Here is a 56,279-nt window from a genome sequence, read left to right on the forward strand (position 1 = left end):
GCGGAGGTGGCGGAGGCGCAGCGATGGGCTGGCTTCTCGATGCGGCCGTCGTGTAAACGGCCGGCGGCGGCGCGGCAACAATGGTCTTGGCTGGCACCGTGGTCGCCGGCGGTGCCGGCGGCGAAACCGTCTGTGGCGCGGGTGGCGCTGATGGCGCAGGCTTTGCCGGCACTGCCACGTCGCGATCACCGTCATAGCGATCACGCTTGCGGCGCCAATCGAGGCTTCTGGAGATCGACATTCTGGCACACGACACCGAATGGCAATGCCTGGAGGATTCGATGTGCACCCGGTGGCTACCGACGCTGAATGAAATCGACCTGCCGGCATGGGCCGATGAATTGAGCGCTATCAGCACGGCGAGAAAACAAAATCGTTTCATCGAAGCCTCCCGCGGGTGATGCGGAAAGCTAATCGCGGGGAACCTCGACTGGATGTGATTTGAATCACCGATTTGCGCCGTTGCGACGCTTGCAGGCGCCGCGTGATCTACATCACAGAACGTACCCTCGCCTCCCGCATAGGGTCCGCCAACGTTCACCGCCGCCCGTTCACAAAGCCGCTCAGGAGGCTGTCATGAAGAAGCTCTACATCTTCGCCGCATTGTTGATGGCCACGACCTCGGCGCATGCCGGCGGGATTACCCTCCAGATCAACGGCGAGCGCGTTCGTGTTGAGGCGCCGCGCAACTGCAACGCCATTTCCTGCATCAAGGTCACCGCGCCCGGCTATAACGGCACGCTCGGCAATATCGATCTCAAGGGCATGGGCTCCAAGAGCAAGGACGATGACGTCGCCGACACCGCGCCGGCACCGCCCGCTCCGGCTCCGGCGCAGGCCACCGCGCCGCAGCCCCCTGCTCCCGCCGCAACAGCGGTGACACCCGCCCCCGCCCAGACGACCGTCGCAGCCGCGACGCCGGCACGGACCGAAGTTGCGCCGCCTGCTCCGCCTCCGCCGCCCGCGCCGGTCGCAGCCGCGCCTGCGCCCGCGCCGCAACCGGCTCCGATGGCCGCAGCCGCCGCGTCCGATCCGAACTCGCCGATCGGCATCTGGGCGACGGAAGAGAACAAGGGCAACGTTCGCGTCGAGGAATGCGGCGCCAATCTGTGCGGTTATTCCGTCAACACCGGCGAACGGATCCTGATCAACATGAAGCCGCAGGGCAGCAAGTGGACCGGCCGGATTCATGATCCCAGCAGCGGCCGCAACTACGACTCGACGATTGCGCTGAAGGGCGCCAGCACGCTCAAGGTCCAGGGCTGCGCCTTCGGCGGCATGTTCTGCGGCGGCCAGACCTGGAAGCGCGTGAGCTGACTACTTTCTCCCCGAGACTTGAGGCCCTGTGGTTCGCCACAGGGCCTTCTTTATGCGCATCGTCAAATTGCGCCGGGTACCGTCACTTCGTACGATTAAAAACCACGTCGAACTTTTGCTTTACGACAACTTGGTCGTAGACGCCTCTCAGACTGTCGCTCGCGGCATCATATTTGAGTGTGTAAGTTGAGCCGCCGTAACCGCCAGCGCGCAATTCAAAGAATAGCTTGAGCGCGTTTCCGTCGCGGGTAACTTCTGCGGTGTGAAAGGGTAGCGGCCTCGGATTGGCATAACTGGCGTCAAGCTTGCCGTTTTCATCAACAGCACTGATGTTGATTACGTATGGGCCTTCGGTTCGTGCCCACCGGCCAACTAGCACGCCAAATGCCAGTACTGCCGAGCCAGTGGGCGCAACTGGTGATGTCTGCGCCAGCGCACCGCTGCCGAACACCGCAACCATGCCAGCAAGTGCGATCAGGACATTTCTAATGGCGGCGCTTCGCTTCTCTTTCGTCGATTTGGTGCACTTCATCATTGCGGCTCCCAAACGTGATGCAAGGAGTTGCCGGGCGCACCGGCAAAAAAACTCAGCGCCGCTGAATGTTCCAGCCCGCCACAGCACATGAAGTTTGCAGAGGTTCGGACTCCAGTCGGCGGACCTGCTTCTTATCGCATTGTGATGGTCACCCCGCCCACGGCAGCCGACACCTCAGCACCGACCCGGGCACCACTGAGCTGCAGGATGACGCCGTTGGCGTTCTGTAATTGCACGCCCCCTGCTCCGGCGGCGATCGCACCGCCTGCGCCGGCGACGGCATAGCTGCCTGCGAGATCGCCGGCGCGCCGCAAGTTCAGTGCCCTGCCTACGAACTTACTGGTGGAGGCGCCGATCTGAAGGCCCAAGCTCATGCCCGAAACCGTGAAGGGATACTTCTTGCCCCGAAAGGTAAGCACACCCTGGCCGCCGCCGACATCGACGATAAAACCTCCCTTGGTAAACACGACGCTCACTGTGCCGGTTTCAGCGAAGCATGCCCTCGTAAAACCCATGAGCAGCAATAGGGCGACGAAAGCGACTTGAGCCATCCGGTGAATTTTCATAATGCCCTCGCAATGTCTGGTCCCAGTTTCCCAGCTTCTGACGCTCCGCCAGTTCAGCTGCGCGCCCCTGCGTTTGGATCCGTAAAATCCACCGCATTTTTGCGACAGTAGTGGAGCATGCGTCGGGTTCGATATTGGACCACGGTCCAATATCCTGTGAGAGGCTTCCCCCCGTAGCGTGCTCTCGCCTGGGAAGCACAAACTGAAGACCGAACACGGACCACCGACGGTACGCCGCATCGCGCAAATGAGGCTAGCCCGATAGCGGACTACTTCCGCATGTCCGTTTGGTGTTGCCGGTCAAAAGCGGACTCAGAGAGGTCCAGTTGGGATGTCTGCTTTACCATCGACAGCAGATATTGCTTGCCCCACCCGCGATTTCCGAGAGGTGCCAGACTCGGAAGTTCCCGATTTGTGCGGCACTATTGATTGCTCCCCACTTGCGAAAGCCGCCTGGGAGCCGGCGTTACCTCCCTTCAGCTCGGGGGCAGATACGACGGCAAAACCAACCAGGAGCGGCCAATTGCCGAAATCATCGCCCGAGGTAAAATCCATCGATTGCACCGAGACCGCTGGCGACGGCTTTGCGCGAAGGATGATCCGATGGAGTCCAGCCTTGCAGATCTTTCGACGATACTAGACCGCATTCTTGATACGGCGGCGGACAATCTCAGGATCGCAAAGATTCTGATTCAGATGGGTCTCGATCCGAACAACATCACCTACGACGCACTATTCAACCGGCTGCTGGAAATTGTGCTGGCCAATATCACGCTTGCCAACATGTTCGCTCTGGTTGGCGCCATCTTTCTTGTCGCTACCTTGCTGATGCATACAATAGTGCCGCTGCGCGTCGCGAACATGGTCGGCTGTATGTTCTTCGTCGCCTATGGCGCGCTCTCGGGAAATGTCGGGGCTTTCATCCTCTATCTGTTGTTGCTGCCGATCAATGCAATCCGCCTCCGTCAAATGCTCAACCTGATCAAAAGGGCACGTATCGCGACGGAGGGCGACACCTCATTGGAATGGCTCAAACCTTTCATGACCGAGCGCAGATATCGCCGGGGAGATAAATTGTTCAAGAAGGATGACGCAGCTTCCGAAATGTTTCTAACGGTCACAGGAAGGTTTTTGGTAAAGGAAATCGACGTCGAGCTTCCGCCGGGACGTCTCATGGGCGAACTCGGTTTCCTTACTCCCAGTCAGCGCAGAACCGCGACCGTCGAATGCATCGAAGACGGGCAGGTGATGACTATAACTTATGAAAAGCTGCTCGAGATTTATTTTCAGAATCCACAATTCGGCTATTACTTTCTTGTGCTGACCAGCCAGCGCTTGCTCGAGAACATATCGCGGCTGGATGGAATTATCGCACAAGAAAGAGCCGCGCGGCAAAGGATGACATAACTTACCCTTGGCTCTGATGCCCCCGCACTTTAGGGAACAGGCCGCCCCGACGCAGTGTGGGTCTCGCGAGGCAACGATGTCCGGTTTGGGTTGCCGGCTCAACCGGTCGACGCAAAACAAGCGGTGCCGTCGGCTCGCAACGCGGCACACAAGCTCGCCGCCAATTACCTTGCGTTTGTCCAGCTTGCGTCGGTCCTGTGGTTCGCCACAGGGCCTCCTCTATGCTTCGCCCGAAAACGCTTTAGCTTGCCGCCCGAAACTGAACCTCACCGTTGTTCAGGAAACATGTCTTGGTGAAGAGGCTCAGATCCAGCGGATTCGGCAACCTGACATCTTCCAGATCGGGGCATGGTTTCTTCAACGGATCGTACGACCGATCGATCTGGGAGATAAAAACGAAGATCAGCCCGCGATCGCGCGCGAACGACTGCAGGGTGCGAACCTGAACCATCAATTCCGGATTCTCACGCTTCTGGTCGAGCAGTTGCAGATAGTCCACGACCACCAGGGTGCCGCGAGGCGCGCCTGCCAGCCGCTTGACGATGTAGTCCGAACTCATCTCGTCGGAGCTGTCGAATTCAAACAGGCCGGCAAAATCCTCCCGCGCCACGCCGATGGCCCGGAAACGATCCAGCATGTCCTTTTCCGTGTACTCTAGCGTGAAGAACACGCCTCGACTGCCGGACTTCATGGCCTGCACGGCGAGTTCGAGGCTCATCAGGGTTTTGCCCTGGCCCGGGCGTGCACCCACCAGCACCAGGTCGCCGGGAGCCAGCCGCGCAAACAGTTTTTCGGCGGGCGCGGTTGCCGTCATTTTAGCCGCGAGCAAACTCCAGGCGCTATAACCCTGTTGCCTGGCAATGCGGTCGAGCGCCTCGTGCAGCGGGATAATTTCTGCACGGGATAGAAGTTTGGCCTTACGCTTCAAGTGATAAAGGGGCGCAGACAGCTTCATCGAAGAACCTCCTATTGCGAGCAATGATCACAACCCCTCCTTATGCTTGGTGCTCGAACAGTTGGTTCGATGGTCGAAATGGCCCCGCATGAACGATGCTTTCCCGACGGAGGGGGGAGGCATGGGCCGCGCCAGAATCAGATTATAGCCGATCCGTGCCGAAGGGACATTGCCAACCTTGGGCGAGATTGCGGAAAAGTAGTGGAAACGGCGCGATACCCGGCGGCCATCTGAGGGATCATGCTCCAGCAACGAAACAATTCTTCTGCGACGCGGCAAGCCACCGCCAAAGGAATTGCGCTAGCGGTTTCCACTTGCGTGCCCCGGACGCGGTGCGCCACGAAGTGGTGCGCCGCAGAGCCGGGGCCCACTATCCGCCCCGCGATTTGGGTCCCGGTTCTGCGACGCATCGCTGGCGCGCTGCATCGCGCCCGGGACACGAGCTAGCGAAAAAGTCGAAGCAGGTTTTGAAGAAAGCCTTCGCGGTCCGTCTTGTGCTCTTGCAACGCAGGCTGTGCCGCTTGCGGCAACACCACGCTTCCGACACCGTTCGCCGCGGCCAGTGCGATCGGGCCGACATGTTGCAGAAACGCGCGCTCGTAGCCGCGCGACAGCCGTTCGACGGCCTCCCCCAGCGGCAGCCAGTCCACCGCCTTTACATCGCGCATCAATTCCCGCACCGGCGTGTGGCCGGCTTCCATGCGCCAGTAGTGCACGACCTTGGAACCGCCGCGAGACTCATAAACCAGCGTGCCCAAAAATTCGTGGACGGCAACATCGTGGCCGGTTTCTTCCATCACTTCGCGTTCGGCGGCGGCGCGCGGCGTCTCGCCGTCGTCGAGCTTGCCCTTGGGCAAAACCCATTCGTTGCGCTTGCGCAGGCGCACGACGGCGACCAGCGGCGTTTGCCCCTGCCGCAACACAATGCCTCCCGCCGCCATCACAGGCGTTCGCGCCATCTCTCTCTTCCCGCGTTATCGCACCTAGCGAATCCAGTGCGAGCGCGAGCATATAGAGGGATGGGCGCGGAGAATCGAGCCTAAATCTGCGGTTTCCGCAACAACGGCTCGCCGGCGCGAATGCGTGCTCCCTCCACGACACCGTCGGCGAATTCGAAACTCTCCGGCGCCAGCACGATGATGGTCGAGCCGTGCTCGAACCAGCCGAGTTCGTCGCCTTTCTTGACCCGCGCAAAGCAGGCGAAGTCCACCGGTCCCCTGCTCTGCGCGTTGAGCGTGACATCGAGGAAATGCAGGCGGATGCTGGCGACAAGAATGGCGGCGACCGGCACCAGCGTCAGCGCCTCGCCGGTCGAAAGCCGCGTGCGCAGCACCGCGCGCTCGTTCTTGCAGAACAAACGCTCCACCCGCTTCAGCGCGATCGGATTGACGTTCCAGACATCGCCATGGATGAACGTCACCCTCTTGATCGTGGCGTCATAGGGCGCGTGGAAGCGATGATACATGCTCGACGTCAGCCGCAGCGTGAGGAAGCGGCCGTTGCGGTGCTGCTCGACCAGCGCGGGATCGCCGAGCAGATCGAGCAGCGAGTAAGGCGCGCCCTTGATCTGGAACAGTTCGGTATCGGCGATCTTGCCGAACGCACCAATGATCCCATCGGAGGGGCTGGCCACGACGGCCGGATCGGGATCGACTGGGCGCAGGCCGGGCCGCAGCTCACGAGTAAAACAATCGTGCAGGCTTTTGAATTCGGTCTTTTTCGCCTCCGACAGATCGAGATCGGAAAACAGCCGCCAGCAGGCGATCGAGGCATCGCGCACAAACGGGTTCTCGATCTTGCTGAACCAGCCCATGAAGCGCGTCAGCGCCGCCCGCGGGATGCGGTTGGTCAGGAGGAAATTCAGGTCCTCCTGTTGCGTGAAGCGGGCGATCAGGCCCCGGATTGTCATCAATCTGTCAGCAGGATTGGCTAGCGCTTCAGGCATGGATTCGTCCCTTCCGATTCTTTCCCTGTCCGCCGCTGCGGTCGCTAGCGCCGCGGCAGTCTTCCCCAAATTGCAGGCGCGGCTCGCATTGTCTCGCGCCAAGCACCGCTCGCTATCAGGACATTCCAAAATGTCCAAAATGGTCGCGCGGCTGGTGCCGCATTATGAATTCGATATCGACGGCTTCTTCCGCTCCGACGACGCGCCCGACAACGTCGCCATGCAGCGTCAGGACGCCTTCTTCCGCCTCGCCTGCCTCTATGAGGAGCGCTACGCCAAGGGCCGGAAGATGACGGCCGAGGCCGCGACCCACATCTCCGACCTGCAGTTCACCGAAAGCTACCGGGTGCCGTTCCAGTACAGCCGGCTGGTGCGTGAAAACCTCGGCACCGGCGCCTTCATGGAGTCCTCCGCCGGCGTCACCGTCACCGATGTCGACGGCAATGTGTTCTACGACCTGACCGGCTCCTACGGCGTCAATATTTTCGGCAACGACTTCTACAAGGAATGCATCACGGAAGCCGAGAAGCGCGCCCATGCGCTCGGCCCCGTGCTTGGTCCCTATCACCCCGTCATCACCGACAACGTCCGCCGGCTGTGCGAGATTTCCGGGCTCGACGAAGTCTCGTTCCACATGTCCGGCACCGAAGCGGTGATGCAGGCGGTGCGGCTCGCGCGCTACCACACCAAGCGTACGCATCTGGTGCGCTTCGCCGGCGCTTATCACGGCTGGTGGGGCGACGTGCAGCCCGGCGTCGGCAATCCGGTGTCGCCGCACGAGACCTATACGCTGGCCGACATGTCGGAGCGGACGCTGCATGTGCTGCGTACGCGCAAGGACATCGCCTGCGTGCTGGTCAATCCGCTGCAGGCGCTGCATCCGAATGCCAACGCACCCGGCGATTCCGCACTCGTCGACAGTTCCCGCAAGGGTGCGTTCGATCGCGAGGCTTACACGGAATGGCTGAAGAAGCTCCGCGAGGTCTGTACCGAGCGCGGCATCGTTTTGATCTTCGATGAAATCTTCGTCGGCTTCCGCCTCGCCGCCGGCGGCGCTCAGGAATATTTTGGCGTCCGCGCCGACATGGTCACTTACGGCAAGAGCCTCGCAGGCGGCCTTCCCGTCGGCGTGGTCTGCGGCGCTAAGGAGTTGATGCGTCGCTTCCGCGACGACCGTCCCGTCGATGTCTGCTTTGCGCGCGGCACCTTCAATTCGCATCCCTACGTGATGACGGCGATGGATGAATTCCTCAGTCGCCTCGCCAGCCCGAACTTCAATGCCGTCTATCAGGGGCTCGACGAGACCTGGAACGGACGCGCCGAGGCGCTGAACGCGCGGCTGGCGGCAAAGGAGTTGCCCGTCCGCGTTAGCAATTTCTCCTCGATCTGGATGGTGCAATATACCGAGCCGTCCCGCTACAATTGGATGCTTCAATACTATCTGCGCGCCGAGGGCCTGGCGCTGAGCTGGGTTGGAACCGGCCGGCTGATCTTCAGCCTCAACTACACAGACGCGGATTTCACCGAGGTCGCCGATCGCTTTGTCGCGGCCACCGAGAAGATGAAGCGCGACGGCTGGTGGTGGCATGACGCTTCGCTGACCAACAAGAACATCAAGCGGCAGATTCTGAAAGAGATGCTTGCCAAGAGGTTCGGGCGCTAAGGCTCTATCGCCTCTCGTCATGGCCGGGCTTGTCCCATCCACGTCTTCCTTGTTGATGACATTGCTTGTCGCTAGCGCCTAAGAACGTGGATGCCCGGGACAAGCCCGGGCATGACGGCGTTTCGTATGTCTCAGCACTCACGCGTGCTTGACGTGCTTCTCGAGGCCGGGGTCGATCAATTCGCCCTTCATGAGCGCCAGCGGCGCCTTGTAGTACAGCTTGAGATCGCTGAAGGGGTCGGTGAGTATCTTCGTCATCCAGACCAGACCGGTCTCGACGTCGCGGATGAAGAACAGGTGCACGGTGCGGAACAGTAACCCGCCGATGCCGACCGCGAGCCAGACCTTGGCAACCTGGCGCATGAAATCGGCGTTCGTGGTCCAGGGCTCGACCAGTCCGAACAGCGTCGGACTGAAATACAGCACCAGCGGCGACAGCGCCCAGATCGTCATCAGCACGACCTTGCGCTGCAGGTTGTAGCCGACCTTGATCTCTTCCTTGTGCTCATGGGTCGCGTGATTGACGTGATCATAGCCGCGCGGCTCGAAGAAGAAGTGACCGGCCTGACGGCTGGTCATCGAAACCAGCCAGCCGACCAGCGCCGACACCACGGGATCGAAGAACAGCATTGCATAGGCGAACAGAAAGCTCGCGGCGCTGACGAAGTGCAGCGACTGGTTGATGCGGCTGTGGTGATAGTAGCGATGGTCGTCCCAGCGCTGGGTTCGCAGTTCCTGCAGGAAGTTCTTGATCATTCTCTACCCCCAAATGCTTTCGGGTTTGTGTTTACTGAGATTCGATGTCCAGCATGTGACATCATCATACTGACATGTGACGGCTTGCAGCGACGCGATGACGCGACAGCAGCTGCTACGCGTCAGGCCGCCGCAGCGACGCCGACTTTGCGAAAACGCACCAGGGAGAAATGTCCGAGCGGCGGCACCAGGCGGCGCTCCGCCAGTTCGATGCAGCGCGCGCCGGCCAGCCATTGCGCATAGCGCGACCAGGCGAACTCGGCGGTGCGGAAGCCGAGCGGACGAACCACCGGCTGCAGGCGCTGCTCGATGAAGCGGCGCATGCCGGCATCGGCGCTGACGCGGGTCAGGATGATGAGTTCGCCGCCCGGCCGCAGCACGCGGGCAAATTCGTCCAGCGCCTTTTCGGGGTTCGGCACCGCGGTGACGACATATTGCGCCATCACGACGTCGAACGAATCGTCGGGGAATTCGAGGTTTTCAGCGTCCATCACCGCAAGCCCCTCGACGTTCTTCAGGTCGAGCTCGTCGACGCGCTTCTTCGCCTTCTCCAGCATCGCTTCCGAAATATCGGTGCCGAAGATGCGCAGATGCGGCGCGTAGAGCGGCAACGAAATGCCGGTGCCGACGCCGACCTCCAGCACGCGGCCACCGATCTTGTTGGTGGCCTGGATCGCAGCCTTGCGGCCCTTGCTGAACACGCCCCCGAACACGAGGTCGTAGACCGGCGCCCAGCGATCATAGGCCTGCTCGACCGTTTCGCGGTCGAAATCGAGGGTCCTGCTACCGTCAAGCTTGATGATGTCTGCCATGGTTGGTTCTGCCTTCTCGTCTCACTTGTATGACTGGTTTGATATTCAACCCTGCACGGCGCTCGCGGCGGGCGCCCGGCGCACCGGCCGCAGCGCCCGGCTCGGCTGCAACGCCGTCAGGTTGCCGATGAACTGCCGCGCACTGTTTTCCCAGGAACGCGAAAGCGCAAAATTTCGGCAGGCCTCGCGCGACATCATCAGCGCGCGCAGGCACGCGCTGCGCAGATCGGTATCGATCGCACCGATGGGATAATCGGCGATGACATCCTTCGGGCCGGTGACCGGGAACGCCGCAACCGGCGTACCGCAGGCCAATGCCTCGAGCTGCACGACGCCGAACGTATCGGTGAGGCTCGGAAACACGAAGACGTCGGCAGCCGCAAGATGTGCGGTCAGGTCCGAGCCCTTCTTCTCGCCGAGGAAAATCGCGTCGGGGAATTGCTTTGCGAGTAGCGCCTTCTGCGGTCCGTCGCCGATGACCACTTTCGATCCCGGCAAGTCGAGCGACAGAAACGCTTCGAGATTCTTTTCCACGGCGACGCGGCCCATGGTCATGAAGATCGGCCGCGGAAGATCGAGCGCTGTGGGTGTATGCGGATTGAACAGTTCGGTGTCGACGCCCCGCGTCCAGAAGCCGAGTTTGCGAAACCCCCTCGCGCCGAGTTCCTGCCGCAGCGAATCGGTCGCGACCATGGTCGTGGAGGACGCGGCATGAAAGTGCCGCAGCACGGCATAGCCAACGGCCACGGGAAGCCCGGTGCGGACGGCGACATATTCGGGAAAGCGCGTCGTATAGGACGTCGTAAACGCGAGTTTGCGACGGCGGCAATAGGCGCGCACCATCCAGCCGATCGGCCCCTCGGTCGCGATGTGAATGGCATCCGGCGCCGCCGCCTCGATCCGGCGCGCGATCTCGCGGCGATTCGGCAGCGCGACGCGCAAGCCAGGATAGGTCGGCAACGCCATCGAGGGAAATCCGTCCGGGGTGAGGAAGCTGATGTCGGCGCCAAGCGCGACGGCGCTCTTCGCCAGCGACGTCAGCGTACGGACGACGCCGTTCACCTGCGGATGCCACGCATCGGTCGCAATCAGTATCTTCATGTCCCGGACCCGAGATTAATGATTCTCAAATCCGACGTTGGGACATGGATATTTCAAGCGTATGACGTCATCGTTCTGTAAGGTTGTTTTTTAAATCCATCTCCACGCTTTTCAGGTAACGTGACAGAATGATGTCAGACTCGAACAACGAACCTGCGCGATCCCGCCGGCGGCGACAGCGGAGGAGCTACGCGCTTCTGATCCTTGCCGCCGGCATGCTCGCATTCGGCGTCGCCGCCGGCACGCTGTATTACGTGTTGCGCCCGACGACGCTACGGATTGCGGTCGGGCCTGCCGGCAGCGAAGACCAGAAACTGATCCAGTTGATGGCGCAGACGTTCGCGCGCGAGGGCAGCTCGGTGCGGCTGTCGGTGGTCACGACGGAAGGAACGGCGGAGAGCATCGCGTTGTTCACGGCCGGCAAGGCCGATCTCGCGGTGGCGCGCGGCGACCTGAACCTGCCTGAAAATGCCGAGTCGGTCGCGATCCTGCGCAAGAATGTCGTCGTGCTGTGGGCGCCTTCCGGCCTTCCCGCCAAGGGCTCGAAGAAACAGCCCACGCCCAAGATCAAGAGTCTCGAAGAACTCGCCGGCCACCGCGTCGGCGTGATCGGGCGGACGCAGGCCAATGTCACGTTGCTGCGCAGTATTCTGAAAGAGTCCGGCATCAATCCCGACAAGGTCACGATCAGCCAGTTTGCCACCGACAAGATCGGCGAGATGGCGAAAGATCAGTCGGTCGACGCCTTCATGGCGGTCGGCCCGCTCAAGAGCAAGATCACCGTGGATGCGATCGCGGCGACGGCTGTCGTCCGCGGCGAGCCGAAATTCCTGCCGATCGACGTCGCCGATGCGATCGCAAAGAAAAACCCGGTCTATGAATCCGAAGAGATTCCCGCCAGCATCTTCGGCTCCTCACCGCAGCGGCCGGAAGACAAGGTCGACACCGTTGCCATCAACCACCTGATCATCGCGCCGAAGTCGTTGTCGGACACGGCGGTTGCCACCTTCGCCCGCCAGCTCTTCACCAACCGCCAGCAGCTCGCGCGCGAATTGCCGACCGCCTCGCAGATCGAAAAGCCTGATACCGACAAGGATGCCGCGTTACCGGCGCATGCGGGCGCGGCTGCCTATATCGACGGCAACGAGCGAACGTTCCTCGAAAAATACACCGACTACATCTGGTTCGCGGTCCTGATCCTCTCGGGCCTGGGATCGGTCGGCGCCTGGTTCAAGCACTACTGGAACAGGGACGAACGCGAGGTGTATGTCGGCCATCGCGATGAACTGCTCGACCTGATATCCAGGGTACGCAAGGCGGAAACGCCGGATGAGCTGGCAGAGATGCAGAACACAGCCGACGGCATATTGCGTCACGCGCTCGATTGCTATGACGACGGCGCAGTCGAGGACGGCGACCTGTCGGTGATCGGACTGGCGCTCGAGCAATTCCACCATGCGGTCGCCGACCGCCGCGTCGTGCTCGCCGCGGCAGCAGGCGCAGTTGACGCGCCGCGGATACGCGTCGGTTAGACCTAATTGGTCTGGCCGATTTTCCCTTGTACGACGGATTGACGTTCCCTTCTCCCCTTGTGGGAGAAGGCAACCATTATGACGCAACTCTGTACGTTCATTCGCAGCGGTATTTCTAGTCGTAGCTTCATGCCGAGCTGTTGCGCTTTTGCCACCTCATTCCACACACGCCGTGCCTTATAACGGACTTGGAGGTGATCGGCATGTTCGACGTATACGTTAGAGGAAAGAGCCAGCTTCTGGTGATCCGACGAGGAGCGCCACTGCCTGCGGGAATAGCAAGCGGCTGGCGAAAAAAGCGAGCGGCGCGCACTGTCAGTGACGAGATAAGCGGCGCGGTTATGCGGGAAGGCTTCTACACACGCTCACAGATGCCGCTGATCGATACTCCCGTGGACGTGCGAGCAAGTTAGAGACGAAACGCCCTTTCGGGAAGAGATCGAGAAACTACAAATTGCCCTTATCGCACCCGGCACTGGGGGGATCTCCCAAATTCCGACTTAACATTTGTTAGTTCAGCTCCCTGTTCTCCGTGCCACCGTCATAGAAAATTAAGACAGGCACGGGACGATGAAGGATTATCAAGCCCATCTGGAGAAGCTGCGTAAAGACGCGGCCGAATGCGCGCTCGTCCGGGATTTGGCTACCGACAAAGCGAAGCGCGAAATGTTCGATCGGCTGGCACGGCATCTGGATCAACTAGCCGACGAGGTTGAGCGGGCCATGAATGTTCGAAAGACCGGCTAAAGGTAGCGGTGCGGGTACGCGGGCAAAAGCGCTACTCGTTCTGCTGGGTGTCACTGCGCTAGGGGCTTACTATGTGGGCCGCCAGAGCAGTCACGTTAGCCATGCGCCAGTCGCGGCGTCCGCGCAGCCGCAGCAACCCGCGGCCAAGCCCGTGGCCTTCGCAGCCTCTGTGTCACCTTCCATTGCAGCAGCGGCGACCTCAAGCGTTAATAACAACCGGGCCCCCACCATCAGAGCCCAACCCGCAGCCGTCCGCGCCCCGAGAAGCCTGCACCGCCTGAGGTCCCCACCGGGGGAGAGAGGGAAGTAATCGCGCCGGCCCCGCCGTCAACGAAACCTTAATGAAACAATTCCCTAACGCCACGAAACCATTTTGGCGATTTCGTGCAAATGTCCTGAAACGGTTCATCGGTACAGGTTTCCCCAACGACGCGCCGAGAACGGCGCGACAAAATTTAAAACAGGGGCGACCAATGTTTAATTCATTCAGGCTGAACACGTGCTTCGCCGCCGCCGCTTTTGGCGCGCTGGCGATCGGCGCGACTGCATTTTCCGCACCCGCCGCCGCAGCTCCGCTGCCGCTGTTTCCGTTTTTCCTGCCGCAGATCGAAGCCGCCCCGCCGCCGGTGCAGGCTGTGCCCCGGGATGAAAAAGACCGGACGGCCGAGCTGCCGGCACGCCTGCGCCGCCAGGTCGTGAGCTACGCCACCCGCGAGGCGCCGGGCACGGTCATCATCGATACCCCGAACACCTATCTCTATCTGGTGCTCGGCAACGGCCAGGCAATGCGCTACGGCATCGGCATCGGCCGCGACGGGTTCACCTGGTCCGGCACGCAAACGATCACCCGCAAGGCCGAATGGCCGGCCTGGACCCCGCCCCCGCAAATGATCGCCCGCCAGCCCTATCTGCCGCGCCACATGGCCGGCGGCCCCGGCAACCCACTCGGCGCCCGCGCGATGTATCTCGGCGGCACCATCTATCGCATCCACGGCACCAACGCCCCGGAGACGATCGGAACCCGCGTTTCCTCGGGCTGCCTCCGCCTCACCAACCAAGACGTCAGCGACCTCTATTCACGGGTCAGCGTCGGCACCAAGGTGATCGTGCTGCCGATGACGGATCGCCGCGCCGATCTCGGCCGCACCATCCGCTAAGCCTATAAGATTTTCAAAACGCGAAGTGCGGCCCCGGCATCACCGGGGCCGTCTTGTATTGACCGGAGGTCGCGGCAATGTGCAGTGGCGTCCCACTCGCCGCCCCTGTAAAATACCTGGGGCGATTCAATGGGAATCCGGGGGGACGATGCGTCTGCCGATGCATCTCAAGACGATTTCGATTGCACTCGCGGTCCTCATCGTCTCGTTTGTAGCCAGCCTGAAGGTCATGGACTTCGTCGCGCCGCGCGCGACGAACCGGCCGCCCGCGCTCGCCCAATTGCCGCCGCTGCCACCGGCGCCGCGCGCATCCACCGTGATGGCGCCGATTGCGGTGACGCTGTCAGCGATCCGCGACGCCGCCGACCGCGGCGCGCCGCGGTCGTTCACCGGCAAGGCCGACAATCCGATATCGCAGATCCTGCAGAATGCCGATATCGGCTGGACCGCCTCGCGCGGGCCGATCAGCGCAACTGGCGCGCAGGACGTGCTGTCGATGGCGACGCCGCTGACGGGAACGCTCAACGTCACCGGCTCGCTGTCGGCAAAGGCGACCGGTGCGGTCGGCGACGCGCTCGGTGGCTTGCTCGGCGGCAACGTCGCCAAGCAGATCGGCAGCGTGAACATCAAGAACCTCAACGCCAGCGCCGAGATCAAGGGCAACGTCGTCATCACTGCGCGGCCGAAGATCGCCGCGAACTGGCGCATCGAGCCGAACCTGACGGCACAGGTCAATCTCGGCGATACCAGCCTTGCCGTGGCCGGCGCGCGCGTCAACGTGCCCGCGCAGGTGAAGCCGTTGATCGACAAAAATGTCGCCGAGCAGATCGCGCTGGTGCAGGCGCGCATGCGCAACGATCCGACCTTCGAACAGAACGCGCGGGCGCAATGGGCCAAGGCCTGCCGCTCGATCCCGCTGCAGGGCACGACGGCCGGTTCGACGATGCCGACGCTGTGGCTGGAGTTGCGGCCGACGCGGGCGATTGCCGCGCAGCCGCGCGTCGATGCGTCGAACCTTACGCTGACGCTCGGCATCGAGGCGGAGACCCGGATCACGCCGGCCGAGACCAAGCCGTCCTGCCCATTCCCCGCCACGATCGACATCGTGCCGCCGACGCCGGGACGGGTCGCGATCGGCGTCCCCATCGACATGCCCTTCACCGAGATCAACAAGATCGTGGAAGCGCAGTTCGCCGGAAAGACTTTTCCGGAAGATGGTTCCGGCTCGGTCGACGTCACCGTCAAGCGCGCCAGCGTCGCCGCGTCGGGTAACCGCCTGCTGATTTCGCTGCTGGTGAGCGCCAGGGAAAAGAAGAGTTTTCTGGGCCTCGGCGGCGAGGCCAATGTGCACATCTGGGGAAGGCCGGTGCTCGATCAGGCCGAGCAGATGCTGCGGCTGACCGATATCGAACTCGCCGTCGAGTCGGAGGCCGCCTTCGGACTGTTGGGCGCCGCGGCGCGCGCGGCCGTCCCGCACTTGCAGAAGACGCTGGCGGAAAAGGCAACCGTCGACCTCAAGCCGTTCGCCGCCAATGCTCAGAAAAAGATTGCGGCCGTGATCGCCGACTTCCAGAAGAACGAGGACGGCCTGCGGGTCTCGGCCGAGATCAGCAAGCTGCGGCTCGCCGACATCGCCTTTGATTCAAAAACGCTGCGCGTAATCGCCGAAGCCGAAGGCGCGATCAACGTCTATGTGAGCGCATTACCGGCGCTGTAGCGAAGCCGAAGATTCGTAGGGTGGGCAAAGCGAAGCGTGCCCCCCATCTTCCTGTTCAAGGAAATGGTTGGCACCGCGCGTGCGCGCCTTTGCCCACCCTACTCATCAACGCGATCAGTCCTCGAACTTGAACGAGACGTTCACCTTGGCACGATAGGCCTCGACCTCGCCTTTGGCATCCAGTTGCAGATCGAGCTTCACGACCTCGGCCACTCTGAGATCGCGTAACGATTTTCCGGCGCGGCTGACCGCCGCCGCAGCGGCCTTCTCCCAGGAATCCTTGCTGGTGCCGATCAACTCGATGACCTTGTAGACGCTCTCCGCCATGTCGTCCTCCCGTTGATGTCAGGCAGGAGGCAGGTTGCTCCCGCCGCGATACAACCTAACATCGGGACGCGCATCGTGAATAGGATGCGCTGCACCATTGCGCGCGTTTAGCCAGCGCGCGTCCATAAAACACGCCCATTAAACACAATGGCCGGGCGGCGATCACGCCGTCCGGCCATTTGTGAAAGTCGTTGCTGCGCGACCGATGCCTACTCGGTCGAGTACTTGAACTCCGGCATCGCCTTCAGCTGATCCTTCGTCGCGCTGAACACGGCGTGATCCGGATACCACGGATTCTTCTTGGGCGGGGCTGCTGTAGTTGCAGCACCGGTCGTCGTATTCGACGAAGGCCTTGCGCCACCGGTGGCGGGCGCGCTCGAGGTGCTGGTATAGGCAATCGGCTCATCGACGAACTTCACCTTGTCGATGGGCACGGCGACCAGATGCTCGCCGACGCCAAGGAAACCGCCGACGCCGATCACCACGGCTTTGACGTCGCCGTTCTTGTCGGACAGGAGATCGTTGATCGATCCGAGGCTTTCATTGCTGTCGTTGTACACGTTCAGGCCGACCAGCTTCGAAGTCCGCCAGTTGCCCTTGAACGACGAGGTATCGGACGCAGCCGCAGGCGCGGCGGTGGTGGCGCGGTCAGTCGTTGCCGAAGGACTTTGCGCGAACGCGACGCTCGCCAGCAACGCGGAGGCCGCGACGCCGGCAACGGCAGTTTTCGTTAACATATCGGTTCTCCTCATTTCAGAAACGCAAGGAGAAAACCCGTCACTTCAACAAGTGTTCCACGCATTTCGCACGGAACAAATGCGCCGCACTGCGGTCAGAAGCCGCCCCAGTAAGGCGGCATGCCGTAATAGCGATGCAGCTCGGCTTCCTTCGCGCGATCGCCCCAGTCGAAATCCTTGTCAGCACCGAATGACGGCGCGCGCTTCAGCTCTTCATCGTCGATGTCAAGTTCGTAGGCTTCGAACTTCATGCTGTAGCGAAGTCGTCCCCAAGGCAACGGAATCAGATTGGCCCCGATGCCCAGAAATCCGCCGAAACTCAGGATTGCATAGGATACTTTACCGGTGACCTTATCGATCATCACCCGTTCGATATGGCCGATCATGTCCCCGTTCGGCCGGCGCACCGCAGTCCCCTCGACACGGTCACTCGCGATCAAAGGATGCGGCTTGGCCATGACGTCGCTTGCCATTGAACCTCTCCACATGAATCAAGGAATCAACGCGACGACCGGCGTCCGGGTTCCCACGGGGAGAAATGAGACAACAATCCTTCCCTTTTCGGAAAGGATGGTTGCTGCGTCGCTTTGTCCGCTTCGCGCGAAAACGCGACACGCGGGCTCAGCTTTGATAATCGATCAGCAACGCCGAGAAGGAACCGCTGCTCGCGCTTGAATTGCCGGTTGCACCGTAGGTCGTCGATGAAGAAGCAGCCGACAGCGATTCCTGCAGCGACTGCAGGAACTGCTTGAGAATGTCGTCGATCGAAGCCGTGCTCGACGAAGTATCGTCGCTCGAGGATGCGCCATCCGCAGGCGGCGGACCGTCGGGACCGCCCGGGCCGTTGGCGAAGGCCGCCTTGAAGATGCCCTGCAGTTCGGTGGCCTGATCGCTGGTCAGCTTGCCGCTGGAAACTTCGCCGGCGATCAGATCGTCGATCTTCGATTTGAGCTGGTCGGGCGACGGCCGTGTTCCGCTGGCCTGGTCGCTGGCGCGGCTCGCCTGCATCGCGGAATCGATATCGGTCAGGGCCGCCGACAATGCGTCCTGGTCGGACGACTTGATGGCACCGGATTTTACTTCGGACAGCAACTCATCCTGCAACTTCTGAAGAGGCGACTGATAGATTTGGGCCGAGGCCGCCGAGATCGAGGTCATGATAGCTCCGAGCGTTCGCAAATGACGTCACGACCGTAGGGTTAACGATGTTAACGAGATCCTTTCGCCCGCCCCCTCGCCTGTTACCCGGCATTGCCCGGAGTCATCTGGAAACATCTGGAAACAAAAATCCTTCGCGCGCAGGCCCGAATCACCGACAAAAGATCGGCATGGCCCAGGCAATACCCAATATCCTTGTCGTTGAGGACGATCGCGAGACGCGATCGCTGATCGCAAAATACCTGCGCAACAACGCCTGCAACGTGGCCACCGCGGCCGACGGCCGCGAGATGGTCCGCGCCATGACCGACCGCAGGGTCGATCTTTTGATCCTCGACGTCATGCTGCCCGGCGAGGACGGCCTCACCCTCTGCCGCAAGGTGCGCGCGCAATCGCAGACCCCGATCATCATGCTGACCGCGCGCGGCGAGGACATCGATCGTATCCTCGGCCTCGAAATGGGCGCCGACGACTATCTCGCCAAGCCGTTCAACCCGCGCGAATTGCTGGCCCGGATCAACGCGGTGCTGCGCCGGCAGGCCTTGGCCTACACCGCCAGCGCCACCGAGGGCGCGACGGCGCTTGTGTTCGCGGGCTGGCGGATCGATCTCCGGCTGCGGGAATTGCGCAATCCCGAAGGCGCGCGCGTCGCCATGACCAGCGCCGAGTTCGACCTGCTGCGAACCTTCTGCGAGCGGCCCGGCCGCGTGCTGTCGCGCGACAGCCTGCTCGACCTCACGCAGGGCCGCAACGCCGGCTCGTTCGAGCGCTCGATCGACGTGCTGGTCAGTCGCATCCGCCGCAAGATCGAACCCGATCCGCAAGCTGCCACCATGATCAAGACGGTGCGCTCCGGCGGCTACATGTTCACCCCGAAAGTTGAAGCCATCAGCGTCGAGGCGGTGACCGCCGCCGGCCACTGATCATGAAGCTGTCGGGCCTCCTGAACCTGCGCGGCATCAGCGGCCAGGTTGCAGCCCTCGTCGTCGTCTCGATCGCAGCCCTTCATCTGATCATCACCGCGAGTTTCCTGCTGCACCGGCCCGACCAGGGAGAGCCGCCGTCCGACCATGCGGGAGCGCATCACCGGCCTGATCGACGACCGCACCAAAATGCTCGCCGCGATCAGTCACGATCTGCGCACGCCGATTACAAGAATGCGTCTTCGCTCCGAATTCATCGAGGACGAGACCCATCGCAGCCGCATGCTAAGCGATCTCGACCAGATGCGCTCGATGCTTGAGTCCGTGCTGTCGTTCCTGCGCAACGGCCGCAGGCTAGAGGCCATGACACTGGCCGACGTCGCCAGCACGCTGCAGCTCATCACCGACCAGTTCGGCGACATCGGACGCAATGTCGCCTATGACGGCCCCACGCATGCGATGGCCACGGTACGGCCGGACGACCTGCATCGCGCCGTCACCAATTTGGTGGAGAATGCCGTGCGGTTCGGCGCCGAGGCCGTGATCCGCCTTCGCGTCTCAGCGGATCAGCTCACCATCGATGTCGAAGACGACGGCCCCGGCATTTCGGATGCGCTGAAGCAGAATATGCTGGAGCCGTTCGTGCGCGGCGACGAGGCCCGCAACATGGATGAAGCGGCGGGGTTCGGCCTGGGCCTTTCGATCACGAACGCGATCGCAATAGCCCATGGCGGCACGTTGTCGCTGCACGATCGGCAACCGCATGGACTGGTGGTTCGAATGCGATTGCCGGTTCGCCAGCAGAGCGAGCGCTCGGCAGTCTAGAGGATGATTTCAGGGCTTCAGGCGGCCAGCGCGTCCGGATGCGCCTCTTCATAGATCGCGATCGCTTCAAAGCGATAATCGCAGGACCGGCAGAACCAGAGGAACGACGTGCGGCCCGGACTGCTCTCGACCCAATCGGGCCTCGCAATCGGCTTGCCGCATTGGGCACAGGGATTTCCACGGGGTAAGTAGCCGGAATCAAGTCGAGCCATGCCGCATCTCCCTAGACTTCGGACGTCGTAATGACGTCTCGCTTTTTTAAATGTCGTTGAATGGGACAGGTTTGCTGTCGGAAAGAATTGGTTTTTGTCGCAGCGTCTTCTTTACACCTTGACTGCGTCTTTTGCACGACATTCTTGCGCGTCCGCATGACGCAGATTCGCGTCGACAGAAGCGATGCATCGCACACACAACGTTAGCGTCACGCCGGCTGAATTCGTTAACACGTGCATTGGCCGCAGACATCTCGCCGCGATGTTGTCCGTTTTTCGCCACATCTTGGCCCGCTGATGGAACTAACCGGAGGCACCAATCGTTCACGCGTCCGTCCGCCGAGATTGTTTTTATGAAAAGTTTGCCAAAGTTTGCGCCGAAGTTTTTCTGGCTCGCCGCCGTGGCCGCACTGTTCGTTTCGCCCGATGCGATGGCGCAGAGCCGCGCGCAGTATGAGAGCATGGTCACAACCCATGCCAGCGCCAACAACGTGCCGGAAGCGCTGGTGCACCGGGTGATCGTGCGCGAGAGCAAATATCATCCTGGTGTCGTCGGGCGCGCCGGCACCATCGGGCTGATGCAGATCAAGCTCGCGACCGCGCGCGGCCTCGGCTACACCGGCGATGCCGCGGGCCTGCGCGATCCCAACACCAATCTCGCCTGGGGCATCAAATATCTCGCCGGCGCCTATCGCGCCGCCAACAGCGACCACAGCCGAGCCGTGCGTTATTATGCAAGCGGCTATTACTACGCCGCAAAGCGCCAGCGGCTCGAACGGCCGGTGCAGCTTGTGCCGGTGCTTGCGAGCAGTGCGCCGCCGAAAATTGTCGCGAGAACCCCCACCGACGCGAACGCAATGCAGCCCGCTAAATAACTGCCAAGTAGCTGAAACCTCGTGTCCCGGGCGCGGTGCAGCGCTTGCGCTGCTCCGCAGAACCGGACCCATCCCGCAGCCGTCCAGGCCCCGGCTCTGCGGCGCACCACTTCGCGGTGCACCGCGTCCGGGGCAAGGCAGCGGTGCAAGTTCCCGCTATGACGCGTTGACACTCCTGTCCAACTGCCTACATTAGACCTGTTCCGAGGGGTGCTCCGATGAGGAGCTGAGATACCGCAAGCTTGGGCCGAAAGGCGCTGGACCGCGGTGACCCTTTGAACCTGATCCGGGTCATGCCGGCGAAGGGACAGGGATGTACCAGAAGTCAGATCCGCGGGGGGATTCCCCCGTTTCCATCATCGGCGCGGGCATTGCCGGCGCTTGGCAGGCGTTGCTGTTCGCGCAGGCCGGCCATGCCGTCACTCTGTATGAGCGCAGTGACGCCGATATGACGCTCGCAACCAGCCACTGGGCCGGCGGCATGCTCGCGCCCTGGTGCGAGGCCGAGGCCTCGGAGCCGGTGATCGGCCGGCTCGGCATCCGCTCGCTCGACCTCTGGCGCGAGCATTTTCCCCAAACCCCGTTCAACGGCTCGCTGGTCGTGGCGCATGCGCGCGACCGCGCCGATTTCGAACGTTTTGCGAAGCTGACCACCGGCCATGTCAGGCTCGACGCGCGGGGGTTAAGCGACCTCGAACCGTCGCTGGATGGCCGTTTCCGCGAGGGCCTGTTCTATGCCGGTGAAGGCCATGTCGAGCCGCGCCGCGTGCTTCCCGAACTGCATGCCCGCGTCGAAGCCGCCGGCGGCACCATCAAGTTCGACTGCGATGCTGATGCCGCGGATCTCGACGGCATCGTGATCGACTGCCGCGGGCTTTCGGCGCGCGACGAGCAACCGGAATTGCGCGGCGTCAAGGGCGAGATGATCATCGTCGAAACGAATGAGGTCGAACTGTCGCGCCCGGTGCGGCTGATCCATCCGCGCTGGCCGCTCTACGTCATTCCGCGCGGCGACGACAAATTCATGCTGGGCGCGACCTCGATCGAGGCCGAGGACACCGGCGTCAGCGTGCGCTCGGCGCTGGAGCTATTGGGCGCGGCCTACGCCGTGCATCCGGCCTTTGCCGAAGCCCGCATCGTCGAGTTCGGCTCGGGCTTGCGTCCGGCCTACCCGGATAACCTGCCGCGCATCACGGTCGACAAGAAGATCGTGGTGAACGGGCTCTATCGCCACGGTTTTCTGCTGGCCCCGGCGCTGGCCGAGCTGACGCTTGGCTATGTGCAGCGCGGCGCGATCGACAATGAGGTGATGCGATGCGTGTGACCGTCAACGGCGAAGAGCGGGAGATCACCTCTGCCAGCGTCGACGCGCTGCTTAGCGAGCTCGACTACGAGGGCACGCATTTCGCGATTGCCGTGAATTACGACGTGCTGCCGAAAAGCCGCTGGGCCGAGACTGTGCTGAAGAGCGGCGACGAGATCGAGATCATCACGCCGCGGCAGGGAGGGTGATGATGTTGGCTTGCGCCCCCGCTCTCTCCCCGTCGTCCCTGCGAAAGCAGGGACCCATAGCCACCGGCCGTCGTTTTGAACGACGGCGTCTCCCACCGCGCCAACAAGAGAGATCACGCGGTATGGGTCCCTGCGTTCGCAGGGACGACGAATTGAGGGTTACGACACCATGCTGAACTTCTACGGCAAAACCTTCTCCTCCCGCCTCCTGATCGGCAGCGCGCTCTATCCCTCGCCTGCGATCATGCAGGACGCAATCCGTGCTTCCGGCGCCAACATCGTAACCGTGTCGCTGCGGCGCGAGGCGGCCGGTGGCAAGACGGGGGACGCGTTCTGGTCGCTGATCCGCGAGCTTGACGTAACCGTGCTGCCGAACACCGCCGGCTGCCGCAGCGTGCGCGAGGCGGTGACGACGGCAAAGCTGGCGCGCGAACTGTTCGGCACGCCCTGGATCAAGCTGGAAGTGATCGCCGACAACGACACGCTGCAGCCCGACGTGGTCGGCCTGGTCGAGGCCGCCGCCATCCTGATCAAGGACGGCTTTGAGGTGTTCCCCTATTGCACCGAAGATCTTTCGGTCGCGATGCGGCTGGTGGACGCCGGCTGCAAGGTCGTGATGCCCTGGGCCGCGCCGATCGGCAGCGCCAAAGGCATTACCAACCGCGATGCCCTGAAGCTGATGCGCGAGCGCCTGCCTGATGTGACGCTGGTGGTCGACGCCGGCCTCGGCGCGCCATCCCATGCGGCCCACGCGCTGGAACTCGGCTACGACGCCGTGCTGCTCAACACGGCGATCGCAAAGGCCGCCGATCCTGTCGTGATGGCCAATGCGTTCCGCCTCGGCGTCGAAGCCGGCCGCACCGCCTACGAGGCCGGCCTCATGGAAGCCCGCGACTTCGCCTCGCCCTCAACCCCTGTGATCGGGACACCATTCTGGCATGCCGTATCCTGACAAATTCTATCCCGTGGTCGACAGCGTCGCCTGGGTGACGCGGCTGGCGCTGCTCGGCGCCGGCACCATCCAGTTGCGCGCCAAGAATCTTGACGATGCCGAGGCGCTGCAGATGGTGACCGACTCCCTTGAAGTCATCAAAGGCACCGACGCCAAACTCGTGGTCAACGATTACTGGCGCGCGGCGATCGTTGCCGGCGCAAAGCATTTGCATCTCGGCCAGGAAGACCTCGTCGATGCCGACCTCGGCGAGATCCGCAAAGCCGGACTGACGCTCGGCATCTCGACCCATGACGACGAGGAACTGGCGACCGCGCTTGCAGCGAAGCCGGACTACATCGCGCTCGGTCCGATTTTCCCGACCACGCTGAAATCGATGCGCTTCGCGCCGCAGGGCATTGCAAAGATCACCGAATGGAAGAAACGCATCGGCGACATCCCGCTGGTCGCGATCGGCGGCATCAAGTTCGAACAATCTGCCGAGATTTTTGCGGCCGGCGCGGACTCCATCGCCGTCGTCAGCGACGTCACCCAGAACGCCGACCCCGATGCGCGGGTGCGGCAGTGGCTGGGCCAAAGCGCGAAGGCCGCGTGATGAATTTGCGAATCCATCAGCCGTCATTGCGAGCGAAGCGAAGCAATCCATTGGCACCGCGAATTCGGTGACAGTGGATTGCTTCGTCGCTTTGCTCCTCGCAATGACGGAGAACCAATCAGAAATTTAACGGAGGATAACAGAATGAACATCCGCTCCAATCCCGACACCACCCTACCCGCCGTCACCACCGGCCCCCTTCCCTCGTCGCGCAAGATCTTCGCCACCCCCGATACCGCGCCCGACCTGCGCGTGCCCCTGCGTGAAATCATCCTGAGCGAAGGCGCGGGCGAGCCGAACCTGCCGGTGTACGACACCTCCGGCCCCTACACCGATCCGACTGTGACCATCGACGTCAACGCCGGCCTGTCGCGCAACCGCCTCGCCTGGGTGAAGGAGCGCGGTGGCGTCGAGGAATATCAGGGCCGCGAGATCAAGCCGGAAGACAACGGCAACGTCGGCGCCTCGCATGCCGCAAAAGCCTTCACCGCGCACCACAAGCCGCTGCGCGGCCTCGACGGCCACAAGATCACCCAACTCGAATTCGCCCGCGCCGGCATCATCACCAAGGAGATGATCTACGTCGCCGAGCGCGAAAATCTCGGCCGCAAGCAGCAGCTTGAACGCGCCGAAGCCGCGTTGGCCGACGGCGAAAGCTTTGGCGCCGAGGTTCCCGCGTTCATCACGCCGGAGTTCGTCCGCTCAGAGATCGCGCGCGGCCGGGCCATCATCCCCTGCAACATCAACCACGCCGAACTCGAGCCGATGATCATCGGCCGCAACTTCCTGACCAAGATCAACGCCAATATCGGCAACTCCGCGGTGACGTCGTCGGTCGAGGAGGAAGTCGACAAGATGGTGTGGGCGATCCGCTGGGGTGCCGACACCGTGATGGACCTCTCCACGGGGCGCAACATCCACACCACGCGCGAATGGATCCTGCGCAACGCGCCGATCCCGATCGGCACCGTTCCCATTTATCAGGCGCTGGAGAAGTGCGAAGGCGATCCGGTGAAACTGACCTGGGAGCTCTACAAGGACACGCTGATCGAGCAGTGCGAACAGGGCGTCGACTACTTTACGATCCACGCCGGCGTGCGCCTGCCCTACATCCACCTGACCGCCAACCGCGTCACCGGCATCGTGTCGCGCGGCGGCTCGATCATGGCGAAGTGGTGCCTGGCGCATCACAAGGAAAGCTTCCTTTACACCCACTTCGACGAGATCTGCGACCTCATGCGCAAGTATGACGTCTCGTTCTCGCTCGGCGACGGCCTGCGCCCCGGCTCGATCGCCGACGCCAACGACCGCGCCCAGTTCGCCGAACTGGAGACGCTCGGCGAACTCACGAAGATCGCGTGGGACAAGGGCTGCCAGGTGATGATCGAAGGCCCCGGCCACGTGCCGATGCACAAGATCAAGATCAACATGGACAAGCAGCTCAAGGAATGCGGCGAAGCCCCGTTCTATACGCTTGGACCGCTGACCACCGACATCGCACCGGGCTACGACCACATCACCTCGGGCATTGGCGCCGCCATGATCGGCTGGTTCGGCTGCGCCATGCTCTGCTATGTCACGCCGAAGGAGCATCTCGGCCTCCCCGATCGCAACGACGTCAAGGTCGGCGTCATCACCTACAAGATCGCCGCGCACGCGAGCGATCTCGCCAAGGGCCACCCCGCCGCGCAACTCCGCGACGACGCGCTCTCACGTGCGAGGTTCGACTTCCGCTGGACCGACCAGTTCAACCTCGGCCTCGATCCGGACACCGCAAAAAGCTTCCACGACGAGACCCTGCCGAAGGAAGCCCACAAGGTCGCGCATTTCTGCTCGATGTGCGGCCCAAAATTCTGTTCGATGAAGATCACCCAGGATGTGCGGGATTACGCGGCGACGCTGAACGATCCGGCGAGTGTGGGGATGTCGGTGAGCGGCACCATCGAGGATGGCATGGCGGCGATGAGCCAGAAGTTCAAGGAGATGGGGTCGAGCGTGTATCTGGATGCGGAGAAGGTGAAGGAGAGTAATCGGGTGTTGTGAGGCGCCCACTCTCCTCGTCATGCCCGGGCTTGACCCGGGCATCGATCAAGAAACAACGGGCCGGGCGAAAGCTCGGCCTTTTGAGCAAATGGGAAACGGAAAATGGCTAGCAACCCAGACTACGCCAACTACGCGCGATGTATGGAGGAAATTAAGCGTAGGCTGTCCGCCATAGACGAGATACTTCACGATCAAAAGTCCACCTCATACAGGTACACCAATGTCGAATTTGTCGCGCTGCAATTTCGAAAAATTTTCGAACTCGTGATCTTAGCAACGCTCGCATCGCATCAGCAATTCTTTGAAGGGCTGTCGCGCAAGCTCGCCAAGGAATGGCAAGTGAGCAAGATTGTCGCGATCGTAGAGAAGAAGAATCGAGGATTCTATCCAGAACCAATTGATCGGATTCCGACAGGCAAAGAAGGGGTGAAGGACGAATGGAAGTCAATTACTTCAGGCTTCCTAACACTAAACGAACTTATCGAGGCACACGGCAAGATTGGCGCGCTAATGCACGCCAACAATCCATATCGCGAGGAAAAGTCGCTAACCGAAATGGAGGGCTTATTTCCAATTTGGCGCGAACGCTTAATGCGGCTCCTAAACAATCATCTGGTGAAGTTTCCAGACGACGCGACGGTTTTGTACGTTGGCATGCAAAGCGTTGAAACAGGCGCTGTCCACACAGCTCTATTCAAGAAGCAAGCAAGCCCGAAAACGTAACCCGGACGAGCGAAGCAATATCCGGGATTATCCTACTGCATGTACTAAAGCGTGTAACGACTCGCTATCAAAACCTTTCCGTGCCGATTAACCTTTCATTAACCAAACGCGCCCACTCTCCTTCTACGGCAGGGGGCCGTTGATTCCTGATGTTTCTGCTCCGCGTTTCGGAGCAAGCGTCGATCGGGAGGTGTTGATGCCCCAGGAGTATCTTGGCGCGTACCGTGACTTGTACCTTGGCGTGGACTGTGTGTGCACGCCCGAGATTCCGCTGCCGGATTCTCAGGCCCTTTCACCCCACCAGATCGTGCCGATGCTGATCGGCTCCACGGTCGAGGCGATCGAGCGCGAGCTCGTGCTGCAGACGCTGGCGCGCTGCCACGGCAATCGCACCCACGCAGCCCGCGTGCTCGGACTTTCGGTGCGCACGATGCGGAACAAGATCCGGCAGTACGCGACTGACGGCGTCGACATTCCCGCGCACAGCTAGGTCGCGCAGAGCGTAGGCTGGGCAAAGCGGACTTGTCTCGCCGTAGCTCGAAGAGCGAAGGCGGGAGCGTGCCCACCATCACGAACATAGCGTGAGTTGATGGGCACGGCGCTAACGCGCCTTTGCCCACCCTACGGTCTGCGGACTGATTTGCCTCGCGCGCAAGCGCAATCTCGCTTAAGCGCCGCGACATTTCAACACGACGGGCAAATCACCTAAAACCTGTCCAGCCCCTCGCGCAAAAATATTGCGCTTAACACGCAGGCCAAATCAGCCGCATAACTCCGCCCGTCTCACGGCAGATGAGGGACGTTTCGCGATCGTCACGAACGTGCGGTGAGATGCGATGGACGCGAAAGGCGCGCAAGACGTACGCGCCTGATGCGTACGGCGAAGTCGTGTGGTCCTGACGCCGCGGTGCTGGCATTAAGTCCGTGGGAGGCTAAGCCTCTCACGGGCGACGGTGGCAAAAGAGCCGTTCACCGGGGAGAGCTCGAAGTAAGCCGTAAAGCCATTGCGCAGGGAAGGCCGGAGTGTTCCGCCTGTACCTGTATGCTCGTGTGCGCGTTCCTTGTGCGCAATTGCACACGAGACCGCGGGTGCAGCGTGCACCCGGTCTTCCCTGCGCCCTCTGATTTCTCGGAGGGCAAGGTCAAGAGCACACCTCGGGCGCAACGCGTCGCGAGATCGCGAGGTCATATCTTGCAGCGTTGTGTGCACACTATCGACAAGCAAAAAGTCCGTTCCCTCCCCCACAAGGGAAAGCCGACCGCCCGCGCGTTACAACTGTCCGTTGCAATGGCAGTTGCGGATACGATGCGCCCGCCCGTCTCTGCGAAAGTCTTGGGCATAGGCGCGCGCAATCAGGCGTCATAATGCCTTCATTTAAAATCCAAATGACCGGGCAACAGTCTGATTATTTTTTGTTTACACCTACTGATTGAAATGGCGATGACTTATTTTCGACGCACGGAAAGCCAAGAAAAAAGCCAAGAAAAAAGCCAAGAGAAGAACGGCATCGCGGGATCTCTAACAAGATAAAAACCGTGGCAGGGAAACGGAAAACGTGGGTGAACTTCTGGGGTCAATAGCATTTTTCTTGATCGTCATCGCCGTGATCGCCGGCGCCTGGGCCTGGATTTCGACGCTGTTCAGGAAGGGGGCCATGGCGCTCCTCGGCTTCGACCAGGTCTGTGTGCAGCAGTTTGAGACCGTCCTGCTTTACCGGAACGGCCGTTTTGAAAAGGCCCTGCCGCCCGGCCGGCACCGGATCCGCACCGGCAGCCGCCAACTGGCGCGGATCGACAGGCGCCCCGAGGTATTTCGATTTGTGCAAGGCGCCGTTTCCTCGGACCGGATAGCGGTGAACCTCGTCTATGTCGTCCGGGCGCAAATCGTCGATCCCAGGGTAGCTTTCGAAAGCACGAAAAACTACAGGGACGAGATATCCATCCGGCTGCAATCGGTCGTGAAGGCGGTGTGCAGCCGAAAGCCCCGCCTCGAAATCCAGATGGATCACCAGAACTTCAGCAACAGCGCACAGAAGGCCGCCAGCCAGGTGCTGCGCGCCATCGGGTGCGAATGCCTGACCTTCGAACTGCTGCAGGTCGATGCCGCGGGGCCCATCGGGGAATGGGACACCGGGCGAATGGGATTTGCGGCGGAGTAGCTCGTGACGCGTTAACCGGCGGCGGCCAGCCGCCGGCGAGCCGATCGGGCGCCGGCAGTGCCGTTCGGCCCTCAAGGCACCGGGTGGGAGGTCCCTATGCTTCGCCGCTCCCGATTTCGAATGGATCATCCTGCGTCCGCGCGCGGACGCCAGGGCGCGACACCGCCTGCATGGCCGGGATCGAGCGCAGCTCGTCTGCGCAAGCCGAATGGCTCGGGGATTGCGAGAATTGCCCGCAATGCCCAACTGTCCCCTATCGTCATTGACCCGGAACATCCCCGACATGAGCCAGACCAAACTATTCGAGCCCTACAAGCTTGGCCCGATCACGCTACCCAACCGCCTCGCGATGGCGCCGCTGACCCGCAACCGCGCAGTGCCGCCCGGCATGGTGCCGAGCCCGCTGGCGGTCGACTATTATGGCCAGCGCGCCTCGGCCGGGCTCCTGATCACCGAAGCCAGTCAGGTCTCGCAGCAGGGCCAGGGCTATCAGGACACGCCCGGCATCTATTCGAAGGCGCAGGTCGCGGGCTGGCGCAAGGTCACCGACCGCGTGCATGAAAAAGGCGGGCGCATCTTCATCCAGATCTGGCATGTCGGCCGCATCTCGCATGACACGTTGCAGCCCGGCGGCGGCAAGCCGGTGGCGCCATCCGCGATCCGCGCCAAGGGCAAGACGTTCGTCAACGGCACCTTCACCGATATCTCCGAGCCGCGCGCGCTGGAGCTGTCGGAGATTCCGGGCATCATCGAGGATTTCAAGCGCGGCACCGAGAATGCGCTGGCGGCCGGTTTCGACGGCATCGAGATCCACGGCGCCAACGGCTATCTGCTCGACCAATTCGCCAAGGACGGCACCAACAAGCGCACCGATGCTTACGGCGGATCGATCGAGAACCGCGCAAAGCTGATGCTGGAGGTTTCGAAAGTGGTGGCTGCCGTCGCCGGCCCCGAGCGCACCGGCATCCGCATCTCGCCGGTGACGCCGGCCAATGACGTCTCCGATAGCAACCCGCAGCCGCTGTTCGATCACATTGTGGATGGGCTCAACGCGCTGAAGCTGATCTACATCCACGTCATCGAAGGCGCGACCGGCGGCCCGCGCGACATCGCGCCGTTCGACTACGCATCCTTGCGCAAGCGCTTTGGCGGAGCCTACGTCGCCAATAACGGCTATGATTTCGATCTCGCGAACAAAGTGCTCGACGCCAACGCGGCCGACCTGATCGCATTCGGAAAACCGTTCATCTCGAACCCCGATCTGGTCGAGCGGCTGAAGAAGGGCGCGCCGCTGAACGAGTGGGACAAGACGACGTTCTACGGCGGCGGCGCGAAGGGCTATACGGACTATCCGACGCTGGGAGCGGCGCAGGCGGCGGAGTGAGGGCACGCCCCGCATCAACACCGTCATGCCCGATAGCGAACAACAGAAAGGCCGGGATTGCTCCCGGCCTTTCGCTTGTTTGCATCCCTCGTGACAGGCGAGGCTTACTTCGCCTCCGCCCGCTTCGGCGGGGTGGCCGGCCACGACTTCACCAGCGTGTCGTAGTCGACGGTTTCGCCCTTCGGCTTTTCGTTCGCCAGCTTGCGCTGGGGCGCGATGTTGCCGTCCTTCGCGGACTTGGCGAACCAGTACTCGGCCGTCTCCTTCTTGTTCAGCTTCGGCCCGCACTCTTTCTGCACGCCGGATTTCTCCAGACGCTCGAGCACCGAGTCCTGGGCTGCTGCCAGCGCATCCATCGCCGCCTGCGGTGTCTTCGCTCCCGACGACGCATCGCCGATGTTCTGCCACCACAATTGCGCGAGCTTCGGATAGTCAGGCACGTTGTTGCCGGTCGGGGTCCACTGCACGCGCGCCGGCGAGCGATAGAACTCGATCAGGCCGCCGAGCTTCGGCGCACGTTCAGTAAAGGACTTATCCCAGATGTCGGATTCACGAACGAAGGTGAGGCCGACATGGCTCTTCTTCAAGGACACCGTCTTGGAGTTGATGAACTGCAGATAGAGCCAGGCCGCCTTGCGGCGATCGGGCGGGGTCGACTTCAGGAGCGTCGACGAGCCGGCATCCTGGTAACCGAGCTTCATGCCCTCTTTCCAGTACGAGCCGTGCGGCGACGGCGCCATGCGCCACTTCGGCGTGCCGTCCGCATTCACGACCGGAATACCGGGCTTCACCATGTCGGCGGTGAAGGCGGTGTACCAGAAGATCTGCTGCGCGATCGCACCTTGTGCCGGCACCGGTCCCGATTCGGAGAAGGTCATGCCCAGCGCCTGCGGCGGGGCATACTTCTTCATCCAGTCGAGATATTTGACGATCGAATAGACCGCCGCCGGGCCGTTGGTGTCGCCGCCGCGCTCGACGGACGAGCCGACGGGACGGCAGCCTTCCATCCGGATGCCCCATTCATCGACCGGCTTGCCGTTCGGGATGCCCTTGTCGCCGTTGCCGGCCATCGACAGCCAGGCGTCGGTGAAACGCCAGCCGAGCGAGGGATCCTTCTTGCCATAGTCCATGTGGCCATAGACCTTGACGCCGTTGATCTCCTTGATGTCGTTGGTGAAGAACTCGGCGATGTCTTCATAGGCCGACCAGTTCACGGGAACGCCGAGCTCGTAGCCGTACTTTGCCTTGAACTTGGCCTTGTAGTCCGGATTGGAGAACCAGTCGTAGCGGAACCAATAGAGGTTCGCGAACTGCTGGTCGGGAAGCTGATAGAGCTTGCCGTCCGGGCCGGTGGTGAAGGACTTGCCGATGAAGTCGTTGACGTCGAGCTGCGGATTGGTGACGTCCTTGCCCTCGCCGCTCATGTAGTCCGACAGGATCACGGTCTGGCCGTAACGGAAGTGCGTTCCGATCAGGTCGGAATCGTTGATCCAGCCGTCATAAACGTTCTTGCCGGACTGCATCTGTGTCTGCAGCTTCTCGACGACGTCGCCTTCCTGGATCAGGTCGTGCTTGACCTTGATGCCGGTGATCTCGGTGAAGGCTTTCGCCAGCGTGCGCGATTCATACTCATGCGTCGTGATCGTTTCCGACACGACGTTGATTTCCATGCCCTTGAACGGAGCTGCTGCCTTTTCGAACCACTGCAGCTCCTTCAACTGGTCGGCCTTCGACAAGGTCGAGGGCTGGAATTCGCTGTCGATCCACCTTTGATTGACGGCGTCGTCCGCACGAGCGGGTGCGGCAATCGTAACCGAAGCCGCGATCAGCGCAGCCGCGCTGGTCATCGTCAGAAAGCTCTCCTTGGTCAAGGGACCGTTTCTTCCTCTCAAGCGTCGCATGTTGGATCCTCCGGTTGCAGCGACAAACACAAACTCAGGCCCGGGTTGATCCCGGATCTGCTCTTCTTCGCTGTTCAGACGGTGCGGAAAATCGCAACGGCCGAGACAAGCGAAATCAGGGTTGCGAGCCACAGGCTCGATATTTCAACGCCCTCTCCGATCGGAAGCGTCAGAAGCGGGTCGATGCCGACAAGGGCGATCCACAACAGATGGATGACGGCGGCGAGCACCAGCGAAATGAACAGGCGGTCGCCGCGCGTGGTCGGAATGCGCAGTACGCCGACGCGTTCGGCTTCGGGATAGGCGGCCGCAAGCCACGTCATCACGCCGAGCGTCAGCGCCAGCATCACGAAGAAGATCGCGGTCGGCAGCGTCCAGGCCATCCATGCGATGTGCTCCATGGCTACACCCGTCCCAGCGCGAAACCGCGCGCGATGTAGTTACGGACGAACCAGATCACCAGGGCGCCCGGGATGATGGTGAGCACGCCGGCGGCCGCCAGCAGCCCCCAATCCATGCCAGCGGCCGAGACCGTGCGGGTCATGATGGCCGAGATCGGTTTGGCGTTGACCGAGGTCAACGTGCGCGCCAGCAGCAGTTCGACCCAGGAGAACATGAAGCAGAAGAACGCGGCGACGCCGATGCCGCTCGCGATCAGCGGCACCAATATTTTGACGAAGAAGCGCGGGAACGAATAGCCGTCGAGGAACGCGGTCTCGTCGATCTCGCGCGGCACGCCGGATACGAAGCCTTCGAGAATCCACACCGCCAGCGGCACATTGAAGATGCAATGCGCGAGCGCTACCGCCCATGGCGTATCGAACAAATTAATCGCCGAATAGAGATTGAAGAACGGCAGCGCAAATACCGCCGCCGGCGCCATGCGGTTCGACAGCAGCCAGAAGAACAGATGCTTGTCGCCGAGGAAGCGGTAGCGCGAGAAGGCGTAGGCCGCCGGCAACGCCACCGCGATCGAGATTACGGTATTGATCAGAACATAGGTCAGCGAGTTGATGTAGCCGGAATACCAGCTCTCGTCGGTGAAGATGCGCTTGTAGTTCTCCAGCGTAGGCTGGTGCGGCCACAGCGTCATGGTGGTGACGATCTCGGTGTTGGTCTTGAAGCTCATGTTGACGAGCCAGTAGATCGGCAACAGCAGGAAGATCAGGAACACCACCATGATGATGCGGCGGCCGGGAATCGTGTTCATCACGCGGCTCCCTTTTTCTCGGGACGCTCGGCCCCGGCGTTGGTCATCACGGTGTAGAAGATCCAGCACACGATCAGGATGATCAGATTGTAGACCAGCGAAAGGGCCGCGGCCTTGCCGAGGTCGAACTGCCCGAGCGCGATCTTGACCAGTTCGATCGAAACGAAGGTGGTCGAGTTGCCGGGGCCGCCGCCGGTCACGACGAACGGCTCGGTGTAAATCATGAAACTGTCCATGAAGCGCAGCAGCACCGCGATCAGGAGCACGCGGTTCATCTTCGGCAACTGGATCGCCTTGAACACCGCCCAGCGCGAGGCGCCGTCGATCTGCGCCGCCTGGTAATAGGCGTCGGGAATCGACTTCAGCCCGGCGTAGCACAGCAGTGCAACGAGGCTGGTCCAGTGCCAGACGTCCATCACGATGACGGTGGCCCAGGCATCGAACTCGTTGGAGACGTAATTATAGTCGATGCCGAGGCTGTTGAGCGTATAGCCAAGCAGGCCGATATCGGGCCGGCCAAAAATCTGCCAGATCGTTCCGACCACGTTCCACGGGATCAACAACGGCAGCGCCAGAATCACGAGGCATACGGCAACCGTCCAGCCCTGGCGCGGCATCGACAGCGCCACCACGATGCCGAGCGGCACCTCGATCGCCAGGATGATGGCGGAGAACAGCAGGTTGCGGCCGAGCGAGGCCAGAAAGCGCCCGCCGAGATCCGTCGAGGGATCGAGCAATTCCTTGAACCAGCCGACGCCGTTCCAGAAGAACTGGTTGTTGCCGAACGTGTCCTGCATCGAATAGTTCACGACCGTCATCAGCGGCAGGACCGCGGAGAACGCGACCACCAGGAATACCGGCAGCACCAGGAACCAGGCCTTCTGGTTGATGGTCTTGTCCATCAGGCTACCCCCTCGACCAGACGGCTGTCGGCATAGACGTGAACATGGGCGGGATCGAACACGAGCCCGACCATGTTGTCGGGAACGGAAAATCCCGGAGGCACCCGGGCGGAAAACTTTGCGTCGCCGACGCGAACGCGGGCGAAGCGGACGCGGCCGAGATCGTCGATGCGCTCGATCGTGGCCGACAACAGCCCGGATGCGGGCGCCGCGACATGGAGGAATTCCGGCCGCACGCCGATCTCGATTTTCGCGCCCGCCGGAAGCACGCCGTAATTGCGGTGCAAGCCGATGATATGGCCATCGACGCGCGCTTCGTGTCCGCTTACCGCGGCCGGCACGATGTTCATGCCGGGCGACCCGATGAAATAGCCAACAAAAGTATGCGCGGGCTTGTCGAACAGTTCGGCCGGCGTGCCGCTCTGCACAACGCGTCCGTCATGCATGACGACGACGGTGTCGGCAAAGGTCAGCGCCTCGGTCTGGTCGTGGGTGACGTAGATCATCGTCAGATCGAGCTCGCGATGCAGCGCTTTCAGTTTCGAGCGCAACTGCCATTTCAACTCGGGATCGATCACCGTCAGCGGCTCATCGAACAATACTGCCGCGACATCGGAGCGGACGAGGCCGCGGCCGAGCGAGATCTTCTGCTTGGCGTCCGCGGTCAGGCGCGTCGCCTTGCGGCCAAGCCAGGGCGTGAGATCGAGCAGATCGGCAATTTGCTTAACCCGCGCGTCGACCTCGACCTTCGGCACGCCGCGGTTCTTCAGCGGGAATGCGAGGTTCTGCCCGACTGTCATGGTGTCGTAGATAACCGGAAACTGGAACACCTGCGCGATATTGCGCTTCTGGGTTGACAGCGGTGTGATGTCGGCGCCGTCGAACAGGATCTTTCCGCGCGACGGCGTAACGATGCCGGAGATCAAATTGAGCAGCGTGGTCTTGCCGCAGCCGGAAGGCCCCAGCAGCGCATAGGCGCCACCCTGCCGCCAGGTCATCGTCACCGGCTTCAGCGCAAACGAATCCGCCGGCGCGTCATTGCCGCCATAGGAATGCGCGAGATCGACGAGGTCAATGCGGGCCATGTCGCATCTCCCTCACGAGCTTTTGCTTTTTGACGCGTTTTCTTCACGCGAACCGCTACGCACTTCGCTTGAAAACGCTTTGCCACCCGGCGCGGCGACCAGGCGGTCGGCGGCGTCGAACACGAAGACATTGTCGGGATCGAGCACGGCATCGAGCACATGGCCGGGCTCGTATTCATGCACGCCCTGCAGCACCGCGACCCAATTGGAAGCGCCGCGGTTGAGATGCACGAAGCTTTCGGAGCCGGTGATCTCGGTCACGGTGACGGTGGCATGAAAGGCGTGGCGCCCGGCAATGCCGTTGGCCACCTCGAGCTGATGGGCGCGGAAGCCGACGCGATAGGGACCGTCGGGGAGCGATGCGTAGAGGCCGGTGGCCGGCGCCTGGATGCCGCCGGCATATGCGACCTGCCCGTTCTTCTTCTCGATACCGACGATGTTGAGCGGCGGATCGGAGAACACCTGCGCCACCCGCAGCGTGCCGGGATGACGATAGACATTCGAGGTATAGCCGGCCTGAAGCACCTCACCTTCCCACATGCACACGGTGTCGCCGCCGAGCAGCAGGGCTTCTGAAGGTTCGGTGGTCGCGTAGACGAAGATCGCGCCCGACGCCTCGAAGATGCGCGGCAGTTCGGCGCGCAGCTCCTCGCGCAGCTTGTAATCGAGATTGGCCAGCGGCTCGTCCAGCAGAACCAGATCGGCGCCCTTGACCAGCGCGCGCGCAATCGCGGTGCGCTGCTGCTGTCCGCCGGACAATTGCAGCGGCGTGCGCTTCAGATAGGGCTCGAGCCGCAGGAGTTTCGCGGCTTCCTGGACGCGCCTGTCGATTTCCTCGCGCGGCCGGCCCTGCACCCGCAACGGCGAAGCGATGTTCTCATAGACCGTCAGCGAGGGGTAGTTGATGAACTGCTGATAAACCATCGCGACCGAGCGTTGCCGCACGTCGAACCCGGTGACATCCTTGCCCTCGACCAGCACGCGGCCGGTCGTCGGCCGGTCGAGGCCGGCAAGCAGCCGCATGATTGAGGTCTTGCCCGACAGCGTCGGTCCGAGCAGCACGCTCAGCGTGCCGCGCTCGAGCGTCAGCGAGACATCGCGAATGGTCGCCATGCCGTCCACGGTTCGCGTGACGTGTTCGAGCGTGACGCTCATGACCGCCCTCCCACTTCACGCAAGGGACGTTCGCCGGAGCCGCGGTGGGCCTTGATCCACTCGTCGAGGGCTGTGATTTCTTCTGCCGACAGCCGCAATCCAAGCTTGGATCTTCGCCACACGATGTCTTCGGCGCTACAGGCCCATTCGTTCGCGATCAGGTACCTGACTTCGCTTTCCGTAAGGGTAGCGCCGAACGACTGGCCGAGGTCGGCAAAAGATTTCGCGTTGCCGAGCAATTTTGTCGCACGCGTGCCATAGGCATGCGCGAGCCGGTTGGCATGCGCCGGATCGAGGAACGGATACTCCCGCGTCAGTTCCGCCGACAGCGCGGCGACCGCCGAAACATCCATGTCGCCGCCCGGCAGCGGCGCCTTGCCGGTCCAGCCTTCCTTCTCTTTCGCGCTGCGCAGATAGGGCGCGAGCCGTTCCAGCGCTTCTTCCGCCAGGCGCCGATAGGTCGTGATCTTGCCGCCATAGATCGACAGTAATGGCGCGCCACCGGGCGTATCGAGTTCGAACACATAATCGCGGGTCGCAGCTTTCGCTTCGCTGGCGCCGTCGTCATAGAGCGGGCGCACGCCGGAATAGGTCCAGACGACATCGGCGGGCAGCACCGGCTTCTTCAGGTACTCGCTGGCGGAGGCGCAGAGATATTGAATCTCCTCAGGGCTGGCTTTCACCTTGGCCGGATCGCCGTCGTAATCGCGATCGGTGGTTCCAATCAGTGTGAAATCGTTCTGGTAGGGAATGACGAAGATGATGCGGCCGTCGGCGTTCTGAAACATGTAAGCGCGATCGTGCTCATAGAGCTTGCGCACCACGATGTGCGAACCCTGCACCAGCCGCACTTTCGCGCGCGCGTTGACGCCGGAGCCCGCGGACAGCACCTGTTCGACCCAGGGGCCGCCGGCGTTGACCAGCGCGCGCGCCTGAATGGTAGTGCGCGTGCCGCTGATCGTGTTCTCGGCGGTGACGTGCCAGATGCCGTCGACCTGCCTGATCTCGACCGCGCGCGAGCGGGTATGGATTTCGGCGCCGCGATCCGCCGCATCGCGTGCGGTGAGCACGACGAGGCGCGCATCATCGACGAAGCAGTCGGAATATTCGAAGCCTTTGCGGTAGCGGTTGGCGATCAAGGGTTTCCCCACCTCGTCATGGACGAGATCGACCGAGCGCGTCGGCGGCAGCAGATTCCGGCCGCCAATATGATCGTACAGGAACAACCCCAGCCGGAGCAGCCAGGCCGGGCGCAAGCCGGAGTGGTGCGGCAAAACGAAACGCAACGGCCTGATAATGTGGGGCGCGATCTGCCAGAGGATTTCGCGCTCGATCAGCGCCTCGCGGACCAGCCGGAACTCGTAATATTCGAGATAGCGCAGGCCGCCATGCACCAGCTTGGTCGACCAGGACGACGTCCCGCTCGCCAAATCATTCATTTCACACAGGAAAACAGAATTGCCCCGGCCCACCGCATCGCGCGCGATGCCGCAGCCGTTGATGCCGCCTCCGACAATGGCGAGATCGAATACCCTGTCCACCGAAACGCTTCCCCGGCAACCGCCCCTTCACTTCGGCGATTTTACTTTCGGATTGGAGTTAATCACAAAGAAAAACGAAAGCAAGGCGAAAGCTGCGGGCGCAGGTTGGGATTGAGGGCATTCTTTCGATGTACGGGGTGCCGGGTGTCGGGACGGCGGGGGCTTTCATCCTTCGAGACGCCCTGGAGCCTGTCATCGGGCGCGCATTCGCGCGACCCATTGGCGGCTCCTCAGGATGACGTCTCGCACTTTCTCACTCGGGAAAACTCATAGTGAGGAGCCGCCAACGGGTCCGCGCGTAGCGTAGCCCGATGACAGGCTCCGCGGCGTCTCGAACCATGTGGCCAATGATGGCGCCGATCGCGTTACTTCAACCGTACCACCGTCGACGCGGGCTCACCGGTGGGCTCGTCGATATCCGCCGCCGGCTTGTCCATCGCTTCCACCACCTCGATGCCGCGATGATTGCAGATATTTGCGAGGCCCGCCGGCAGCGGCGCATCCGTCACAAAGGTCTGGATCTGGCTGAGATGGGCGATGCGCACCGGTGCGCTGCGGCGGAGCTTTGTCGAGTCCGCGACCAGCATGACGCTGCGCGCATTGGCAATGATCGCCTGCGCCGCCTGCACCTCGCGATAGTCGAAATCGAGCAGCGCGCCCTCCTCGTCGATCGCGGATGCGCCGATGATGGCGTAGTCGACCTTGAACTGGCCGATCAGGCTGATTGCGGTCGAGCCGATCACCGCGCCGTCGGCGCGGCGCACCGCGCCTCCAGCCACAATCACTTCGATGCGCGGGTGCCGATACAAAAGCATCGCGACGTTGAGGTTGTTGGTGATGACGAGCAGGTCCTCATGCGAGGTCAGCGCGCTTGCGACTTCTTCCGTCGTGGTACCGATATTGATGAACAACGAGCAGCCGTTCGGAATCCGCGACGCCGCGGCAATGCCGATCGCCCGCTTCTCCTCCGCCGCCACGAAGCGCCGCGCCTCATAGGCGAGGTTTTCGACGCCGGAGGCGATGATGGCGCCGCCATGGATGCGGGTCAGCGAGCGCTGGTCGCAGAGGTCGTTGAGGTCCTTGCGGATGGTCTGCGCCGAAACCTCGAAACGCTTGGCGAGGTCTTCCACCATCACCCGGCCAAAGGCGCGGGCGATGTTGAGGATTTCAGTCTGACGGTGGGACAGTCCGGCCATAGCGGCACCCTTGGGGCAATTGGGCTTGGGGCACAAAGTTGCCGTTATGGTGCGGCTGATTAGGGCTGCGGTCAACGAGGGAGACCGGCCACGAAGGCGTTTGGCGGGGCGAAACGACGATCCTGGTTAAGGCGTGCCCGAAGCCATGCGAGCCCGCACCATGCGGGCGGCCGCTCGACAAAGCAATTTGTGGCTGCAACACTCTGATCACAACCAGAAACGAATGGAGGAAACCATGAACATCGATCGCCGTCAGCTCGCCTTACCCGTGCTCGCACTTGGGCTTGGGCTCATGAGCGTCGTCCCCGCTTTTGCCGGTGCGGACGAGGATGCCATTGCGAAGCACGTCGAAGCCTTCCGTGCGGCGCAGGCGGCTGGCAATGCCGAGGGAATCGCCCCACTCTGCGCGGATGACCTGAGCTACAGCCACTCGAACGCCAAGGTCGACACCAAGGCGTCGCTTCTCGATGGCATCGCCAAGGCCAACTACAAATGGACGTCGCTCGAATACAAGGATCCCACGATCCGCGTCGTCGGCCCGACCGCCATCGTGCGCTTCAACTTCGTCGGCGAGCAGGAGTTCACCGACGGTAAGAAGACGCCGCAGAACCTGCACATCCTGATGAACTGGCAGAGGCAGGGCCCGGACTGGAAACTGCTGTCGCGGTCGGCCACCAAGCTCTGACGCCTGAAAGGTCCACGCTGGCGGTTAGGCCGCCAGCGGCATCCCGCTGGCGAGACGCCGGACCGCGCGCTCGGCCTCGCGGGCGTTGCGGAATATCTGCCCTTCCAGCCGGTTGAAACGGTGCGAGGCGGCAAAGAATTGATAGCCGCCGGGAGCGCGCACGATAATCCCTGCCGGCTGCGAGCCGACTTCGATGATATAGGTGTCCGACATGGGCCCAGCCTGTGATTTCTGCCGGGCTTACAACGGGTTGCACGGCGAATTGTTCCTCCTTCCGCCGTTGCGCCGTAAGCCCAACCTATGTCAAAGCTGGTCGCGGAATAGCTAGCGAATCGTCCAAATGGCCGGAGAACTGACATGATGCCGAAATTCGCGCTCTCGATGCTGGTTGCCCTAGCGATTTGCGCACCGCTCCAGGAGGCTGCGGCGCAGGAAAGCACGCTCGGGGGCGCGCTGTTCGGCGGCGCTGCGGGCGCCATTCTCGGCGGCGCACTCGGCGGCGGCCGTGGTGCGGCGGTCGGCGCGATCGTGGGGGCTACGACGGGCGCCGCAATCGGCGCCCAGGGTGAGCCGCGGCCCGGCGGCTATCGCTATTACCAGGGCGGCTGCTACGTGGAGCAACCCGGCGGCTGGCAGGAAGTTTCGCCGCGCTATTGCGGTGTCCAGGCGCAATACGCCCCGGCGCCGGTCTACGATCCGCCGGCTTGCACGCGCTACCGCTCCTATGATCCGCGCCGCGGCACGTTCATCGGCCGTGACGGCTACGAGCGTCCCTGCCCATAAGGATCACGCCTTGATCACGCCGTCCGGGCTGACCGGCTGCGGACGGCCGTTATCGTCGATCGAGACGTAGGTGAAGTTGCCGTCGGTCACGAGGATCGACTGTAACTCCCGGCGGCGGACGACCCAGGCTTCGAGGTGGACGGTAATCGAGGTGCGTCCGACCCGCACCAGATGGCCGTAAACGGAGACGAGATCGCCAACATAGACGGCTTTGCGAAAGTTCATCGCCTCGATCGCGACGGTCACGGTGCGGGATTTCGCGATCTTGGAAGCGAACACGCCGCCACCGATATCCATCTGGCTCAAGAGCCAGCCACCGAAGATGTCGCCATTGGCGTTGGTATCGGCCGGCATCGCCAGCGTGCGGATACAGAGATCGCCGCGTGGCTCGGTCTCGGTCGTGGGCGGCGCGTGCACATGCGTCTCCGTCACTTGAAATTCTCCCAGCCGGCATCCGGCGTAAACCTCCTGCCGAACTTGTCGGTCAGGGCATCCAGCGTGGAGACGACATTGTCCGCACCGCGGGTTCGCGCATAATTCAGCGGCCCGCCGCGGAACGGCGCGTAGCCGGTGCCGAAGATGACGGCGCCGTCGACAACGTCTGCATTGTCGACGATGCCCTCGCGCAGACAGGCGACGCAGACGTTCGACATCGGCAGGATCAGCCGGTCGATCATTTCCGCCGTCGGCTCCGAAATCGCGGACATGCCGCCGGTATCGGCCTTGCCGTCCTTCCAGGTGTAAAAGCCCTTGCCGGTCTTGCGGCCGAGTTCGCCCTTGGCAACCTTGTCGCGCAACCACGCTGGCGTCGACGGCAGCATGTCGCCGAACTTCGAGCGCAGCATGTCGCCGACATCGAGGCAGATATCGAGGCCGACCTGATCGGCCAATTCAATGGGCCCCATCGGCATGCCGAACTTTTTCGCGGCAGCGTCGATGACAGTCTTGTCGATCTTCTCGTCCAGCATCACCATCGCTTCCAGCATGTACGGCGTCAGCGCGCGGTTGACGAGAAAGCCCGGCGACGATTTTACGAGCAGCGGCAGCCGGTCGATGGCGCCGACAAAGGCGAGCGCCTCCTTCAGCAATTGCGCATCCGTTCCGTCATGGCTGACGACCTCGACGAGTTGCAGCCGCGATACCGGGTTGAAGAAATGTAGTCCGAGCAGCCGCTCCGGCCTCTGCAGCGTGGTGCGCAGGTCCTGCAGCGGAATGCTCGAGGTGTTGGTCGCAAGGATCGCGCCGGGTTTCATCTTTGGCTCGAGCCCGGCATAGACCTTCTGCTTCAGCTCCAGCTTTTCCGGCACGGCTTCGATGATGAGATCGGCGTTGCGGACGCCCTCAGCCTGCATGTCCGGCATCAGCCGGTCCAGCGCGTCCCGCACGGCAGTACGCTTGCGCAGGATCTTGCCGTAGAGATCGGCGGCACGCTTGATCGCGCCCGCAATCGGCTCCGGCTTCATGTCGGCGAGCGTCACCCGCAGGTTCTGGCCGGCGCACCATGCGGCGATGTCGCCGCCCATCGCTCCAGCACCGATGACGTGAACGTGCTCGATCTTGTTGCCGCTGCCGGCGAGCTTCTTCATCTGCTCGCGCAGGAAGAAGACGCGGATCAGGTTCTGCGCCGTCGGCGTCACCATCAACTTCGCGAACGACGGCTGCTCTGCGCGCAGCATCGCCAGCCGGTCGCCGCCGTGCTTTTCCCAGAGATCGATCAGCGCATAAGGCGCGGGGTAATGCTCTTGCGGCGCAGCCTTGCCGGCCTCACGGCGCATGCGCGAGGCGACAAAGCCCCTGACGGAACCGAAGCCGAAGAGAGTGTTGAATATCCCCGGCCGCGCGCGCTTGAGGCGACCGGACACGGCGTCCTTTACCGCGTTCTTGACATGCCGCTCCTGCGTCACGGCGTCGACCAGCCCGAGCGACTTTGCCCTGCGCGCATCTATGGTCTTGCCGGTCAGCATCAACGGCATCGCCTGCATCGGATTGACGAGCTGGGTGAAGCGTGCGGTGCCGCCGAGGCCGGGATGCAGGCCGAGCATCACCTCGGGAAAACCGAACCGCGCATCCTCGATAGCAATCCGCATTTGGCAGGCCAGTGCGACTTCGAGGCCGCCGCCGAGGCAGAAACCGTGAATCACGGCGACCGTCGGAACCCGCAATTCTTCCAGGCGATCGATCACCGCATGCGCGCGGCCGATCTCGAGCTCGATCTCTCCCGGATCGCTGGCGCCGCGGAATTCGTTAACGTCGGCTCCGGCGATGAAGCCAGATTTCTTGGCGGAGCGGATCACGAGGCCGGTGGGCCGCTGGGTTTCCAGCTCCGCCAGCACCTTATCGAGTTCCTCGATCAGGTCGGCCGAAAGCGTATTGGCGCTGGCGCCTTCGCGGTCGAACAGCAGCCAGGCGACACCATCGGCATCGCGGGTCAACCTGAAATTTTTGTAAGGCCCGGCTGCATCGGGCTTCGGCCCCAGTTCGAGCACGCGATCGCCGAGAAGGTTCATGATCTGTGAATCCATGATCACACCGTCTCTATCAGCATCGCGCCGCCCTGCCCGCCGCCGATACATTCGGTGGCGATGCCGCGCCTGGTGCCCAATCGTTTCATGGCGTTGACGAGATGCAGCACGATACGGTTGCCACTGCAGCCGACGGGATGACCGAGGCTGATCGCGCCGCCATCGACATTCAATTTAGTCTGGTCGAGTTCGCCGGCCGCGCCGTCGAGACCGAGAATCTCCTTGCAGAACTTTTCGTCGTTCCAGGCGGCGAGACAGCCGAGCACCTGCGTCGCAAACGCCTCATTCAATTCCCAGGTCTCGATATCGGAAAGCGTCAGCTCGTTGCGCTTCAAGAGTTCAGTCGCCGACAGCACCGGACCGAGCCCCATGATGCCGGGATCGAGCGCCGACCACTGGCTATCCAGAATGACCGCCTTCGGCGTCAGGCCATGCTTCGCTACGGCTTCCTCGGAAGCAAGGATCACCCAGGACGCGCCATCGGTGATCTGCGAGGAATTGCCGGCGGTGACCTTGCCCCAGGGACGCTCGAACACCGGCTTCAGTTTTGCCAATAACTCCGGCGTCGAGTCCGGGCGCACGCCGTCGTCATGATCGTAGAATTTCCCGTCGCGGGCGAACGCGGTTTCGACCTCGCCCTTGAGCCAGCCTTCCGATTGCGCTTTCGCCAGCCGCTTATGGCTTTCGGCGGCGTAGGCGTCCGACTGCGCGCGGGTGACGCCGAAGAGATGGCCGACCACTTCCGCGGTCTGGCCCATATTGAGTTCGGTGATGGGATCGGTCAGCCCGCGCTCGAGCCCAATGATCGGCTTGAAATAGCTGGGCTTCACCTTCAGCGCCGCCATGATTTTCGCGCCAATGCCCTTGGCCCCGGCAAGGCCTGCGAACCAGCGCACGCCCTGCTGCGGCCACACCAGCGGCGCGTGGCTCAACGCTTCGGCGCCGCCGGCCAGGATGAGGTCAGAGACGCCCTCGCGGATGTAGCGGTAGGCCGTGTCGATCGACTGCATGCCGGAGCCGCAATTGATCTGCACGGTGAAGGCGACCATCTTCTCGCCCATGCCGAGCCGCAGCGCAGCGACCCGGGCCGGGTTCATCTCGTCGGCAATGACGTTGACGCAGCCGAGGATAAGCTGATCGAAAGCGTCAGGTGCAAAAGGCTGCCGCGCCAATAGCGGCCGGCCGCATTGCACGGCGAGATCGACCGGAGTGAACGGCCCGGGACCGGAGCGTGCTTTCAGGAACGGCGTCCGGCTGCCGTCAACGATAAAGACCGGTCTTGCCATCAGCTTGCCGCCCTCTGCTCACCCAGTTCCTGGAAGAACTGATGCACGTCGGCGGCCTTCCTGTAAATCGGCGACAACGCCTCGGCTGCGAAATCGTCGACCTCGATCACCTTGGCAACGGCTTCATGCGCAGCCTGCAGCCTCTCGCCGTCGGCTTGCGTAATGACGCCCTTCTTTACCGCCTCTTTCCAGTCATGCAGGCGCGCGGCGCGCATCTGTTTGGAAACATCTTCCGCCGCCGTCACCAGAAGGAACGCCTTTTCCAGCCGGGCTACGCCACCGTCATCCTTGACCGCAGACAGATCCGCCGTGAGGCGATCGCGTGCCGCCGACGGCTCCAGCACGAGCTGCGCGCATTGATGCACGACGCGGTCGGACGGACCGGTCACCTTTGCGCCGAACGGCTGGATCAGGAATTTCAGGATCACGGCCACGAACCGGTTCGGCAGGTTGGCGAGGATTTCGGCAAAGCGGTTCTCGATGGTCTTGAAGCCGCTCGCCATGCACCATTCGAGCGCGGCGAAGTCGGCCTGCTGCCGCCCCTCGTCCTGCCAGCGTTTTAGCGCCGCCGACAACAGATAGAGTTCGGAAAGAATATCGCCGAACCGGGCGGAGAGCATTTCCTTGCGCTTGAGGGCGCCGCCGAGCGTCAGCAGCGCCATGTCGGCGCATAGCGCAAAGGCTGCCGAATAGCGCGAGAGCTGGCGATAGAAGCGCGTCGCGTCTCCCGCATCGGGCGCGGGTGCAAACAAGCCGCCGCTCCAGCTCCGGCCCCAGGCGCGGAACATGGTCTTGAAGCTGTGGCCGACATGATTCCAGAATGCCTTGTCAAAGGCGTCGAGACCCTTGGCGCGGTCGGCTTCACCCAGCGCATTCATTTCGTCGAGCAGGAATGGATGAGCACGGATCGCGCCTTGGCCAAACACGATGAGATTTCGCGTGAGGATATTGGCGCCTTCGACGGTGATGCCGACCGGCACCGAACGATAGAGATTGCCGAGATAGTTTTGCGGCCCGTCGATCACCGCTTTGCCGCCATGGATGTCCATTGCGTCGTCGATCGCAATCCGCATCCGCTCGGTGGCGTGCAGCTTCATGATGCCGGAAATGACAGCGGGATGGTGCCCCTGGTTGAGAGCTGCGCAGGTCAGCCGCCGTGCGGCGTCGAGCAGATAGGCCGTGCCGGCGATGCGGGCGAGCGGCTCCTCGATGCCTTCGAACTTGCCGATGGAAATGCCGAACTGCTCGCGGATGCGGGCATAGGCGCCTGACGTGCGCGCCGCATAGGCGGCACCAGCGGCCGACAGCGACGGCAGCGAGATGCCGCGGCCGGCGGCAAGCGCCGTCATCAGCATCTTCCAGCCCTGCCCGAGCCGCTCTTGCCCGCCGATGATGTAGTCCATCGGGATAAAGACGTCGTGCCCCCAGTTCGGGCCATTCTGGAACACCTGCATCGCCGGCAGATGCCTGCGGCCGATCTCCACGCCGGGCAGATGGGTCGGGATCAGCGCGACCGTAATGCCGAGATCTTCCTGCTGGCCCACCAGATGATCGGGATCATAGGCCTTGAAGGCGAGACCAAGCAGCGTCGCGACCGGCCCCAGCGTGATGTAGCGTTTGTGCCAGTTCAGCCTTAAGCCCAACACTTGGCGGCCTTCGAAATCGCCCTTGCAGATGATGCCCGTGTCGACCATCGAGGCGGCGTCGGAGCCGGCTTCCGGGCTGGTGAGGCCGAAGCAGGGAATGTCGGCGCCTTCGGCAAGTCGCGGCAGCCACCTGTCCTGCTGCTCCCTGGTGCCAAAGCGCATCAGGAGTTCGCCGGGCCCGAGCGAGTTCGGCACCATCACGGTGACGGCCGCGGTCAGCGAGCGCGAGGAAAGTTTTCGCACCACTTCCGAATGCGCATAGGGCGAGAAGCCGAGCCCGCCATATTCCTTGGGGATGATCATGCCGAAGAATTTGTGACGCTTGATGAAGGCCCAGGCCTCCGGCGGCAGATCGCGCCACTCCCAATTGATCTTCCATTCGTCGAGCATGGCGCAGAGCTCGTCGACCGGGCCGTTGAGAAAGGCTTTTTCTTCTTCAGTCAAAGTGGCCGGCGCGACAGCCAGCAATTTCGACCAGTCGGGATTACCGGTGAAGAGATCCGCGTCCCACCAGACGTCACCCGCTTCGAGCGCCTCGCGCTCGGTGTCGGACATCGCGGGCATTGCGCCACGCGCGAAAGCAAAGATCGGCTTGCTGATGAAATCGCGGCGGAAGCTCATGGCGAACTCTCCTGGTCTGCGGCGCGACGTCGCGCCTCACCTAGGCCAAACGACGGCTCATTGTAGCTGAAACGCACGGGTTTCGGGGACGGTTCGCATCGGGAATGAAGCGAAATTGATAAACCGGGAGATAACGGCGGAGGCCCGGGCCCGTTCCCAAATGGTTGTATTATCCGGCGGTTAAAGACCGGCGACGTTACTAGGTAGTTGCCGTCCGGAGTGCCCGCCGCGCGGGCACCCGGTATCATGAATCACGCTTGTTGCGCCGCCGCTCATTGGGGACGAACACGGCAAACACTTCCCTAACGCGAACGGCAGGCGTGACATCGCGGGTAAAGCGAACCTCCGCAGTTGACTGGATTTCCTTCACGCGAGGCGCGTAAAGCGCGCTCCCGTACAGCGATCCGTCAAACCGCAAATTGCTCTCGTCGTCGGTGAGATAAGCGTTTGAAACAAACAATAATACGAGTAACGCCGACCCGACGTAGGAAAAATACTTGAAAATAGGCATTGATGGACGAGCCCCCCTTCTTGGAAAGAAGGGTGCGCCGCTCGCAATAAAGCTGAGGTTTAAGGGCGCCCAGCTTTTGCCGGAACAGTTGGCTGCCGATTGCCAATTTGTGACGAATTTTAATGGATCTAGATGACTCCCCTCGCCGTCATTCCGGGGGTCGCGAAGCGAGAGCCCGGAATCCATCGGGCAGCATAGCGTGCACGCCGATGGATTCCGGGCCTGCGCCCAAGCGGGCGCATCCCGGAATGACGTGGAGAGAGAACGTGACGCTCTCGCCTGTTCGTTGAAAGCGGCCTGACCGCTTAGCCCGGTCCCGCGCCCTGCGTGGCGGTGTACACGGCGTAAAGCGACTGGCTCGCGGCCATGAACAGGCGATTGCGCTTGGGGCCGCCGAAGGTGACGTTGCCGCACACCTCGGGCAGACGGATACGGCCGAGCAGCTTGCCGTCCGGCGACCACACTGTCACGCCGCTATAGCCGACGGCGCGGCCGGCGTTGCTCGAACACCAAACGTTGCCGTTGACATCGCAGCGCACGCCGTCCGGTCCGCATTTCACGCCATCGACCATGAAATCGCTGAACCGTTTGTGGTTGCTCAGCTTGTTGTCGGTGCCGACATCAAACACGAACATGTCGCCCTTGCCGCCCGGACCGGCATCGCCCGGTCCCTTGCCAGTGCTGGCGACGTAGAGCTTCTTGTAGTCGGGCGAGAAGCAGAGGCCATTGGGATCGGGCACCTGCTCCTCGGTCACCACGAGGTCGATACGGCCGGAGGGATCGATGCGATAACAATTGGTCGGCAGTTCGCGCTTGCCCGGCACGAAGCCTGCCGGCTGTCCGATCCGTGGATTGAGCTTGCCGCCGGAATTGCTCGGACCGCCCGCGACATCAGGCTCACCCTCATAGAGCTGTCCGCCATAAGGCGGATCGGTGAACCAGTAGCTGCCGTCCGGATGCGCGACAACGTCGTTGGGCGAGTTGAGCTTCTTGCCGTTGTAGGAATCGGCCAGCACGGTCGCGGTGCCGTCGTGCTCGTACCGCACCACGCGGCGGGTGAGATGTTCGCAGGAAAGCTGTCGGCCCTGGAAATCGAACGAGTTGCCGTTTGAGTTGTTGGAGGGCGTGCGGAAGACGCTGACGTGACCGTCGTCTTCAGACCATCGCATCTGCCGGTTGTTGGGAATGTCGCTCCACAGGAGATAGCGGCCCTGCGCGCTCCAGGCCGGGCCTTCGGCCCACAACAGCCCGGTGTGGAGGCGCTTGATCGCTGTGTTGGGCTGGGCGAGGTCATTGAAGGACGGGTCGACCGCGATGATGTCGGGGTCCCAGAAATAGGTGGTGGGAGCGCCGCGCGGACTGAAATCGCGCGGCGGGGTGGTAACAGTGGATGGCGGCGCCACCGGGCCGCTCTGGGCCAACGCGCCGCCGACCCCCGCCACGGTGGCGCCGGCGGCTACTGCCAGGCCGTGGACAAGTGTTCGTCGTGAAATCGCGACTTCCGGATCGCGCTGCTGTTGTGGATCGCCCCGCTCCTGGCGTGTCATCGCATCCTCCCAAATGTGTTCACCGGCCGTTGATCCGGCCTGGCAACTCAAGGTTAATCCGGACCGCATCCGGTTGCGAGCGCTGCTTTCAATTCAGCCCCCGCTTCAAGCTTGCAGTCGAAAATGGCATTACCTCGGCCAACGCATCAGGAAGCTCTGCCGTTGGGGCGATTGCCCACGTGGCTACAGAGTGGGCGGCATGCTAATCATTCGCCGGTCGTCGAGTTCTCCGGATCAATCAATCCGTGGGGCAAACAAAAATGAAGACGCCGGCACAACAGATATTGCACCGCACCGCGGGGTCGCGCGCCGCACGACTTTTTACTGCGGCCTTGTCATTGGCGATTTGGACCACCACAGCCGTGGCCAACCAGACGGCGAACATCCCCGCCCCCTCTCCGCACAAGCTCGAGCGTATCACCGAATTTTTCAACAATGAGGTCGCGACCGGAAAATTGCCGGGCGCCGTCATACTAATCCAGCAACACGGCAAGCCGGTTTATCTGAAATGCTTCGGCGTCCAGGATGTCGAGACCAAAACTCCGATGACGCCTGACACGATCTTTGCACTTCATTCGATGACAAAGCCGATCACCAGTGTCGCGGCGATGATGTTGATCGACGCAGGCAAACTCTCGCTCACCGACCCCGCCTCCAAGTTCATTCCGGCGTTTGCCGACGTCAAGGTGGGAGTGGAGTCCGTTGCGGCCGACGGGACGCCCTTTCTGCGGCTCGTTCCGCCGGACCGGCCGGTGACCATTATGGACCTGCTGCGTCATACGTCAGGCGTCACGTACGAATATATCGGTGGCAAGCTGATCATGAAGGCTTATTGGGAATCAGACCTTTTCGATGGGCGTTACAACAACAAGGTATTTGCCGATCGCATCGCCAGATTGCCATTGGCGCGGCAACCCGGCACGCTTTGGCGTTACGGACATTCAACCGACGTCCTCGGGCGCATCATCGAGATCGTATCCGGACAGACGCTCTATCAATTTGAAAAACAGCACATCTTCGATCCTCTCGGCATGACCAGCACAAAATTCGTGCTGGAAAGTGCCGATGAACGCGCGCGGATGGCGGAGCCGCTGCCAAGCGATACCATCCTGAAAGATGCAGAGGCTGAACGGCGCGCCCATCCGGAATGGGAATCCGGTGGCGGCGGATTGGTGTCGACCCTGAATGACTATGCGCGCTTTGCCCAGATGATCCTGGGCGGCGGGCAACTCGACGGCAAACGCTACCTTAGCCCGGCCGCATTCAAGTCGATGGCGTCAGACCATATCGGGCCTGGTTCCAGCGTTGCGCGGGATTATTACTACTTTCCCGGCGATGGCTTTGGCTACGGCTACGGCTTTGCGGTGCGTACCGATCCGGGAAATGCCAAGCCACCTGCGCCAGGCTCAATCGGCGAACTCAAATGGGATAGCGGCAGTGGCACCTACTTCGGCGTCGACCCAAAGCTGGACATGATTTACATCCTGCTTGAGCAGACCCAGAACGAACGTAGTCGCATCACACCCGCCTTCAGGAAGCTGGTTTACGACGCATTTACCAAGGACAACTGATGATCGCTGCGCTACGTCAAGCCTTCGTCGGGAATATTCAACACGTTGCCGCAGGCCTTGCAGTGCACCGCATCGCTATCGTGACGCTGCAGTCCACAGGTCGGGCAGGCAAACCGTACCTTGTGTGGAGTCAACAACGCACGGGCCAGATTGAAGAACAGCGTGACGCCGAAAATCATGATGACGACGGTAATCATGCGGCCGGTCGTTCCCGACAGCGTGATATCGCCGAAGCCCGTTGTCGTCAGCGCGGTCACGGTGAAGTACAGCGCATCCGCATAGTTCGCAATCTGCGGATTGCGAAATTTTTGCGTTTCGTAAACGATAGCCGTCATCACGAAGATGAATACCGCAAGGTTGGTCACGGCAAAGATCACTTCCTCGTTGCGCCGGAAGAAACTGCTGTCTTCGCGCAGCCGGGCCAGCATCTGATAGTCGCGCAGCAGCCGCAATGTCCGCAAGACACGTAGAAAGCCGCCGGCTTCTCCCGCGAGCGGCGCCAAGAATGAAATGATCGCGACCACGTCGGTCCAGGTCGAGAAGCGCGTGAATTCGAGCAGGCGGTGCCGGCTGACGAGAAGCCGTGCAGAAAAGTCCGCCAGGATCACGACGCCGAACAGCACATCGAGCGCTTCAGTGACATCGTTGGAAGGGAGAAACGACGTCGCGATGATGAACAGAACGGTGACGATATCGAATGCCAGCAGCCCATAGCGAAAGCTGACGCCTTCTGGCGTTGTGCCTTCGTAGAGGCGTCGAACGGTCTTCCGGAATGTGGCAACCGACATGGCGCTATCTTCGCCGCTCGCGCGCGTCATTGCAAATAATGGTTGGCGACGATGAGAACTTCAATTTCAGAAAGCTGCCTCAGGCAGGGTCACCTCTTGTTTGCCGCCTCGCGCTCGATAAAAGCGACCTCTGTGCCCTTCTTCAGGAGCCTTGCCAGCCTGTCGGCATCCCAATTGGTGAGGCGCACGCAGCCATTCGACTCTGACTTGCTGACTTTCGATGGGCTGGGAGTCCCGTGAATGCCATATCCTTCCGCTGAAAGTCCGATCCATTGGGACCCGACGGGATTGTTGGGGCCGGGCTTGATCTTGAAAGCTCGTTTGGATTTGACCCCCTTGAACTTGTAATCCGGGTTGTAGCGATAATACGGATTTGCATCGATCGAGGTCACCTTGAGGACACCGATGGGGCTCGGCTTCTCCTCGCTTCCCACGGTCGCGGGAAAGAACGCGATCAGTTCGGAATTCGCGAAGGCCTTGACGGTTTGAGACATCTTGTCGACTTCGACACGCGTCACGGCTGACTTGCTCTCCTTGACCGTGACGTTCATCACCGCGATCGTTTGACCGGCCTCGTCGAATTTCTTGCCGGGGTTGAGAGCCGCGAGCAAAGCCTCGCTCATGTGAAACCTTTCGGCGATGGCCTCGCGCGGGCTGGTGTAGTCGAGCGAGTTCAAGCCCTTCAGGTCTTCCATCTTTGCAGGCAGCTTCTTCAGGAACGGCCCTTTGACGTCCTTTTCCGTGATCTTGTAGTCGACGACGATCGGATCCGATCCGGTGGCCAGCAAGGCGCCCCAGACTTCGGACGTCAGGGGCTGCTTGCTCACGGCCAAGCCTTTGGATTCGGCAAATGCCTTCAGGGCTTTTTCGGCGTTCTCGCCCAGCTTGCCGTCGATCTCACCGGGCGAGAAACTGGCGCGGTCGAGCAGCACCTGCGCCTTGACGATTGCGGGATTGATCTTGTCGTCGGCCGGCAGCTTGCCCTTGAATTCAGCGTTGTTGATTGCCGCCGCATCGAGGCCTGCAAAGGCTGGAGGGGCGAGACAGACGAACAGGACCAGTCCGGCAAACCAGCGGAGCATCGGGAAATCTCCAAAACATCATACAATAAGGATTTGGACGGGTTGGAGTTCCGTGACGCCGTCGGTGTAGCCCGGGTGGAGCGAAGCGCAACCCGGGAGGCCGTCCAGAGAAAGATCCCGGGTTTCGCTTCGCTCCACCCGGGCTACATTGAGACGCTCAATCCGGCCGGATCATCTCGAACATGTTTTCCGGCTTGATCTCGAAATAGTCGCCGCGGCGGCCGGCACGGACGATCGGGTGGGCCAGCCCGGTCTGGTAGACGCCGTCCTTGATGAAGGTCTTGTCGATGTGCACGGCGACGACTTCGCCCAGCGTCAGCCAGGCCTGCGCCTTTTCGCCGTCCTTGCCCTGCAACTGGATGATCTGCGTCAGCTTGCACTCGAAGGCAACAGGGCTTTCCGCCACGCGGGGCACGTTGACGAGCTTGCAGGGCGCGGCCGTGAGGCCTGCGATCTTGAACTCATCGACATCACGGGCAACGTGGGCCGCCGTCGCGTTCATCTGCTTGGCCAGATCCATGGTGGCGAGATTCCAGACGAACTCTCCAGTATCCTGGATATTACCAGCGCTGTCCTTCCAGTTCGTCGAGGAGAAGCCGATGATCGGCGGCACGTAGCAAAAGGCGTTGAAGAAGCTGTAGGGCGCCAGATTGATGTTGCCGCTGCCATCGCGCGAGGAAATCCACCCGATCGGGCGCGGGGCGATGATGGCGTTGAAGGGGTCGTGCTTGAGGCCGTGGCCGTTCTTCGGCTCGTAGAAATGCAGGTCTTTGGTGGTCACGCTGGCTTTATCCTTGTTCTTCGTAGCCCGGATGGAGCGAAGCGCAGTCCGGGGGCTCTCGCAAGCGGCCGGAGCCGTCCCGGATTACGCTTCGCTCCATCCGGGCTACGCAGTCAGGGAAAGCCGGTCAACTAACCAATGCGTTCAATTCGCCTTGCCACGCGGCGACAGCCCCGCAATGACGAAATCGATCATTTCATCGATCGTCGGGCCGGGCTTGGTGGCGCATTGCGCGATCATCTGCGGGTGGAAAAACCGCATCATCGCGGTGCAGGCGCAGAGCGAGGCCAGTTGCAGGTCGGGAGCTTCGAATTCGCCGGAGGCGGCCCCTTGAGCGATCACCTGGCCGAGCGCCGCGGCGATACACTCCATATGGGCGACGCAGACGTCCCAGTCCTCCTGCATCGCTATCTCGACCATCTCATGCAGTTTGGAGTCACCGACATAGCGTTCGGTGTTCATGCGGTGGATGGTCTTGATCATCTCGCGGAGGCGAACCGGCGCCGGCCCGGCCGCCTGGGCGATCCGCAGCGCCTCGACCTCGACCTCGCCCATCAGAGTCCGCGCCACGCCCTCGTGAATCGACTTCTTCGAATCGAAGAAGCGATAGACGTTGGCGGGACTCATCCGCAGTTCCTTGGCGATGTCGGCGACCGTGGTCTTCTGGTAGCCGATCTGCCGGAACAGACGCTCCGCCACCACGAGAATCCTTTCCCGGGTGTCAGTTTCGATGTGTTCCGAAATCAGCGTCATGTCAGCTCTCAATGTTCAATTATTCTGCCGCGTCGGCAAGCGGAATTGCGTGCGGTCCCTTGGGATGATGCTGCGCCGCAAGATCAGGTTGCTCGGCCTGACCGCTTTCGTCCAGGCTCTTCCTGAACCACAGGGCGTAAAGACCCGGCAGGTACAGCAAGGTCAGGAAGGTTGCAACGAACAAGCCGCCCATGATGGTGATCGCCATCGGGCCCCAGAAAGCGGAACGCGACAGCGGGATCATGGCCAGGATCGCCGCCAGCGCGGTCAGCACAACCGGGCGGGCACGACGGACGGTGGCCTCGACAATGGCTTCCTTGCGCGTCAGGCCCTGGGAAACGTCGGCCTCGATCTGATCGACCAGGATCACGGCGTTGCGCATGATCATGCCGGCCAGCGCGATCAGGCCGAGCAGCGCCACGAAGCCGAACGGCTGGTTCGCAATGTTGAGGCCGAGCGAGGCGCCGACGATGCCGAGCGGCGCCGTCAGGAACACCAGGATCAGGCGTGAGAAGCTCTGCAGCTGGATCATCAAGAGCGTCAGCATCACCAGCATCATCAGCGGAAACAGCACCGCGATCGAGGCGTTGCCCTTGGCGGATTCCTCGAATGCGCCGCCCGGCTCGATCCGATAGGCCGGCTCGAGATGATCGCGGATTTCCTTCAGCTTCGGCCAGATCTGGTTGGTGACGTCGGGCGCCTGCACACCGTCGACGACGTCGGTCCGCACCGTGATCGCCATATCGCGGTTGCGCCGCCACATGATCGGTTCCTCGTGGGCATACTCGATCCTGGCGATCTGCTGCAGCGGCACGGCGACGCCATTGCGCGAGGTCACGGTGAGGTCGCCAACGCGGCCGAGATCGAGGCGTTCGGACGGCACCGCGCGGGCGACCACGCCGACCTTCTCGATACCGTCGCGGATGGTCGTGACCGGCGCGCCCGAGATCAGCATGGCGAGCGCCTGCGAGACGTCCTGCGGGGTGAGGCCGAGCGCGCGGGCGCGGTCCTGATCGACCACGAGTTTCAGGTAAGGCGACTGCTCGTTCCAGTCGAGCTGAGGCTCCTGCACGTTGGGGTTCTGCCGCATGACGTCGCGCACCTTGTAGGCGATGTCGCGCACCGTGTTGGGGTCGGGGCCGATCACGCGGAACTGGACCGGGAAGCCGACCGGCGGACCGAAATTGAAGCGATCGATGCGGACGCGCGCCTCGGACAGGTCGCCTTCGGAGACCGCCTTCTCCAGCCGCGCCTTGATCCGCTCGCGCGCCTCGACGTCCTTGGAGACGATCACGATCTCGGCAAAGGCTTCGTTCGGCAGTTGCGGATTGAGGCCCAACCAAAAGCGCGGCGAACCCTGGCCGACATAGGAAGTGTAGGTCGCGATATCCTTGTCGTCCTTCAACAGCGCCTCGGCCTTCTTCACGGACTTCTCCGTGACGTTGAAGGCGGTACCTTCCGGCAGGCGCAACTGCAGGAACAATTCGGGCCGCTCCGACAGCGGGAAGAACTGCTGCTGCACGTTACCGAAGCCTACGATCGAGAGCACGAACACGCCGACGGTCGCCAGCACCACCTTGATCCGGTGGTCGACGCACCACTGCACCATGCTGCGAAGGATACGATAGATCCGCGTCTCATAGACCGCATGTGGATCGTGGTTGTGGTGGACCGTGATGTTGGGCAGCAGCTTGACGCCGATATAGGGCGTGAAGATCACCGCGACGAACCAGGAGGCGACCAGCGCGATCGCCACGATCCAGAAGATGCCGCCGGCATATTCGCCGACCGCCGAATTGGCAAAGCCGATGGGGAGGAAGCCAGCGGCCGTGACCAGCGTTCCCGTGAGCATCGGAAACGCAGTTGATTCCCAGGCAAAGGACGCCGCGCGGACGCGGTCCCAGCCCTGTTCCATCTTCACCACCATCATCTCGACCGCGATGATCGCGTCGTCGACCAGGAGGCCGAGCGCGATGATCAGCGCGCCGAGCGTGATGCGATGCAGATCGATCGACATCGCGCTCATGACGATGAAGACGATCGCCAGCACCAGCGGAACGGACATCGCCACCACGATG

At 62.1% G+C, this 56,279-nt stretch carries 52 protein-coding genes, 5 pseudogenes and 1 riboswitch (1 of these 58 running past the window's edge); of the genes and pseudogenes, 23 read left to right on the plus strand and 34 right to left on the minus strand.

The features are described from left to right. A pseudogene (locus IVB22_RS20550) lies at positions 1-382 on the minus strand (hypothetical protein); the annotation flags it as partial. A gap of 194 nt (positions 383-576) precedes the next feature. On the opposite strand from IVB22_RS20550, the gene IVB22_RS20555 reads away from it, so the two are divergent. Beyond that, the gene (locus IVB22_RS20555; protein ID WP_247519106.1) at positions 577-1,317 is read left to right on the plus strand and encodes a DUF2147 domain-containing protein; all 741 of its coding nucleotides are present in this window, start codon (positions 577-579) and stop codon (positions 1,315-1,317) included. Positions 1,318-1,399: 82 nt separating this feature from the next. Here IVB22_RS20555 and IVB22_RS20560 read toward each other — a convergent pair whose 3' ends face one another. Both IVB22_RS20560 and IVB22_RS20565 read right to left on the minus strand, forming a co-directional pair. Next, positions 1,400-1,849, minus strand: coding sequence for a hypothetical protein (locus tag IVB22_RS20560; RefSeq protein WP_247519107.1), 450 nt, complete (start codon positions 1,847-1,849; stop codon positions 1,400-1,402). A 134-nt stretch (positions 1,850-1,983) separates the two neighbouring features. Beyond that, complete coding sequence (locus IVB22_RS20565; RefSeq protein WP_247519266.1) at positions 1,984-2,403, minus strand: hypothetical protein; 420 nt, start codon at positions 2,401-2,403, stop codon at positions 1,984-1,986. A gap of 618 nt (positions 2,404-3,021) precedes the next feature. Between IVB22_RS20565 and IVB22_RS20570 the strand changes: the two genes are divergently transcribed. Next, positions 3,022-3,825 (plus strand): Crp/Fnr family transcriptional regulator, encoded by an 804-nt coding sequence (locus IVB22_RS20570; RefSeq protein ID WP_247519108.1) that lies wholly within the window; start codon positions 3,022-3,024, stop codon positions 3,823-3,825. 241 nt (positions 3,826-4,066) lie between these two features. On the opposite strand, the gene IVB22_RS20575 is transcribed toward IVB22_RS20570, so the two are convergent. The 3 genes and pseudogenes from IVB22_RS20575 to asd form a co-directional block, all read right to left on the minus strand. After that, on the minus strand, positions 4,067-4,780 hold the full coding sequence (locus IVB22_RS20575; protein ID WP_247519109.1) for a DNA helicase: 714 nt from the start codon (positions 4,778-4,780) through the stop codon (positions 4,067-4,069). Between the two features lie 461 nt (positions 4,781-5,241). Beyond that, a pseudogene (locus IVB22_RS20580) lies at positions 5,242-5,739 on the minus strand (NUDIX hydrolase); the annotation flags it as partial. Positions 5,740-5,819: 80 nt separating this feature from the next. After that, on the minus strand, positions 5,820-6,689 hold the full coding sequence (asd, locus tag IVB22_RS20585) for an archaetidylserine decarboxylase (RefSeq protein ID WP_247519267.1): 870 nt from the start codon (positions 6,687-6,689) through the stop codon (positions 5,820-5,822). 34 nt (positions 6,690-6,723) lie between these two features. Between asd and IVB22_RS20590 the strand changes: the two genes are divergently transcribed. Next, positions 6,724-8,388: an aminotransferase class III-fold pyridoxal phosphate-dependent enzyme gene (locus IVB22_RS20590; protein ID WP_247519111.1), complete on the plus strand. Its 1,665-nt coding sequence runs from the start codon at positions 6,724-6,726 to the stop codon at positions 8,386-8,388. A gap of 138 nt (positions 8,389-8,526) precedes the next feature. Here IVB22_RS20590 and IVB22_RS20595 read toward each other — a convergent pair whose 3' ends face one another. From IVB22_RS20595 to IVB22_RS20605, 3 genes are all read right to left on the minus strand, one after another. Next, complete coding sequence (locus tag IVB22_RS20595; protein WP_247519112.1) at positions 8,527-9,144, minus strand: hypothetical protein; 618 nt, start codon at positions 9,142-9,144, stop codon at positions 8,527-8,529. A 122-nt stretch (positions 9,145-9,266) separates the two neighbouring features. After that, positions 9,267-9,956, minus strand: coding sequence for a class I SAM-dependent methyltransferase (locus IVB22_RS20600; protein ID WP_247519113.1), 690 nt, complete (start codon positions 9,954-9,956; stop codon positions 9,267-9,269). 45 nt (positions 9,957-10,001) lie between these two features. Next, the gene (locus IVB22_RS20605) at positions 10,002-11,057 is read right to left on the minus strand and encodes a glycosyltransferase family 1 protein (RefSeq protein WP_247519114.1); all 1,056 of its coding nucleotides are present in this window, start codon (positions 11,055-11,057) and stop codon (positions 10,002-10,004) included. A gap of 131 nt (positions 11,058-11,188) precedes the next feature. On the opposite strand from IVB22_RS20605, the gene IVB22_RS20610 reads away from it, so the two are divergent. The 4 genes from IVB22_RS20610 (at position 11,189) to IVB22_RS20625 (ending at position 16,210) form a co-directional block, all read left to right on the plus strand. Then, the gene (locus IVB22_RS20610; RefSeq protein WP_247519115.1) at positions 11,189-12,589 is read left to right on the plus strand and encodes a TAXI family TRAP transporter solute-binding subunit; all 1,401 of its coding nucleotides are present in this window, start codon (positions 11,189-11,191) and stop codon (positions 12,587-12,589) included. Between the two features lie 570 nt (positions 12,590-13,159). Then, entirely contained in the window at positions 13,160-13,336 is a 177-nt protein-coding gene (locus IVB22_RS20615) for a hypothetical protein (RefSeq protein ID WP_247519116.1), read from the plus strand. Positions 13,337-13,809: 473 nt separating this feature from the next. Continuing rightward, positions 13,810-14,493, plus strand: coding sequence for a L,D-transpeptidase (locus IVB22_RS20620; protein ID WP_247519117.1), 684 nt, complete (start codon positions 13,810-13,812; stop codon positions 14,491-14,493). Between the two features lie 148 nt (positions 14,494-14,641). Further along, complete coding sequence (locus IVB22_RS20625) at positions 14,642-16,210, plus strand: DUF4403 family protein (RefSeq protein ID WP_247519118.1); 1,569 nt, start codon at positions 14,642-14,644, stop codon at positions 16,208-16,210. A 114-nt stretch (positions 16,211-16,324) separates the two neighbouring features. Here IVB22_RS20625 and IVB22_RS20630 read toward each other — a convergent pair whose 3' ends face one another. From IVB22_RS20630 to IVB22_RS20645, 4 genes are all read right to left on the minus strand, one after another. Next, complete coding sequence (locus IVB22_RS20630; RefSeq protein ID WP_247519119.1) at positions 16,325-16,537, minus strand: dodecin family protein; 213 nt, start codon at positions 16,535-16,537, stop codon at positions 16,325-16,327. A gap of 209 nt (positions 16,538-16,746) precedes the next feature. Further along, positions 16,747-17,274, minus strand: coding sequence for a PRC-barrel domain-containing protein (locus IVB22_RS20635; RefSeq protein WP_247519120.1), 528 nt, complete (start codon positions 17,272-17,274; stop codon positions 16,747-16,749). 95 nt (positions 17,275-17,369) lie between these two features. Further along, positions 17,370-17,747 (minus strand): PRC-barrel domain-containing protein, encoded by a 378-nt coding sequence (locus IVB22_RS20640; RefSeq protein ID WP_247519121.1) that lies wholly within the window; start codon positions 17,745-17,747, stop codon positions 17,370-17,372. 148 nt (positions 17,748-17,895) lie between these two features. After that, a complete protein-coding gene (locus IVB22_RS20645) occupies positions 17,896-18,432 on the minus strand; it encodes a hypothetical protein (RefSeq protein ID WP_247519122.1) in 537 nt (178 codons plus the stop codon). Positions 18,433-18,602: 170 nt separating this feature from the next. On the opposite strand from IVB22_RS20645, the gene IVB22_RS20650 reads away from it, so the two are divergent. Both IVB22_RS20650 and IVB22_RS20655 read left to right on the plus strand, forming a co-directional pair. Beyond that, on the plus strand, positions 18,603-19,355 hold the full coding sequence (locus tag IVB22_RS20650) for a response regulator (protein WP_247519123.1): 753 nt from the start codon (positions 18,603-18,605) through the stop codon (positions 19,353-19,355). Positions 19,356-19,502: 147 nt separating this feature from the next. Beyond that, a pseudogene (locus IVB22_RS20655) lies at positions 19,503-20,180 on the plus strand (ATP-binding protein); the annotation flags it as partial. Between the two features lie 17 nt (positions 20,181-20,197). On the opposite strand, the gene IVB22_RS20660 reads toward IVB22_RS20655, so the two are convergent. After that, the gene (locus IVB22_RS20660) at positions 20,198-20,392 is read right to left on the minus strand and encodes a hypothetical protein (RefSeq protein WP_247519124.1); all 195 of its coding nucleotides are present in this window, start codon (positions 20,390-20,392) and stop codon (positions 20,198-20,200) included. A gap of 431 nt (positions 20,393-20,823) precedes the next feature. Here IVB22_RS20660 and IVB22_RS20665 point away from each other — a divergent pair, with 431 nt between their 5' ends. The 10 genes from IVB22_RS20665 (at position 20,824) to IVB22_RS20710 (ending at position 30,635) form a co-directional block, all read left to right on the plus strand. Further along, a complete protein-coding gene (locus IVB22_RS20665; RefSeq protein ID WP_247519268.1) occupies positions 20,824-21,267 on the plus strand; it encodes a transglycosylase SLT domain-containing protein in 444 nt (147 codons plus the stop codon). 196 nt (positions 21,268-21,463) lie between these two features. Next, positions 21,464-21,593, plus strand: a riboswitch (TPP riboswitch). Next, positions 21,581-22,591 carry an FAD-dependent oxidoreductase gene (locus IVB22_RS20670; protein WP_247519125.1) on the plus strand — a complete coding sequence of 337 codons (1,011 nt, stop codon included), beginning with the start codon at positions 21,581-21,583 and terminating at the stop codon, positions 22,589-22,591. Its footprint overlaps the riboswitch before it by 13 nt. Continuing rightward, positions 22,582-22,779 carry a sulfur carrier protein ThiS gene (gene thiS / locus IVB22_RS20675; protein WP_247519126.1) on the plus strand — a complete coding sequence of 66 codons (198 nt, stop codon included), beginning with the start codon at positions 22,582-22,584 and terminating at the stop codon, positions 22,777-22,779. Before IVB22_RS20670 ends, thiS begins: the two co-directional genes overlap by 10 nt. 169 nt (positions 22,780-22,948) lie before the next feature. Then, positions 22,949-23,731, plus strand: coding sequence for a thiazole synthase (locus IVB22_RS20680; RefSeq protein WP_247519127.1), 783 nt, complete (start codon positions 22,949-22,951; stop codon positions 23,729-23,731). Further along, positions 23,718-24,326, plus strand: coding sequence for a thiamine phosphate synthase (locus IVB22_RS20685; RefSeq protein ID WP_247519128.1), 609 nt, complete (start codon positions 23,718-23,720; stop codon positions 24,324-24,326). The genes IVB22_RS20680 and IVB22_RS20685 overlap by 14 nt, the downstream gene beginning before the upstream one ends. A 144-nt stretch (positions 24,327-24,470) precedes the next feature. Then, positions 24,471-26,369, plus strand: coding sequence for a phosphomethylpyrimidine synthase ThiC (gene thiC, locus IVB22_RS20690; protein ID WP_247519129.1), 1,899 nt, complete (start codon positions 24,471-24,473; stop codon positions 26,367-26,369). A gap of 102 nt (positions 26,370-26,471) precedes the next feature. After that, the gene (locus IVB22_RS20695) at positions 26,472-27,092 is read left to right on the plus strand and encodes a hypothetical protein (protein ID WP_247519130.1); all 621 of its coding nucleotides are present in this window, start codon (positions 26,472-26,474) and stop codon (positions 27,090-27,092) included. 196 nt (positions 27,093-27,288) lie between these two features. Then, entirely contained in the window at positions 27,289-27,582 is a 294-nt protein-coding gene (locus IVB22_RS20700; protein ID WP_247519131.1) for a helix-turn-helix domain-containing protein, read from the plus strand. A 1,114-nt stretch (positions 27,583-28,696) separates the two neighbouring features. Continuing rightward, a complete protein-coding gene (locus IVB22_RS20705) occupies positions 28,697-29,251 on the plus strand; it encodes an SPFH domain-containing protein (RefSeq protein ID WP_247519132.1) in 555 nt (184 codons plus the stop codon). A gap of 283 nt (positions 29,252-29,534) precedes the next feature. After that, positions 29,535-30,635, plus strand: coding sequence for an alkene reductase (locus tag IVB22_RS20710; protein ID WP_247519133.1), 1,101 nt, complete (start codon positions 29,535-29,537; stop codon positions 30,633-30,635). A 104-nt stretch (positions 30,636-30,739) separates the two neighbouring features. Here the strand turns inward: IVB22_RS20710 and IVB22_RS20715 are convergent, their stop codons facing one another. The 8 genes from IVB22_RS20715 to IVB22_RS20750 all read right to left on the minus strand — a co-directional run bounded on the left by IVB22_RS20715 (position 30,740) and on the right by IVB22_RS20750 (position 39,625). Continuing rightward, complete coding sequence (locus tag IVB22_RS20715; protein ID WP_247519134.1) at positions 30,740-32,536, minus strand: ABC transporter substrate-binding protein; 1,797 nt, start codon at positions 32,534-32,536, stop codon at positions 30,740-30,742. A 74-nt stretch (positions 32,537-32,610) separates the two neighbouring features. Further along, positions 32,611-32,937, minus strand: a complete 327-nt coding sequence (locus IVB22_RS20720; protein WP_247519135.1) for a DUF2160 domain-containing protein — start codon at positions 32,935-32,937, stop codon at positions 32,611-32,613. A gap of 2 nt (positions 32,938-32,939) precedes the next feature. Continuing rightward, positions 32,940-33,746, minus strand: a complete 807-nt coding sequence (locus IVB22_RS20725; RefSeq protein ID WP_247519136.1) for a carbohydrate ABC transporter permease — start codon at positions 33,744-33,746, stop codon at positions 32,940-32,942. Beyond that, entirely contained in the window at positions 33,746-34,648 is a 903-nt protein-coding gene (locus IVB22_RS20730; RefSeq protein WP_247519137.1) for a carbohydrate ABC transporter permease, read from the minus strand. The genes IVB22_RS20725 and IVB22_RS20730 overlap by 1 nt, the downstream gene beginning before the upstream one ends. Beyond that, on the minus strand, positions 34,648-35,733 hold the full coding sequence (locus IVB22_RS20735) for an ABC transporter ATP-binding protein (protein ID WP_247519138.1): 1,086 nt from the start codon (positions 35,731-35,733) through the stop codon (positions 34,648-34,650). The genes IVB22_RS20730 and IVB22_RS20735 overlap by 1 nt, the downstream gene beginning before the upstream one ends. A 12-nt stretch (positions 35,734-35,745) precedes the next feature. After that, positions 35,746-36,888, minus strand: coding sequence for an ABC transporter ATP-binding protein (locus IVB22_RS20740; protein WP_247519139.1), 1,143 nt, complete (start codon positions 36,886-36,888; stop codon positions 35,746-35,748). Next, positions 36,885-38,429 carry a glycerol-3-phosphate dehydrogenase gene (gene glpD, locus IVB22_RS20745; protein WP_247519140.1) on the minus strand — a complete coding sequence of 515 codons (1,545 nt, stop codon included), beginning with the start codon at positions 38,427-38,429 and terminating at the stop codon, positions 36,885-36,887. The genes IVB22_RS20740 and glpD overlap by 4 nt, the downstream gene beginning before the upstream one ends. A gap of 365 nt (positions 38,430-38,794) precedes the next feature. Then, a complete protein-coding gene (locus tag IVB22_RS20750; RefSeq protein WP_247519141.1) occupies positions 38,795-39,625 on the minus strand; it encodes a DeoR/GlpR family DNA-binding transcription regulator in 831 nt (276 codons plus the stop codon). Positions 39,626-39,860: 235 nt separating this feature from the next. On the opposite strand from IVB22_RS20750, the gene IVB22_RS20755 reads away from it, so the two are divergent. Next, entirely contained in the window at positions 39,861-40,310 is a 450-nt protein-coding gene (locus tag IVB22_RS20755) for a nuclear transport factor 2 family protein (protein ID WP_247519142.1), read from the plus strand. A 24-nt stretch (positions 40,311-40,334) separates the two neighbouring features. Here the strand turns inward: IVB22_RS20755 and IVB22_RS20760 are convergent, their stop codons facing one another. Further along, positions 40,335-40,523 (minus strand): hypothetical protein, encoded by a 189-nt coding sequence (locus IVB22_RS20760; protein WP_247519143.1) that lies wholly within the window; start codon positions 40,521-40,523, stop codon positions 40,335-40,337. A gap of 144 nt (positions 40,524-40,667) precedes the next feature. On the opposite strand from IVB22_RS20760, the pseudogene IVB22_RS20765 reads away from it, so the two are divergent. After that, positions 40,668-40,967, plus strand: a pseudogene (locus tag IVB22_RS20765) (glycine zipper domain-containing protein); the annotation flags it as partial. A gap of 60 nt (positions 40,968-41,027) precedes the next feature. Beyond that, a pseudogene (locus IVB22_RS41410) lies at positions 41,028-41,093 on the plus strand (BA14K family protein); the annotation flags it as partial. A 3-nt stretch (positions 41,094-41,096) separates the two neighbouring features. On the opposite strand, the gene IVB22_RS20775 reads toward IVB22_RS41410, so the two are convergent. From IVB22_RS20775 to IVB22_RS20800, 6 genes are all read right to left on the minus strand, one after another. Then, on the minus strand, positions 41,097-41,525 hold the full coding sequence (locus tag IVB22_RS20775; RefSeq protein WP_247519144.1) for an acyl-CoA thioesterase: 429 nt from the start codon (positions 41,523-41,525) through the stop codon (positions 41,097-41,099). Continuing rightward, positions 41,522-43,615 (minus strand): 3-hydroxyacyl-CoA dehydrogenase NAD-binding domain-containing protein, encoded by a 2,094-nt coding sequence (locus tag IVB22_RS20780; protein ID WP_247519145.1) that lies wholly within the window; start codon positions 43,613-43,615, stop codon positions 41,522-41,524. Before IVB22_RS20780 ends, IVB22_RS20775 begins: the two co-directional genes overlap by 4 nt. Before the next feature lie 2 nt (positions 43,616-43,617). Further along, positions 43,618-44,901 (minus strand): acetyl-CoA C-acetyltransferase, encoded by a 1,284-nt coding sequence (locus tag IVB22_RS20785; protein WP_247519146.1) that lies wholly within the window; start codon positions 44,899-44,901, stop codon positions 43,618-43,620. After that, a complete protein-coding gene (locus tag IVB22_RS20790) occupies positions 44,901-47,168 on the minus strand; it encodes an acyl-CoA dehydrogenase (protein WP_247519147.1) in 2,268 nt (755 codons plus the stop codon). The genes IVB22_RS20785 and IVB22_RS20790 overlap by 1 nt, the downstream gene beginning before the upstream one ends. A 244-nt stretch (positions 47,169-47,412) precedes the next feature. Beyond that, positions 47,413-47,679: a hypothetical protein gene (locus tag IVB22_RS20795; protein WP_247519148.1), complete on the minus strand. Its 267-nt coding sequence runs from the start codon at positions 47,677-47,679 to the stop codon at positions 47,413-47,415. A gap of 305 nt (positions 47,680-47,984) precedes the next feature. Beyond that, positions 47,985-49,226, minus strand: coding sequence for an SMP-30/gluconolactonase/LRE family protein (locus IVB22_RS20800; RefSeq protein ID WP_247519149.1), 1,242 nt, complete (start codon positions 49,224-49,226; stop codon positions 47,985-47,987). Between the two features lie 260 nt (positions 49,227-49,486). Here IVB22_RS20800 and IVB22_RS20805 point away from each other — a divergent pair, with 260 nt between their 5' ends. Continuing rightward, a complete protein-coding gene (locus tag IVB22_RS20805; RefSeq protein ID WP_247519150.1) occupies positions 49,487-50,797 on the plus strand; it encodes a serine hydrolase in 1,311 nt (436 codons plus the stop codon). 11 nt (positions 50,798-50,808) lie between these two features. Here the strand turns inward: IVB22_RS20805 and IVB22_RS20810 are convergent, their stop codons facing one another. The 5 genes from IVB22_RS20810 to IVB22_RS20830 form a co-directional block, all read right to left on the minus strand. Continuing rightward, entirely contained in the window at positions 50,809-51,585 is a 777-nt protein-coding gene (locus tag IVB22_RS20810) for a potassium channel family protein (RefSeq protein WP_247519151.1), read from the minus strand. An 89-nt stretch (positions 51,586-51,674) separates the two neighbouring features. After that, complete coding sequence (locus IVB22_RS20815) at positions 51,675-52,667, minus strand: L,D-transpeptidase family protein (protein ID WP_247519152.1); 993 nt, start codon at positions 52,665-52,667, stop codon at positions 51,675-51,677. 157 nt (positions 52,668-52,824) lie between these two features. Further along, positions 52,825-53,448, minus strand: a complete 624-nt coding sequence (locus IVB22_RS20820; protein ID WP_247519153.1) for a flavin reductase family protein — start codon at positions 53,446-53,448, stop codon at positions 52,825-52,827. A 144-nt stretch (positions 53,449-53,592) separates the two neighbouring features. Next, the gene (locus tag IVB22_RS20825; protein ID WP_247519154.1) at positions 53,593-54,201 is read right to left on the minus strand and encodes a TetR/AcrR family transcriptional regulator; all 609 of its coding nucleotides are present in this window, start codon (positions 54,199-54,201) and stop codon (positions 53,593-53,595) included. A gap of 19 nt (positions 54,202-54,220) precedes the next feature. Continuing rightward, positions 54,221-56,279, minus strand: the 3' portion of a protein-coding gene (locus tag IVB22_RS20830; RefSeq protein WP_247519155.1) for an efflux RND transporter permease subunit. It continues 1,082 nt past the right edge of the window; 2,059 of the gene's 3,141 nt are visible here — the last part of the coding sequence; the start codon falls outside the window, past its right edge; it ends in the stop codon at positions 54,221-54,223.

The sequence above is a fragment of the Bradyrhizobium sp. 190 genome (assembly GCF_023073415.1).
Classification (GTDB): Bacteria; Pseudomonadota; Alphaproteobacteria; order Rhizobiales; family Xanthobacteraceae; genus Bradyrhizobium.

What these genes read in the sequence shown, in the direction of transcription:
- IVB22_RS20555 (WP_247519106.1), top strand. Translation starts at nt 577, where the DNA reads ATGAAGAAGCTCTACATCTTCGCCGCATTGTTGATGGCCACGACCTCG.
- IVB22_RS20560 (WP_247519107.1), bottom strand. Translation starts at nt 1,849, where the DNA reads ATGAAGTGCACCAAATCGACGAAAGAGAAGCGAAGCGCCGCCATTAGA.
- IVB22_RS20565 (WP_247519266.1), bottom strand. Translation starts at nt 2,403, where the DNA reads ATGGCTCAAGTCGCTTTCGTCGCCCTATTGCTGCTCATGGGTTTTACG.
- IVB22_RS20570 (WP_247519108.1), top strand. Translation starts at nt 3,022, where the DNA reads ATGGAGTCCAGCCTTGCAGATCTTTCGACGATACTAGACCGCATTCTT.
- IVB22_RS20575 (WP_247519109.1), bottom strand. Translation starts at nt 4,780, where the DNA reads ATGAAGCTGTCTGCGCCCCTTTATCACTTGAAGCGTAAGGCCAAACTT.
- asd (WP_247519267.1), bottom strand. Translation starts at nt 6,689, where the DNA reads ATGACAATCCGGGGCCTGATCGCCCGCTTCACGCAACAGGAGGACCTG.
- IVB22_RS20590 (WP_247519111.1), top strand. Translation starts at nt 6,724, where the DNA reads ATGGATTCGTCCCTTCCGATTCTTTCCCTGTCCGCCGCTGCGGTCGCT.
- IVB22_RS20595 (WP_247519112.1), bottom strand. Translation starts at nt 9,144, where the DNA reads ATGATCAAGAACTTCCTGCAGGAACTGCGAACCCAGCGCTGGGACGAC.
- IVB22_RS20600 (WP_247519113.1), bottom strand. Translation starts at nt 9,956, where the DNA reads ATGGCAGACATCATCAAGCTTGACGGTAGCAGGACCCTCGATTTCGAC.
- IVB22_RS20605 (WP_247519114.1), bottom strand. Translation starts at nt 11,057, where the DNA reads ATGAAGATACTGATTGCGACCGATGCGTGGCATCCGCAGGTGAACGGC.
- IVB22_RS20610 (WP_247519115.1), top strand. Translation starts at nt 11,189, where the DNA reads ATGTCAGACTCGAACAACGAACCTGCGCGATCCCGCCGGCGGCGACAG.
- IVB22_RS20615 (WP_247519116.1), top strand. Translation starts at nt 13,160, where the DNA reads ATGAAGGATTATCAAGCCCATCTGGAGAAGCTGCGTAAAGACGCGGCC.
- IVB22_RS20620 (WP_247519117.1), top strand. Translation starts at nt 13,810, where the DNA reads ATGTTTAATTCATTCAGGCTGAACACGTGCTTCGCCGCCGCCGCTTTT.
- IVB22_RS20625 (WP_247519118.1), top strand. Translation starts at nt 14,642, where the DNA reads ATGCGTCTGCCGATGCATCTCAAGACGATTTCGATTGCACTCGCGGTC.
- IVB22_RS20630 (WP_247519119.1), bottom strand. Translation starts at nt 16,537, where the DNA reads ATGGCGGAGAGCGTCTACAAGGTCATCGAGTTGATCGGCACCAGCAAG.
- IVB22_RS20635 (WP_247519120.1), bottom strand. Translation starts at nt 17,274, where the DNA reads ATGTTAACGAAAACTGCCGTTGCCGGCGTCGCGGCCTCCGCGTTGCTG.
- IVB22_RS20640 (WP_247519121.1), bottom strand. Translation starts at nt 17,747, where the DNA reads ATGGCAAGCGACGTCATGGCCAAGCCGCATCCTTTGATCGCGAGTGAC.
- IVB22_RS20645 (WP_247519122.1), bottom strand. Translation starts at nt 18,432, where the DNA reads ATGACCTCGATCTCGGCGGCCTCGGCCCAAATCTATCAGTCGCCTCTT.
- IVB22_RS20650 (WP_247519123.1), top strand. Translation starts at nt 18,603, where the DNA reads ATGGCCCAGGCAATACCCAATATCCTTGTCGTTGAGGACGATCGCGAG.
- IVB22_RS20660 (WP_247519124.1), bottom strand. Translation starts at nt 20,392, where the DNA reads ATGGCTCGACTTGATTCCGGCTACTTACCCCGTGGAAATCCCTGTGCC.
- IVB22_RS20665 (WP_247519268.1), top strand. Translation starts at nt 20,824, where the DNA reads ATGGCGCAGAGCCGCGCGCAGTATGAGAGCATGGTCACAACCCATGCC.
- IVB22_RS20670 (WP_247519125.1), top strand. Translation starts at nt 21,581, where the DNA reads ATGTACCAGAAGTCAGATCCGCGGGGGGATTCCCCCGTTTCCATCATC.
- thiS (WP_247519126.1), top strand. Translation starts at nt 22,582, where the DNA reads ATGCGTGTGACCGTCAACGGCGAAGAGCGGGAGATCACCTCTGCCAGC.
- IVB22_RS20680 (WP_247519127.1), top strand. Translation starts at nt 22,949, where the DNA reads ATGCTGAACTTCTACGGCAAAACCTTCTCCTCCCGCCTCCTGATCGGC.
- IVB22_RS20685 (WP_247519128.1), top strand. Translation starts at nt 23,718, where the DNA reads ATGCCGTATCCTGACAAATTCTATCCCGTGGTCGACAGCGTCGCCTGG.
- thiC (WP_247519129.1), top strand. Translation starts at nt 24,471, where the DNA reads ATGAACATCCGCTCCAATCCCGACACCACCCTACCCGCCGTCACCACC.
- IVB22_RS20695 (WP_247519130.1), top strand. Translation starts at nt 26,472, where the DNA reads ATGGCTAGCAACCCAGACTACGCCAACTACGCGCGATGTATGGAGGAA.
- IVB22_RS20700 (WP_247519131.1), top strand. Translation starts at nt 27,289, where the DNA reads ATGCCCCAGGAGTATCTTGGCGCGTACCGTGACTTGTACCTTGGCGTG.
- IVB22_RS20710 (WP_247519133.1), top strand. Translation starts at nt 29,535, where the DNA reads ATGAGCCAGACCAAACTATTCGAGCCCTACAAGCTTGGCCCGATCACG.
- IVB22_RS20715 (WP_247519134.1), bottom strand. Translation starts at nt 32,536, where the DNA reads ATGCGACGCTTGAGAGGAAGAAACGGTCCCTTGACCAAGGAGAGCTTT.
- IVB22_RS20720 (WP_247519135.1), bottom strand. Translation starts at nt 32,937, where the DNA reads ATGGAGCACATCGCATGGATGGCCTGGACGCTGCCGACCGCGATCTTC.
- IVB22_RS20725 (WP_247519136.1), bottom strand. Translation starts at nt 33,746, where the DNA reads ATGAACACGATTCCCGGCCGCCGCATCATCATGGTGGTGTTCCTGATC.
- IVB22_RS20730 (WP_247519137.1), bottom strand. Translation starts at nt 34,648, where the DNA reads ATGGACAAGACCATCAACCAGAAGGCCTGGTTCCTGGTGCTGCCGGTA.
- IVB22_RS20735 (WP_247519138.1), bottom strand. Translation starts at nt 35,733, where the DNA reads ATGGCCCGCATTGACCTCGTCGATCTCGCGCATTCCTATGGCGGCAAT.
- IVB22_RS20740 (WP_247519139.1), bottom strand. Translation starts at nt 36,888, where the DNA reads ATGAGCGTCACGCTCGAACACGTCACGCGAACCGTGGACGGCATGGCG.
- IVB22_RS20750 (WP_247519141.1), bottom strand. Translation starts at nt 39,625, where the DNA reads ATGGCCGGACTGTCCCACCGTCAGACTGAAATCCTCAACATCGCCCGC.
- IVB22_RS20755 (WP_247519142.1), top strand. Translation starts at nt 39,861, where the DNA reads ATGAACATCGATCGCCGTCAGCTCGCCTTACCCGTGCTCGCACTTGGG.
- IVB22_RS20760 (WP_247519143.1), bottom strand. Translation starts at nt 40,523, where the DNA reads ATGTCGGACACCTATATCATCGAAGTCGGCTCGCAGCCGGCAGGGATT.
- IVB22_RS20780 (WP_247519145.1), bottom strand. Translation starts at nt 43,615, where the DNA reads ATGGATTCACAGATCATGAACCTTCTCGGCGATCGCGTGCTCGAACTG.
- IVB22_RS20785 (WP_247519146.1), bottom strand. Translation starts at nt 44,901, where the DNA reads ATGGCAAGACCGGTCTTTATCGTTGACGGCAGCCGGACGCCGTTCCTG.
- IVB22_RS20790 (WP_247519147.1), bottom strand. Translation starts at nt 47,168, where the DNA reads ATGAGCTTCCGCCGCGATTTCATCAGCAAGCCGATCTTTGCTTTCGCG.
- IVB22_RS20795 (WP_247519148.1), bottom strand. Translation starts at nt 47,679, where the DNA reads ATGCCTATTTTCAAGTATTTTTCCTACGTCGGGTCGGCGTTACTCGTA.
- IVB22_RS20800 (WP_247519149.1), bottom strand. Translation starts at nt 49,226, where the DNA reads ATGACACGCCAGGAGCGGGGCGATCCACAACAGCAGCGCGATCCGGAA.
- IVB22_RS20805 (WP_247519150.1), top strand. Translation starts at nt 49,487, where the DNA reads ATGAAGACGCCGGCACAACAGATATTGCACCGCACCGCGGGGTCGCGC.
- IVB22_RS20810 (WP_247519151.1), bottom strand. Translation starts at nt 51,585, where the DNA reads ATGTCGGTTGCCACATTCCGGAAGACCGTTCGACGCCTCTACGAAGGC.
- IVB22_RS20815 (WP_247519152.1), bottom strand. Translation starts at nt 52,667, where the DNA reads ATGCTCCGCTGGTTTGCCGGACTGGTCCTGTTCGTCTGTCTCGCCCCT.
- IVB22_RS20825 (WP_247519154.1), bottom strand. Translation starts at nt 54,201, where the DNA reads ATGACGCTGATTTCGGAACACATCGAAACTGACACCCGGGAAAGGATT.